The sequence below is a fragment of the Corynebacterium sp. Marseille-P4611 genome (assembly GCF_916618765.1).
GTDB classification, from domain to species: Bacteria; Actinomycetota; Actinomycetes; order Mycobacteriales; family Mycobacteriaceae; genus Corynebacterium; species Corynebacterium marquesiae.
Window position 1 is genome coordinate 1,137,639 of sequence record NZ_CAKAKD010000001.1, and the last position, 57,177, is coordinate 1,194,815.

Below are 57,177 nucleotides of genomic sequence, written 5' to 3' on the forward strand. Positions count from 1 at the left end.
GCCCGAATACGACGGCGTATCCGGAGCGAAACTGCTGCGCGAATGCCGGGAATTGCTCGAATCCGAAGGGTTCATCATCGGCAATGCCGCCGCGCAGCTTATCGGCCAAACCCCCAAAATGGGCCCGCGCCGCGCAGAGGCCGAGGCTGTGTTGGGCGAAATCCTCGGTGCCCCCGTGTCCGTCTCTGCCACGACGACGGACCACCTAGGTTTCACCGGCCGTAAGGAAGGGCGTGCGGCGGTTGCCACGGCCGTCGTCTGGCGCGCTTAGCCTCAGCTGAAGTAAGGTCGTGGCAGGAGGATGGCATGACTTTGAAAATGCGTGTTACTGATACGCGGTCTTTGCGGAGGCGGCGCGAGGAACTAATGCATGTTTTTTGTGATGCCGCCGGTGGTCCGTTGACCACTGAGGAACTTAGCGATCTAGCTGCCGCTGGTCGTCTTTCCCCAGAAGAGCGCGGCCTCTATGACGAACTGCGTCGCGTCGAACTGCTTCTTGATAGCTAGAGTGGGCAGCTTCCCATGATGAGTCAGGTTCAACGGGAAACTGAGAAATTCTTTGACCACGTCTACAAATTGCACCTGAACGTATTTCCCCTCAACGGTGAATCTGACATTGACGTTGAGTTGGATCTCAATGCTGATAACAACACCGGGATATTAGAGCTGCACGTCCCATTAGTCTATGGCGCTGGGGCTATGGAGCTTTCACGACCGGTGGAATTTAGCGACCTATTTGAATCTGTCGTCCGGTTTCACACCACACCGTCACGAAACGGACGGGATTTGAGTATCAAGTCCAGCAAATTCGAACTTCGTGTTGGCACCGCGCCTGGAGTGAGGTTTGAATACGAGCGCGACAATAAGGGTGCGCCTACAGCTCACATTCATCATTCTGGCGTCGCAGGGTTATTGAGCCCGGCACTGATGAAGAATTTCTTTGGTATGAAAAATTCCCGAAAGAAAGGTCGGATCGAAGACATCCATTTTCCTGTCGGGGGAAGCCGGTTTAGAGTTTCGGTAGAGGAATATTTTTCATTCCTTTTTAAAGAGTGCGGATTTCATGCTCGTCCTAGTTGGGAGGGAGCGCTACACGCAAGCCGTCAGGAGTGGCTGGAGACACAGCTTGCTGCCGCAGTTGCTGATAACCCCTACGTGGCGGCCGCGACTCTGCGAAGCCTAGGTTTTGTGGTTGCTGATCCCAGCTAGGGCTAGTCAGCAACTCCAGTGCACGCGTCAATTAGACTGGGTGGCGTGAGTACTTTGCGCATTTATGACACAGCCACCCGCAGCCAACGCGATTTCGAGCCGATTCGCCCCGGCTACGCCTCCATCTATCTGTGCGGCGCCACCCCGCAGGCCCAGCCGCACATCGGGCACCTGCGCTCCGGCGTCGCCTTCGACATCCTGCGCCGCTGGCTGCTCGCCCAAGGCTATGACGTAGCCCTGGTGCGCAACGTCACTGATATCGATGACAAGATCCTCACCAAGGCGGCCGAGAATAATCGACCCTGGTGGGAGTGGGTATCCACCTATGAGCGCGAGTTCACTAAGGCCTATAACACCCTGGGCGTCATCCCGCCTTCGGTTGAGCCGCGTGCGACCGGCTTTGTCACCCAGATGGTCGACTATATGCAGCGGCTTATCGACGCCGGCTTTGCCTACCCCGCCGACGGCTCCGTCTACTTCGATGTCGCCGCCTGGACCAAGGCCGAAGGATCTGATTACGGTTCACTGTCCGGCAACAAGGTAGAGGAAATGGAGCAGGGCGAAGGCGAGGATTCCGCCAAACGCGGCGCACAGGACTTTGCCCTGTGGAAGGCCGCGAAGCCGGGCGAGCCCAGCTGGCCTACCCCGTGGGGCGACGGCCGCCCTGGCTGGCACCTAGAGTGCTCGGCCATGTCCACCTATTACTTGGGCTCTAATTTCGATATCCACTGCGGCGGCCTAGACCTGCAGTTCCCGCACCACGAGAACGAAATCGCGCAGTCGCATGCGGCCGGCGATAAGTTCGCCAACTACTGGATGCACAACCACTGGGTGACGATGTCGGGCGAGAAGATGTCGAAGTCGTTGGGCAACGTGCTCTCGATTCCGAATATGTTGGAGCTGGTGCGCCCGGTGGAGCTGCGCTACTACCTGGGCTCGGCACACTACCGCTCCGTGCTGGAGTATTCCGAGGCCGCGCTGACCGAGGCCGCCGCTGGCTACCGCCGCATCGAGGACTTCCTCGCCCACTTCGATGACCTAGAGCTGGGCGAGTGGACGCAGGGCTTTGCAGACGCGATGAATGATGACATCGGTGTGCCCAAGGCTTTGGCGGAAATCCACACCACCGTCCGAGCCGGTAATAAGGCGCTCGCGGCCGGCGATGAGGCCGAGGCGCGCACGCTGGCTGGCCAGGTCCGCGCGATGGCGCACGTACTTGGTTTTGACCCGCTGGAGTGGGAAGATGGAGCGCAAGCTAGCGGGGCGGATGCCGCGCTGGATGCGCTGGTACAAGCTGAGCTGGAGCGGCGCACCCAGGCGCGCGCGGACAAGGACTTCGCTACTGCCGACGCCGTCCGAGACCGCCTCGCGGCCGCCGGCATCACCATCACCGATACCCCAGACGGCCCGACCTGGTCGCTGGCGCAGCGTTAAGCACTCCGAAAGGACATAAATTATGGCACGTACCCACGGCCGCGGTGGCGCAGGAATCCGCAAGACCAATAAGAAGGGCGCAACCAAGGGCTCCGGCGGCCAGCGCCGCAAGGGCTTGGCCGGTAAGGGCCCGACGCCCAAGGCAGAGGACCGCATCTACCACGCCAAGCACAAGGCCAAGTTGGAACGCGAGCGCCGCAATTCCGGCCGCCACCAGAAGGAGACCGCCGAGATGGTCGTGGGCCGCAACCCGGTCATCGAGTGTTTGCACGCAAAGGTGCCGGCTACCACGCTCTACATCGTGGCCGGTACCCGCAACGACAAGCGGCTGTCCGAGGCCGTGGCCATGTGCAATACCCGCAATATCCCCATCATCGAGGTGCAGCGCCACGAGATGGACCGCATGACCGGAAACGGCATGCACCAAGGCATCGGGTTGCAGATTCCGCCGTATAAGTACGCCGACGTCGATGAGCTCATCGCCCGTGCGGCCGAGAACGCGCGCCCAGGCATGTTCGTCATCTTGGATAACATCACCGACCCGCGCAACCTCGGCGCGGTCATCCGCTCCGTGGCGGCTTTCGGTGGCGATGGCGTCATCATTCCTGAGCGCCGCTCCGCCTCCGTAACCGCCGTGGCGTGGCGTACCTCGGCCGGTACAGCGGCGCGCCTGCCGGTTGCCCGCGCGACGAATATCACCCGCACCGTGCAGCAATTCCAAAAGAGTGGCTACCAGGTCGTCGGACTGGATGCCGGCGGCGAGCACACGCTGGATACTTATAACGGCGCGACGGATCCCGTGGTGATCGTCATCGGCTCCGAAGGCAAGGGCATCTCCCGCCTCGTGCGCGAGAATTGTGACGTCATCATGTCCATCCCGATGACGGACTGGGTCGAGTCCCTTAATGCTTCCGTCGCGGCCGGCTCCGTGCTCTCCGAATTCGCACGCCAACGCCGCGCGGCCCAGTAATCTCTAGCCGTTTTCCGCCCAGGGCGGCAGCCACTTAATGGTTCCATTCACCCTGGCCAGGCGGCCGCGTAACGGCGGGGCGTTGGGGTCATCGTCGTTGACGCCGTTGTGATACGGGCAGGCGATGGTGAGATTTTCAGGGTTCGTTTCGCCGCCGTGGCGCCACGCGGTGAGGTGGTGGACCTGGCACTCATCGGCGGGGTAGTTGCACTGCGGCCACGGGCAGGTGGGGTTTTCTGCGACGGCCATCGTGCGCTGCTTCGGCGAGGCGAGCCGCTCGCTGCGGTACAGGTTTACCGGGCCCTTCACGGGGTGGATCAAGGTGACGTAGCCGTGCGCGGTAAATGCGCGGCGCACCAAGTCCGCGCCGGTCATTCGGGCACCATTGGTGAGCTGCAGGGTGATGTCATCGCCCGCGGTGTCGACGACACGGTCGAGTTCGTCTAGACGCAGCACCACATTGGTGGTCACGACCGCCGGGGAAGTTGCGGCGGTGCCTTGGAAAATCTTGCGCACCGAATCGAGCGGGGCGTCCTTATCAAGCGCGGCGTGCATATCCGCGATGTCCGCAGACTTGCCGGTAATTGTCATGGTCCAGGGGCCATCGGCGCGGCGGTAGAGTTTGACACCGGGCTTGCGCTGCGGCGGGCCTTTAATCTCGCGCACGCGTGTGCGCCCCTGCTTATCGACGTCCGATGCATCCCCCTTCATCCCACATAGCTCCCGCCGCAGCGCCCAGGCCTGGCGCTTATTTTTCAGCTTGGAGGCGTGGCGCTCGATGGCTAGCAACGCGGTGAGGCTGTGCCCGTTGGCGCGGGCCGCTGCGATGGATTCGCGTTGGAGCCGGCTAAAGGCAGTGGGGCCGAAGTAGGTATCGGCGAGGGTAAGGAGGCGGGCGGCGGTGGTGTCGGGGCAGCCGGCGTCGATAAGCGCGCGCTTAGTAAGGCCGTGGCAGTCGGCGATAATGTCCATGCCGGCGGCCAGGCCTGTCAAGAATTTCTGTAGCGCGTTCACGGCTCCACACGTTAAGTGCGGGTGCAAGCCGGCGCGCGGTGCGCTGGGTGCGGGTGTGGATAACTAGGCCTGGGCGTCATCGAGGCCGAAGAACTCGCGGACCTTATCCACAGCGCGGAAGGAATCCGTATTTGGGCCTATGCGTGGGTCGGTTTTCATGCTAGAGGGAATCACGTGGCCCAGGCCCTCCATGGTCCACAGTTCGACGGGGAAATCGCCGTCGTATGCGGTGGCGGTGACATCCGCGGTGGGGTGGTAGTCGCGGGGTGGCTGGCAGGCATTGGCCAGTGCGAAGTGCTCGGCGGTGGCCGGCGCGGAAAGCACGCGGCCGCGGGTGCGCTCGGCGTCCACCCCGGCGACCCCGCCTTCGTATGGCGCGTACGGGTCGGCGGTGCCGTGGAAAAACAGCAGCGGCGTGGGCCGGCAGCCGGCCGGGCTGCTGGGCGCGTGGTTATCGCCTTCGCCTAGGGTGGAGGCGAAGATGCAAGCGCGGGTGAGGCTAAAGGGGGCGTCGAAAAGCAAGCGGAGCACCATCTGCCCGCCGTTGGAGTAGCCGCAGGCAAAGGTACGGACGGTGCCGAATTCGCGCCGCATCTCCGCGACGAGGAAGGCGGCGAAGGCAACGTCGTCCACGTTCTCCGCGCGGGCGGTGACGGGCAGGATGCTGCGGCAATCGTTGAAATGGCGGTCGACGCCGTCGGGGTAGACGAGGACGGTATTGGTGGCGTCGGCAAGCTTGTCGAAGGTGCCGTTAGTAAAGCGGCGCATCACGCTACCGGACTGCAGCGAGCCGTGGAAGAAGAGCAAGAGGTCCGGGCGCGGGCCGGGGTTATCCGGCGCGATGACGAGGAAACGGCGGGTGCGGCCATCCACATCCGCGGTGCGGCGGTGTACGTGCATAGCCGTCCAGTCTAGTCGGCGTGGTGCTCCTCGGCGGTGCTGTGGCAGTCGGCGTGGAAGCGCCTAGCGGCGACCTCGTCCCGCACTGCCCTTTTATTGCGCTGCCAGCCAATGAGGCGGCACACCAGGTAAATGACAAAAGAAATCGTGGTGACGAAAACCGAGACCGGCAGGCCGGGCGCGAGCGACAAGACAAAACCGCCGACGGCCGAGACCTCAGCAAAGATGGTGGCCCACATGACCGCGCGCAGGGGCGAGGAGGTAATCTGCACGGCCGCCGCACCCGGGGTAATGAGCAGCGCCATGACGAGCAGCGAGCCGACGATTTGTACCGACTGTGCGGCCGCCAAACCTACGAGTACGGCGAAGGTGACGGAAATGAAGCGGGTGGGTACGCCTGCGGCCTGGGCCATGACCGGGTCGGCCGAGGCGAAGAGCATGGGCCGCCATAGGATGGCGACGGCGGCGAGTATGACCACGGTGGTTGCGGCCAAGAGCCATACCGAGGCCGAAGACACACCGACGATCTGGCCGGTCAGCAACGTCATCGCGGTATTTGCATTGCCGGGGTAGAGGTGTAAAAACAGCACCGAGAGGCCGAGGCCAAAGCTCATGACCACGCCGATGGCGCTATCTTGTTGGCCCTTAAAGCCCAGCACGGCGAGGATGATGGCGGCGACGATGGCGCCGGCCACCGCGCCGAAGCCCAGGTTGAGGCCGAAGAGCAGCGCAGCCGAGGCACCCATGAGCGCAAGCTCGGAGGTGGCGTGGACGGAAAAGGACATCTGGCGCAGCACGATGAGCGAGGTCATCACGCCGGACAGGATGCCCAGCAGCGCGGAGGCGATGAGCGAGGACTGCACAAAGTCCACGCTGAGCAGGTACTGGGTGTCTTCTACAAAGCTAGACAACGATAAGCCTCCCATCGACGTTTAAGACGTTGACCTTGGAACCGTAGAGCTCGGAAAGGACATCGGAGCGCATGACCTCATCCACGGTGCCGAAGGTATGGCCGCCAGGGGCGAGGTAGAGCACCTTATCGGTCACACCGAGTACGGGGTTGATGCCATGGGTGACAAACATGATGGAAGTGCCACGCTCGCGGCGCAGCGCATCTAATTTATCCACGGTGTCTTGCTGGCGCGCCGGGTCGAGCGAGAGCAGCGGCTCATCGGCGAGAATGAGCTCCGGATCATTGGCCAGCGCTTGGGCCTGGCGGATGAGCTGCTGCTGGCCGCCGGATAGCTGTCCTACGCGGCGGTCGCGCAGGCCAGTGGCGCCCACCTCGGCGAGGAGCTCGTCGACGCGGCGGCGGGGCGGGCGGCGGCGTCGGAAAGCGCCGTGTGCCAGGGAGAGCGAGACTAAGTCGCGGGCGCGCAGAGGCAGGTCGGCCGGGAACATGCGCTGCTGTGGGATGAAGCCCACGCGGCAGCTAACGTCGACGCTGCCGCCCGTGAGCTTGCGGGTGCCCAAGATGGTGCCGAGCAGGGTGGATTTGCCCACGCCATTGGGGCCCAAAACGGCGATAAACTCGCCGCGGTCAACGGCGAGGTTAAGGCTGGACCACAGCGGGGCAACCGCTGCGTCATGAAACTGGATGAGCACTAGAGCTTCCCCAGGGAATCGGTGACCTCGTCATAGTAGGTCCAGAATTCTTTGCCATCCGGTGGGGTCTCGCCGATTTCGACGATAGAGACGTCCGCATCCTCCGCGGCGGACTTGATGCGGCCGGCGGTATCGGTTTCGGTCTGTGGGTTAAAGATAAGTAGGTCGACCTTGTCTTCCTTGATGGCCTTGGTGAAGGCGGCGAGGTCGGCCGCGGTGGGCTCGCCCTCAGAAATGGTGGCCTTGCGGTAGCCCTCTGGGGTGACATCCTTGCCGGAGGTGTACTTCATGATGTAGTCCGCAATCGGCTCGGTCTGCGCGTAGGAGAGGTCGCCCGGCAGTTCCTTGAGCTTGTCGCGCAGGCGGTCGACGTGGGAGTCCACGCGCTCGGTGCTGGCATTGGCATCGGTATTGAGTTCGTTGATCTGGTCAGCGATATTTCCTGCGACCTCGTCGAGCGCGGCCGGGTCGTACCAAATGTGCTCGTTGCCCTCGATGTTGGTGACCTTCTCCGGGTCCTTCTTGGCGGTGGCCTTGGCGGCGTCGATGGTCATGACATTGGGGTCATCGGCCAGCTTGCCGTGATCGGTAAGCGGCAGGGCGGAGATGATGTTGTCCTGGTCGGAGACGGCCTGGTAAATCCAGGAATCGTAGCCGCCACCGTTGACCACGAGCAGGTCCGCGTCCTCGGCCTTGGCGATATCGGCCGCGGAAGGCTCGAAGTGGTGCGGGTCGACGCCGTTGCCCTCGACGATGGGCTTGACCTCGATGTCCACGCCGGAGGCGGTATCGGCCACGGCTTGGGCGACGTCGGCCCAGATGGAGGTGGACGCGACGATGGAAATCTTCTTCTGGGCGCCCGGCTCGGCGGCCGAGTCCTCGGTGTCGGAGGAGCAGGCGGTGGCGGTCAGCAGGAGGCCACCGGCCGCGAGGAGGGCTGCGGATGCGCGAAGTGAGGTATGCATAGCTTCCAGTGTGCGTTTGATGGGAACCATTGTCAATTGAATATGTATTGAAAACACGGCCGCGGGGTATGCTTGCGGCCATGGTGAAACGCAGCCCCACCCGCAAGACGCTAGCCTCGCTGGCCGCCGAACTGGGTGTTTCGCGCACGACGGTATCCAATGCTTATAGTCGGCCGGACCAGCTTTCGGCCGCAACGCGCGAGCGCATCCTGGCGGCGGCGAAGGCGCGGGGGTATCCTGGGCCGGACCCTACGGCCCGCAGCCTGCGCACTCGCCGCGCGGGCTCGGTGGGCGTGCTGCTGACCGAGCACCTGTCCTATGCCTTCGAGGACATGGCCTCGGTGGATTTCCTGGCTGGCATGGCAGAAGCCTCGGCCGGCGCGCAGACTACGCTCACCCTCATCCCGGCCGGTCCTGAGGGCGAGGCGGAGGCGGCCAGCCTGGTGGGCTCGGCTGCGGTGGATGGCTTTGTGGTCTACTCCGTGGCGGCCGAGGATGCCTACCTCGAGGCGGCGCGCGGCCGCGGGCTGCCGGTGGTGGTCTGCGATCAGCCGACGGATTCGGGCCTGCCGTTCGTGGGCATCGATGATCGCGCGGCGATTGCCCCGGCCGCCCGCGCGCTGGTGGAGGCCGGCCACCGCAAGATTGGAGTGCTGGCGATTCGTCTCAAACGCGAGCGCCACGATGGCCCCATTTCGTGGGGTGAGCTGCAGGGCGCCGATATGCACGTGCAGCGCGCCCGGGTCATGGGTGCCATGGACGTCTTTGCGCAGGCGGGCATCGCGCCCGAGACCGTGCCCGTGGTTACTCAACACATCAACGATGCGCACACCACGCGGGCGGCCGCGCAGTTGCTTCTCGACGCCCACCCCGACCTCACCGCCGTCCTGTGCACCACCGACTCGATGGCGCTGGGCGTGATGACCTATGCGCGCGAGCGGGGCATCGACGTCCCCGGTGAGTTATCCGTTACCGGCTTCGACGGCATTGATGCGGCGCAGCGCCTTGGCTTGACGACGATCGTCCAACCCAATAAGGCCAAGGGCGCGGCCGCCGGCCACATGCTCGCTAAGCTCATCGCCGGCGCCGAGCGTTCGGACGCGAGCGAAACTGCGGTGCTACGGCGCGTGCTGCAGACCAGCTTCGCGGCCGGGCGGACGGTGGCGACGCCACGCTAGGAAGGCTGTACTCCACAGCGCTGTGCTAGGCTGCGCCGCCGGCGTCGGGGCGGCCGGCATGGGCCGCGCGGGCGGCGGCGAGTTCGGTGAGGAAGTGGGCGACGGCGTCGACGTCGGCAAGCTGCACTACGGCCGCGGTCTCGCCCTCGCCGACCTTGACGCCAACGTCTGGCGGCTGGTGCAGGGCGCGGAAACCGTCCTCATCGGTGACGTCATCGCCCAAGAAGACCACGGCGGTGGCTCCGGTGCGCTCGCGCAAGTTCTCAATCCACGTGCCCTTGGTGGCCTGGGTGGCGGAGAACTCCACCACGGACTTGCCGGCCGTGCGCGGGAAGCCGCCCGGATCGAGCGCGAGGCCGGCCTCATAAGCCTGGGCGGCAGCCTCTGGATCGGAATCCTCGAGCGCGCGCAGGTGCAACACGCGCTGGAAGGGCTTGACCTCGATATCCGCGCCGGGGAAGCGCTCCATGATCTCGCGAATCTCGGCTTCCTTGGTGGCGAGGTGCTCGCGCATCGCGGGGGTCAGATCTGTCTCCTCCCAGGAGGATTCGGCACCGTGGGAGCCGCCAAAGAGAACGGGCTCGCGCAGCGGGCACACGCGCTGGAGACCTTCGAGATGGCGGCCGGAGAGAACGGCCGCGGTGGTATTCGGCAGGTGGGCCAGTTTATCCAGGGCGCTCAGTGATTCCTGGTTCATTTCGACCTCATAGATAGCCGTGGCGAAGGGGGAGAGCGTGCCGTCGAAGTCCGAGACCACCGCGAGGTGCTCGGCGGCGGCAAGGGCCTTGATGGCAGTTGAAAGCGTCATGGCTTATAGCCTACGCAACTAACCGCCGAGGGAAACCAACTTGATAGACGGTGAGTCCACTTCATCGGTGACCAGTTCCAAGACCAGTTGGTTATTGGAATTGACGGTGTAGTGGAAATCGTGGTCCGCGGAAATCAGGTTGCGTAGCAGGTTATCGGCCCACACGGAGGCGCCGTGGCAATCTTCGGCGGTCTCGTCAAACTCCACCTCATCAAAGTGGAGGCGATTGCCCTCGCGGATGTTTTGGCGCTCATCATCGGCGGAATAGATCACCTTGCCCACCATTTGGGCACACCCGGTGGTGCCCACCATCGTGGATTCACCAAAACTCAACGTGGGTGCCTGCGGAATGGACTCCGGGATGGTGGAGGCGGCATCCGGGGTGGTGTTGATGGAGACTACCTGCCACTGTTTGTCCAGGATCTGCTCATCGCCAGGGGCTTTCGGTTCCTCGTCGCTGGAGCCACAGCCGGCCAGTAGTGCGGCGGCACAGGTTGCGGCAATGGGCGCTGCGGCCAAGCGGGGAAAGCGAGACATCATGCGCCCGCCCCCAGTTCTTCGGCTTGGCGCAGGCAGCCCAGGAAGGACTGGGACCATAGCTGCACGTCGTGCTCGGTGACTTGCCGGTGCATGGTGAGCATGCGCTGGGTCATGGTGGAGGGGGCGTCGTCAAGCGCCTTGAGCGCATTGAGCAAGGCGGCCTTGACGGACTCGATATCGAAGGGATTACACAGGTAGGCCTGGCTGAGCTCATCGGCCGCGCCGGCGAACTCGGAGAGCACCAGCGCGCCCGAGCCATCGTCGTGGCAGGCCACGTATTCCTTGGCCACCAGGTTCATACCGTCCTTGAAGGGGGTCACCAGCATGACATCGGCCATGCGGTAGTAGCAGCGCAGGAGACTCTTGGCCACGCCCCGGTGCTGGTAGTGCACCACCGGGTGGCCTACACGGGCAAAGCGCCCGTTGATGCGGCCAACGGCTTCTTCCACCTTGGAGCGGGTGGCCTTGTAATGGTCGAGGCGCTCGCGCGACGGCGTGGCTAGCTGCACCAGCGCTACCTCTTCCGGGTCGAGCACGCCGGTGTCAAGTAACTCCTCAAAGGCGGTCAGACGCTGCAGGATGCCTTTGGTGTAATCGAGGCGATCCACGCCCAAGATGATGCGCTTGGGTGAGCCCAGCTCTTCGCGCAGCTTGGCGACGTCCCCCTTCTCCTCCCCAGTGAACGCGGCAAAGTCCTTTGCGGCGATAGAAATAGGGAAGGCACCCACGCCGATGGTGCGCCCCTGCGGCAGGCAAATATGCGCGGTGACCTCGCGGGTGCTGGCCTCGCCTTCCACGTCGAGGCCCTGGCGGCGGGCAAGCTCCAAGAAGTTGCGGGCATTGGCCTCCAAGTGGAAGCCAATGAGATCCGCGCCAAGTAGCCCGCGCACGAGCTCCTCGCGCCAGGGCAGCTGGCGGAAGAGATCGGCAGAAGGGAAGGGGATGTGCAGGAAGAATCCGATGGTGAGATCCGGGCGCTTCTGGCGCAGGATGCCAGGCAAAAGCTGCAGCTGGTAGTCCTGTACCCACACGGTGGCGCCCTCGGCGGCGACTTCAGCTACTTCATCTGCAAAACGCAGGTTGACCTCGCGATAGGCGTGCCACCAATCGCGGTCATAGGTGGGGGTGACGATGAGATCGTGGTAGAGCGGCCACAGGGTGGCATTAGAAAAGCCCTCATAAAAGCCCTCGAAATCGGACTCGGTGAGCTTGACCGGGTGCAGCAGCACGCCGGCATCGGTGCGGAAGGGCTCTGGTGCGGCATCGGCTACACCGGGCCAGCCCACCCAGCAACCCTGGTGTGATTCGAGGACTGGAGACAATGCGGTGACCAGACCGCCCGGCGAGGGCGTCCAGGTATGGCTGCCATCAGGTCGGGTCTCCAGATCTACCGGCAGGCGGTTGGCCACCACCACGAAGTCATTGCCACGCTCACTCATGGTGCAAAAATAACTTAAGACTTCTTAGTGGACTTTTTCGTTGCCTTCTTGGAGGCCTTCTTCGTTGCCTTTTTGGTGGCCTTCTTTGTAGCCTTCTTGGTCGACTTCTTCGTCGATTTCTTGGTGGACTTCTTAGTCGACTTCTTCGTGGACTTTTTGCTGGATTTCTTGGTCGACTTCTTCGGAGCGGCATCGGCCTGCTCCGCCAGCACCTTCTTGTGCACCAGGCCCTTTGGCTCCACGCCCAGCATGGACATCAGGGTCACGCCGTCGAGGAAGTCCTGCGCATAGGTGGCCACGATGCGGCGGGCTGCGCGGGAGGTCTCCTCCTCAAGGGCGTGATTCTGGTCAGCCTGTGGGTGGGTGTCTTGGACCTTGGGTGGCACGACGTGTCCTCCTGAACGTTGTGGAAACTACTTAAGCGCTTGCAAGAAAAGCTATCAGAGCAAATATTGTACGCTACCGGCGGCGTTTAGGGCCGCTCGGGTCCGGATTCGGTGCCCGGCTGCTCCGGCTTCTGGGCACGAAACGTTTCGGTGCCCGGCACGGTATAGGTGGTCTTCTCGCGCTGCTGCGGCTGTGCCGGCCACTGGGAATCCTCCGGCCACAGGTCCGCGGCCGAGCGGGTATGCGGCGCATGGTTTTGGGCCTCGTGGCGCGGGTGCTGCTGCGGCGGCTTCGGCCCGAGCTTGGGTGGTAACTCCGGGCGATTGACGCGCGGGGCAAACGGGGACATCGGCACGCGCGGGATGCGCGGGGCCTTGCGGGCCAAGTGCGTGGCCTTATGGAAGGAGAAGCGGCCGATGCGCTTGAAGGTGGTGTACGGGCGGAAGTACTGCGGGCGGCGCAGGCGGCGAGCCACGCGCTCGCCCAGTACTACGCCGGCGGCCAGGGCGCCGGAGATGGCTAGCGCCATCGCCATATTGGTAAAGCCGGTAATCATCTGCTCATTGAGCGAGGCGTACATGCCGCGGTAGAGCATGAGGCCGGGCAGCATCGGCGTATAGCCCACGATCATGGTGATAAGCGGCGGAATTCCCCAGCGGCGCGACATCAAACCGCCGGCCAGGCCAACGACCACCGCGGAAAGACCAGAGGCAATCACTGGGCCGACGTCGAAGGGCACCACCACGAAGTAATAGAAAATCATGCCGGCCGCGGCCGTAAGGCCAGACATGGTGACCTCAATCCAGGCCGCGCCGCAGGCCAGTGCAAAGGCAGCAGAACCCGTGCCCCCAAGCAGCACTAGCAGTGGAATTTCGTGGTAGACCGGCGGGGCCAGCGTGGCTAGCGGCGGCAGGTTAAAGCCCAGGGAATCGGCCAGCTGGATGCCCACACCGACGCCGGCGATGATGGCGCCGGTAGATAGCAGCGCCTCAAAGAAGCGGGCGGAGGAGGTGACGGGGGCGCGCGTGATGCCGTCGACAAGCGATTGCACCAACGTCAGCCCCGCCACCAGCACGATGATGCCGGAGGCAATGATCTGCGCGGGCGAGAAATTAATGCCGAAAGAGGCCGCGGCATTGTACAAAATGGCGGCCGGGAAGACGGCGAAAAAGCCGCCGACCACATTCTGATAAAAGGGCGGCAGGCGGTAATTAGCCAACCAGGCGTTCAGGCCCATGATGAACGCGGAGACTACAAACGCCACCACGCCGACGAGCAGGTCGCCACCAAGCATCATGGAAATCAGGCCACCCATCGCGCCCCAGCCGAGCATGACCGTGGACGGCTTATAGGGCGCTGGCATGCGGTCGATCTCGTCGAGGCGCTGCTCCGCCATGGCCGGCGGCATCTGGCCGGAATGGATGGAGCGAATGAGCTTATCGACGGCCGCGAGCTTGGAAAAATCCACGCCAATGCTCGGCACCACGCGGAAGACGTGCAGGTTCTTGCGCTGCTCACCGGTGCCGATGGTGGTGTGGATGGTGATGGTATTCATCAAGATGTCCACGTGGCAGTAGTGCAAACCATACGACGACGCTGCCAGGTGCACCTGGGCGCGCGCATCCGAGTTGGCGGTGCCGGCTCCGATCAGGATTTCACCAATGCGAGCGGCGATCTCCATAACGCCGGTAACTTGAGCAGCGTCGGTCAGATCGACCGGGGCGAGTGGTGATGGCGGCGGTGCGGCTTTAGCCGCGTCGATGATGGCTACCTGGCCCGAGGAAGCGCGCAAGCGCTCCCGCATAGCGGACAAAAATGACACGGAAATAACCCTCAAAAAAGCGCTGGGAATGTGGGAAAGTTTCTGCCTGAACTTTAGTCCCTGCACCCTGTCAATGCATAGATGGGGGACCGCTTTCCCCTCGGCGCTGGTGCTCGGGTACTATGCAACGAGCGGGATTTCTCCCGCGGTGCTGGAGTGGCGCAATTGGTAGCGCAACGCACTTGTAATGCGTAGGTTGCGAGTTCAAGTCTCGTCTCCAGCTCAAAAGGAGGCTGGGCCCCGGTGTGGGCCTAGCCTTCGGTGGTTTTTGAGGGGGCGTCGATAAGCCGAAAAAGCCGGTCGACCATGCGCTGGCGATTGGCGGGGGAGAGCTTGCGCTGGTTGAGGTGATCGTGCACCCACAGGCCGGTACTCAGGAGCATGACCAGCAGATCATCCTCGTCCGTCTCGGCGGCGGAAGGATCGACCATCCAGCGTGCATCCACCTCGGCCCACTGGGCGGAAAAATCCGGATGGGTCTGGGAATGTACGCACATCAAAAGTTGGATGAGCGGGTCGTTCTTGCCCATCGACAATACGAGCGCTCGGGAGCGCTCGGCCCAGCTGAGCTCGCTTGCCGGGTGGCCGCCGGCCAGGCGCTCGAGTTCTGTTTCCCAGCGTGCGGCGCAAAACCGATGGCAGTCTACGAGCAAGTCGTGGCGGGTAGGGAAGTGATAAATGAGACCAGACTTGGACATGCCGGTCGCTTGCGCCAGGGAGTCGTAGGTAAGGCCAGAGACGTCCTCGGCGGCGATGATATCGAGCGCAGCTTCAAGGGCTGTGGTCTTTTTGTTGAGTCGCGGCATAGGGAACTCCTGATTTGGGGTTATCGCGGAAACACCAGGCGGTTATCGCGGCTAGGAGCAAGGCGAAGCAAGCTAGGCCGCCGATGGTGGAAAGATATCCGGCATTGTAGGCGCTAGCGGCGGCCGCGTGGGAAGCAGGGTGGTGCAGCGCGTCGGTACCCTGTTCCGCGAGGTGGGGCGACAATTCGCGGGCCATGAGCAGCGGCACAAGGGTGCCGGTTAGTGCAATGGAGATCAGGGTGCCGAACTCATAGGAGACCGCTTCTACACCCGAGGCCATGCCCGTGCGATGAAGGGGCGCGGCATTGATGATGGCGGTGGAGGACACGGACATGGCCAGGCCCGCGCCTAGGCCGGTGAGCACTAGGGCGGAGACGAGTAGGGGAAGCGTCTCACCCCGGCTCACCACCACCAGGGCCATGCCGGCGGCCATGAGCAAGAATCCGCCGCTAATGAGTGGGAGGAACCCCACGCGATGCAAGATGGCGCCACCCAGGATGGAGGTAGGGATGGCAGAGAGCGCCATGGCGGAGATGATGAGGCCGGCGTGGAGGGGTGAGAGGGTGTCGACAAGCTGCAGCTTTTGAGTACTCAGCAGTTCCAGGCCGGCGAGGCCGAACATGGCGCCGCCGGCAGTTAGGGCCCCGCCGCTAAAGATGCGGGAGCCAAAGATATCGAAGGTCAGCAGGGGATCTGACAAGCGAGCCTGGCGGCGGCCAAAGGCGAGCGCGCCGCAGATGAAGACGATGCCTGCGGCGGCGCTCACCGGCCAGTTGTGTGCCAGAGATTTAATGGACAGCACTAGGCTGGCGAGAGTGATAAGGGAGTACAGGGACGAAGGGAAGTCCCAGTGTTTTAGGGGGTTCGGAGCGTTTGGTGGGGCAAGGAACAAGGTCAGCACAATGGTCACGACCACAACCGGGACATTGAGCAAAAAGACCGAGCCCCACCAGAAATGCTCCAAAAAGAAGCCGCCCACGGTAGGGCCAGCCGCCGCGCCGATGACGGCGACAGAACCCCAGATGCCAATGGCCGTGTTGCGCTCCACCTCATCGGGAAAGGTCAGACGGATGAGCGCCAGGCTCGACGGCATCATGATGGAGGCACCGCAGCCTAAGAAGGCGCGGCCTAAAACCAGCGTCCAAGCGCTGGGGGAATAAGCGGCGAGCAGGGAAGCGCCGCCGAAGACGGCCAAGCCGATGAGGAACATCCGCCGGTGGCCGGTGCGATCGCCCAGTGTGCCGGCGCCAAGAAGGAGGCCGGAGAGCACCAACGCGTAGGCGTTGATAATCCAGAGCTGCTGGGTATCGGTCGTGTGCAATTGCTGTGACAGCTGCGGCAATGCGGTGTAGAGGATGGAATTATCCAGCCCAACCATGAGTAACCCCAGAGAGATGACGGCGCAGAAAGACCACCGCTGGGCGGCCGTGGAGGCCGCAGCGGTGTGGTCTTGTGCGCGGGGCGGGTGGATACTCATAGTGCAGTAAACAGTACCGAACGGTCGTTACAGTTTGCATCCGAAGATAGGTTAGTATTGCCTTCCTCACAGCTGGGCGCAGTGTGTGAGTGTATAGGAGATGAGTGGACTTTCCTGCGGTCTAAGTAGCACAGTGGTATTAACACCAATTAAGAGTTAAGGATGATTTTTAATGGCACGTAATTATGCAGAACAGCTAGTTGACACCCTGGAAAAGCAGGGTGTCGAGCGCATTTATGGCCTCGTCGGTGACTCCCTGAACCCGATCGTGGATGCCGTTCGTCGCTCCTCCATCGAGTGGATTCACGTCCGCAACGAGGAAGCAGCAGCCTTCGCTGCTGAGGCAGATTCCCTGACCACCGGCAAGCTGGCCGTATGTGCCGCATCCTGCGGCCCGGGCAATACCCACCTGATCCAGGGCCTGTACGATGCCCACCGCAACGGCGCCAAGGTGCTGGCACTGGCTTCCCACATCCCATCCCGCCAGATCGGCTCCAAGTTCTTCCAGGAGACCCACCCAGAGGCAATCTTCCAGGAGTGCTCTGGCTACTGCGAGATGGTCAACTCCGCTGAGCAGGGCGGCGTTGTCCTGCACCACGCCATCCAGTCCACCATGGCCGGCAATGGCGTTTCCGTCCTGGTTATCCCGGGTGACGTTTCCATGCAGGACGCTGAGGATGACTCCTTCGTCGAGTCCAAGATCTCTGCTGGCCGCCCAGTCGTCTTCCCGGATCCGGCCGAGGCCGCTGCCCTGACCCAGGCCATCAACGAGGCTAAGTCCGTCACCCTCTTCGTTGGCGTCGGCGTCAAGGACGCCCGCGAGCAGGTGCTCAAGCTGGCGGAGAAGATCAAGGCTCCCATCGGCCACGCCCTGGGTGGCAAGATGTACATCCAGTACGAGAACCCGTTTGACGTGGGCATGAACGGCTTGCTGGGCTACGGTGCGGCACACGAGGCCACCCACGAGGCTGACCTGCTTATCCTGCTGGGTACCGACTTCCCGTACAACGACTTCCTGCCGGATGCCAACGTGGCACAGGTGGACATCAATGGCGCCCATATCGGCCGCCGTACCAAGATTTCCTACCCGGTCACCGGTGACGTAGCCGCCACCATCGAGAACATCTTGCCGCACGTGGATGAGAAGAAGGATCGCTCCTTCCTAGACAAGATGCTCAAGAAGCATTACGACAAGCTGGAGAACGTCGTTGAGGCTTATACCTCCAATGTGGATAAGCACACCCCGATCCACCCGGAGTACATTGCGGATCTCATTGACAAGAACGCCGATGAGGATGCCATCTTCACCGTCGATACCGGCATGTGCAACGTGTGGGGCGCTCGCTACATCACCGCCAACGGCAAGCGCGAGCAGATCGGCTCCTTCCGCCACGGCACCATGGCCAACGCTCTGCCACAGGCACTGGGTGCACAGGCCGCTAACCCGGGCCGCCAGGTCATCACCTTCTCCGGTGACGGCGGACTGTCCATGCTGATGGGTGAGCTGCTCACCGTGAAGCTGCACAACCTGCCTATCAAGATGTTCGTGTTCAACAACTCTTCCCTGGGCATGGTCAAGCTGGAGATGCTGGTGCAGGGTCTGCCGGAGCACGAGACCGACCACGAGTCCGTCAACTTTGCCAAGATTGCAGAGGCTTCCGGCATTAAGCACTTCCGCATCGAGGAACCGAAGGACGCACCGGAGCAGATCAAGAAGGCGCTGGCTTATAACGGCCCGGCTCTTATCGACGTCGTTACTGACCCCAACGCCCTCTCCCTGCCACCGACGCTGACCATCGAGCAGCTCATGGGCTTCTCCAAGGCTGCCACCCGCACCGTTCTGGACGGTGGCGTTGGCCAGATGATCACCATGGCAAAGTCCAACCTGCGCAATATCCCGCGCCCGCAGGACTTCTAAATAGCGCGCTGCGCTAGCTGCCACGCCCTTCCTCACCTGGGGAGGGGCGTGGTTTTCTTTTGCCTCGACCAGGGCGCTAATCCACGTTCACAGGATTCAGGCAGAAACTCTTCAGTAGGCTGGGAAGCAAGCGTGCCATGATGACGTGTTAGAAAATCGCAACCTTTAAGGGAGTCTGAGGAGAACATGGAAGACACTAAACTCGCCAAGGTGCTTGTCGTCGATGACGAACCCAATATTGTGGAGCTGCTTACCGTATCGCTGAAGTTCCAGAACTTCGAGGTGTACAGCGCCAATTCCGGTAACGAGGCGCTGCGCATTGCCCGCGAAGTAAACCCAGATGCCTACATCCTGGACGTCATGATGCCGGGTATGGATGGCTTCGAGCTGCTGGGCAAGCTGCGTCAAGAAGGCCTGGACGGCCCGGTGCTCTACCTCACCGCTAAGGACGGTGTGGACCAGCGCATCCACGGACTGACCATCGGCGCGGATGATTACGTGACCAAGCCATTTAGCCTGGAAGAAGTTATCACCCGTCTGCGCGTCATCATGCGCCGCGGTGGAGCGGCGGAAGAATCCACCAACGATGCCACCATGAGCTACGCGGATCTAACGCTCAATGATGACACCCATGAGGTCACCAAGGCCGGTGAGCTCATCGAGCTTTCTCCCACCGAGTTCAACCTCCTGCGCTACCTGATGCAAAACAAGGAAGTGGTGCTGTCTAAGTCCAAGATTTTGGACAACGTGTGGCACTACGATTTCGGCGGCGATGGCAACGTGGTCGAGTCCTATATCTCTTACCTGCGCCGCAAAATCGATACCGGCGAGACGCAGCTGATCCACACCGTGCGCGGCGTGGGTTATGTACTGCGCACCCCGCGCTCCTAAAGTGCTTAAGTAATGGAAGATTCACAGGAGACCCAGGGCCAGGCACCTGCGACGGCGACGGCGCGCCCGCAGTCCATGTGGCATGAAGGCCTGGGCCAAGGCGAAGGGGAGAAAAAGTCCTCCAAGCGGCGGATGTTTTCCCAGATTCCGCAGGCAATGCCGCTGCGTACGTGGTTGGTCATCCTCCTCGTTGTGGTCTCCGGGCTCGGCATTACAGGCTCGTCCTTTGCGGTGAATTCCATCATGCGCAACGTGCTCTTCAATAACGTCGATGATGAGCTGCGATCCGCGTCGACCACATGGGCGCGCGATATCAGCAATGACTTTTTCATCGGCGATCACACCAAGCGCCCGCCCACCGAATACGTGGTGCTGAACTACCTGCCCAATGGCACCATCCGCTACTCGGGCCCCTCGTCGACTACCCCGAATGCGGAGAATATCCCGCTCGGCGGCTATCCCACCACCGTGGGTTCCATCGAGAACAACACCAAGTGGCGCGCGCTCGCCTTCGCGGATTCCAATGGCGTCATCACGGTCATTGCCAAGGATATGACCCACGAGAAGGAAATCCTGCACGGCCTAGCCATGGTCCAAGTGACCATTGCCGCCATCGCCTTGGCCGCCATTGCGGCCGTGGGTTTCTGGTTTATCCGCAGGGCGTTGCGGCCGCTGCGGGTGGTGGAAAAGACGGCGTCGGAAATCGCGGCAGGTGACCTAGACAAGCGAGTCCCCAAGTGGCCGTTGCACACCGAAGTGGGCCAGTTGGCCGCCGCACTCAATATCATGCTGGGGCAGCTGCAGCGCTCCGTTGTGCGTGCGCAGGAGAAAGAGGAACAGATGCGTCGCTTCGTCGGCGATGCCTCGCATGAGCTGCGCACGCCGCTGACCAGCCTGCGCGGCTATACCGAGCTCTATCGCTCGGGCGCCACCAAGGACGTGGATCTGGTCTTTTCTAAGATCGATGATGAGTCCAAGCGCATGTCCCTGCTGGTGGAGGACCTGTTGGCCCTTACCCGCGCCGAGGGTACGCGCTTAGACATGCACCCCGTAGACCTGCTGGAGCTGGCCTTGTCCGTGGGCTCTTCCGCGCGTGCGGCCTTCCCCGGCCGTGAGATTAAGGTGGCCAATGATGCCAAGTCCATCCCGGTGGTCAATGGCGATGCCAGCCGCCTGCATCAGGTGCTGCTCAACCTGGTGACCAACGGTATCCGCCACGGCGGAGAGGATGCCACGGTGACGCTGCGCCTGCGCCGCGAGGCCAATGATGTGCTGGTCGATGTTATTGACGATGGCAAGGGCATGTCCCAAGACGACGCGGCGCATATCTTCGAGCGCTTTTACCGCGCCGATACCTCGCGCACCCGCGATACCGGCGGCTCCGGCCTGGGCTTGGCCATCGTCCACTCCCTAGTGGAGCAGCACGATGGCAGCATTAGCGTCGACTCCGAGCTCGGCCGCGGCACTACCTTTACGGTGCGCCTGCCCGCGCTTGCCGACGCCCCCTCTGAGCCCTAGCCCTCCCGAACGCCGTCCTCGTTGCAGCCGAGGTGCTGGCGGATGCGGGCGGCCGCCTCATCCATCGCGGCATCGTCTGTGTTATCGGCGTCGAAGGCCTTGGCAAAGTCATACTCTTCCATCTTCTCGGTGGGGAAGAGGTGAATATGGGTATGCGGGACATCGAATCCAGCGATGATGTAGCCGGTGCGCGGGGTATCAAACGCGGTCTTGATAGCGCCGCCGATTTCCAGGGCGACCTCGTTGAGGTGGGCCCAGGTCTGGGGATCCAGGTCGGTCCACTTATCTACTTCCTCGATGGGCACGACCAAGGTGTGGCCGTAGCGCAGCGGCTCGATGGAGAGGAAAGCCACGCAGGTCTCATCGCGGTAGACAAAGCGAGCGGGTAGTTCACCATTAATGATCTTTGTAAATACAGAAGCCATGTGTGCCAGGCTACCCGCTGGTTATGATGGTGGGCATGCGCATTCTCGTAATTGGTTCGGGCGGCCGTGAACACGCCCTTGTCAAGGGCCTGTCCGCCGACCCCAAGAGCACCGAAATCCACGCCGCGCCGGGCAGCGCGGCCATGTCCGCCCTCGCTACCGTCCACCCGGATTACTCCCAGGTAGATGACGCTGATCGCATGGTGGAGCTCGCCCAGAGCATCGCCGCGGACCTCGTTGTCATCGGCCCTGAGGTTCCCCTCGTCGCCGGCGTGGCCGATGCCCTGCGCGCGGCCGGCATCGCTGTCTTCGGCCCCAGCAAAGACGCAGCCCAGATCGAGGGATCCAAGGCCTTTGCCAAGGACGTCATGGAGTCCGCCGGCGTCAAGACCGCCCGCGCGGAGCAGCTGCGCCCTGGTGCAGGCGAGGACGACATTGAGGCCGCGCTCGACCGCTTCGGCCCGCAGTTCGTGGTCAAAGACGACGGCCTGGCCGGCGGCAAGGGCGTGGTGGTCACCCCGGACCGCGCCGCCGCCCGCGCCCACGTCGAAGCCGTCCTCGCGGCCGGCAACCCGGTGCTGCTGGAATCCTTCCTCGACGGCCCCGAAGTCTCGCTCTTTTGCTTAGTCGATGGTGAGACCGTCGTCCCGCTGCTGCCGGCCCAGGATCACAAGCGCGCCTATGACAACGACGAGGGCCCCAATACCGGCGGCATGGGCGCCTACACCCCGCTGCCGTGGCTGCCGGAGGACGGCGTACAGCGCATCGTGGACGAGGTCTGCGCCCCTGTGGCCAAGGAGATGGCGCGCCGCGGCACCCCTTATTCCGGTCTGCTTTACGCCGGCCTGGCCTGGGGCGAAGAAGGCCCGGCCGTAGTCGAGTTCAACTGCCGTTTCGGCGATCCGGAGACCCAGGCCGTGCTCTCCCTGCTCAAGTCCCCGCTGGCTGAGGTCCTCCACGCCACGGCCACCGGCACCCTCTCCGAGCTCCCGCCGCTGGAGTGGGAGGATGGCTTCGCCGTCATCATCGTCATGGCGGCCGAGGGCTACCCGGCTTCCCCGCGCAAGGGCGATGCCATCTCTGGCGCTGCCTTGGACGATCCGCAGCGTGTCCTCCATGCCGGCACCGTGCATACCGATGGCGCCTACCGCACCGCGGGCGGCCGCGTGCTCAGCGTGCTGGGTAAGGGTGCCACGCTTGCCGACGCCCGCGCAAACGCCTACGCCACCGTCGACGGCATCGAGTTTGCGGGTGGCTTTGTGCGCCGGGACATCGGCAAGCGAGCAGAAGACGGTGAGATTTCTCTCTAACCTTTCACCCCGCGGCGGGGCAGGCATGGAATAATAGCCACGTGGCTGAAAAGAAGAAGATTTCCAACGTCCTGTCCTCCCGCTATGCCTCCGCGGAATTGTCCAATATCTGGAGCCCGGAGCATAAAATCATCTTGGAGCGCAAGCTCTGGATCGCGGTCATGCGCGCTCAGAAGGATCTGGGCGTAGACATCCCCGCCAAGGCCATCGAAGCCTACGAGGCCGTGGTAGAGGACGTGAACCTCGAGTCCATCGCGAAGCGCGAGCGCGTCACCCGCCACGATGTGAAGGCCCGCATTGAAGAATTCAATGCGCTGGCCGGCTACGAGCACATTCACAAGGGCATGACCAGCCGCGATCTCACCGAGAACGTGGAGCAGCTGCAGATCCACACCTCGCTGGAGATCATCCGCGATAAGGCCATCGCCGTGGTCTCCCGCATCGGACGGCACGCCGCCGAGTACCAGTCCTTGGTCATGGCGGGCCGCTCCCACAACGTGGCCGCGCAGGCCACCACGCTGGGCAAGCGCTTCGCTACGGCCGGCGATGAGATGCTACTGGCCATCGAGCGCGTTGAAGAACTCTTGGCACGCTACCCACTGCGCGGCATCAAGGGCCCGATGGGCACCTCCCAAGACATGCTCGATCTCATGGGCGGCTCCGAGGACAAGCTCGCCTCCCTAGAGACCGCGATCGCGGATTACCTGGGCTTCCACCGCATCTTCAATTCCGTGGGTCAGGTCTATCCGCGCTCCCTCGACTTCGACGCCATCTCCGCCCTAGTGGAGCTCGGCGCCGCCCCGTCTTCGCTGGCCACCACCATCCGCTTGATGGCCGGCAACGAGACCGTCACCGAGGGCTTCAAGGAGGGCCAGGTCGGCTCCTCTGCCATGCCGCATAAGATGAACGCCCGCTCCTGCGAGCGCGTCGGCGGCCTGCAGGTCATCCTCCGCGGCTACCTCACCATGGCTGCGGACCTCGCTGGACAGCAGTGGAACGAGGGCGATGTCTTCTGCTCCGTCGTCCGCCGCGTCGCGCTTCCCGACGCCTTCTTTGCCCTCGACGGCCAATTCGAAACCTTCCTTACCGTCCTCGACGAGTTCGGCGCCTTCCCCGCCATGATCGACCGCGAACTGGAGCGCTACCTGCCCTTCCTGGCCACCACCCGCATCCTCATGGCGGCCGTGCGCGCCGGCGTGGGCCGCGAGACCGCCCACGAGGTCATCAAGGAAAACGCCGTGGCCGTCGCGCTCAATATGCGCGAAAACGGCGGCGAGCAGGACCTAGTACAACGCCTCGCCGCCGATGATCGCCTGCCCATGGACGAGTCCGACCTCGAGGCCGCCCTGGCCGATAAGCACGCCTTCATCGGCGCCGCCGAGTCCCAGGTCAGCCAGGTGCTCAACCGCATCAACGCCCTGGTAGGTGAGCACCCCAAGGCCGCGGCCTATACCCCGGGCGAGATCCTCTAAAGCGAGCCTCGCTGGGCGCGCTTTCCTTTCGCAGTGCGTCTTCCTTTTTCGCATTTCGATCAAATAAGCCCCGAATCCCACTGAACTGGCCCCCGAAAGTTGGACTGGTTTAATTCTAGGTGGTTAGGGCTTCAAGGGTCTGATTTCGATATTGCATCGGGGTCAGGCCCTTGAGTCGTTGTTGGATGCGTTCGGTGTTGTACCACTGGATGTACTCGTCGATGGCCTGGTTGAACTCTGCGACGGTGTCGAAGACTTCTCCGTGGTACATCTCGGTTTTTAAGTGCCCGAAGAAATTCTCCATGACCGCGTTGTCGTAACAGTTGGCTTTACGCGACATTGACTGAACACCACCGTTGTCATGAATCAGGTTGCGCCAGGACGAATGCTGGTACTGGAAACCTTGATCGGTATGCATCATCCACCCAGGCTCAGGCGCACACGTTTTAATCGTCTTAGTTAAAGAATCGGCGGTAAACGCTGTCGACGGCGATGTAGCCACGGTGTGGGCAACGATTGAACGGTCGAACAGATCCATCACCGGTGACAGGTAGACCTTGCGGCCTGCGACCCTGAACTCGGTGACGTCGCTAACAAAGACGGTATTTGGCTTATCTGGAGTGAACTTGCGGTCAAGTGTGTTGTCGGCAATGTGGCTGATCGTCCCGTTATAAGAAACATATGGCCTGCGCTGGCGGACCTTGGCTCGAAGCCCCATCTCGCGCATGAGTTTGTAGACGAGCTTGTGATTGACCACCCACCCCTGGTTGCGCAGGTCAAGTAGCACTCGTCGGTAGCCGTAGCGATACTTGTTGCGCTCGAAGCTTCCCCGGATCGCGTCTTTGAGCGCAGCGTGCTTATCCGGATCGCTGAGTCGTTTCTGGTGATAGAAGAATGTCGACCGTGCCATGCCGGCCGCATCCAAAAGGTATTGCAGACGATGCCGTGACTTGAGGATGACAATCGCCTGGACCTTCAGGCGTGTCCCTGATTCCTCAAGTCCCGCAATTTTTTTAGATATGCGTTTTCCGCTTCCAACCGCGCGATCTGGCGACGCAGCTTCGCTTCCTCCGAAAGCGGCTTCGGCGTGCCCGAACCCTTGGGCCTGCCCTTCGGCTTCGGTTTTAGTGCCTCATCGCCACCTTTACGCCATTTCCTCGACCATCCGCCGACCAAGTGCTCTGATGACAGGCCAAACTCGCGCGCAAGATCCATCGCTGTCTCACCAGAAAGGTGGCGTTGGACAACTTCCTTCTTGATTTCGAACGAATACTGCTGCTTAGTCGGTTTTTCCACAAGACATAGTCTGCCATGCAGCTTAAACCGACGACAGAGCATACGGGCGGCGTATGTGGAGACACCAAGATGAAGTGCCCCGAGTTTTGTTCCTAGGCATTTGCCTTGATTTTCATTATTACTTGCGGCGGGTTCTGCTTCCAAAAATCGGATTCCACTTCGACTGGGGTTCGGTATCCCAAGCTTTGGTGAAGCCTCGTTTCGTTCCACCATGACACCCATTCGAACGTCGCGATTTCTACCTCGACAACGTCATTCCACCTGCGAGTATGGATCAGCTCGTTCTTGTATGAGCCGTTAACGTTTTCAGCCAGAGCATTGTCATAGGAGTCGCCAACTGTTCCAGTGGAAGCGGCAATCCCGTGCTGGGCAAGACGCTCGTTGTAGACAACGCTGACGTACTGCGAGCCGTGATCCGAATGGTGAATGAGACTTGTTGTTTCCTCAGCACACGCGATCGCCTGGTTGAGAGCTTGCAGCGGCAATGCCTCGGTGCGCATAGAGTCTGATAACGCCCACCCAACGATCCGTCGGGAGTAAACGTCGGTGACAAACGCGGCGTACACAAAGCCTTTCTTCGTGCGCACATACGTAATGTCAGCCACCCACAGTTTGTTCGGGCCGGGGGCTTTGAATTCACGCTCGACCAAGTCTGGGCGCAGATCAGGCACGTTAGGCTTACGGGTTGTGAGAGGTGATCTGCCTTTGCCTTTGCCAGAAACACCGGCCAAGCGCATTAAACGGGCAGTTTGTTCACGACCGATATCAATTCCGTCACGGCGGAGAGCATGCCACATTTTCCGTACACCGTAGACACCGTAATTATCCCAATGAACAGTTCTAATGCGTTCGACCAGCACAGCATCACGAAGGCGACGAGCACTTAACCCACGGGCCTTGGACTGGCGATAGCCACGCGAGGTGATGAACCCACCAGACCGGTTATTCTTCAACGTCTTACAGATGAACTCGACAGAGAAACGATTCCGGTATTCATCGATGAACCGGATCATTTCCGACGTTTTGGGTCGAGTTCCGACGCGAAAAAAGCTGAAGCGGCCTTCAGCAGCTCGTTAGTGTCGCGTAGCTCTTGATTTTCACGGCGTAACCTCGCGTTTTCCGCGGCCAAGTCTTCAGGCACAGGTTCTGGGATGTTTCCCGCACGACGGGCCTGTTGAGTCCATTGACGAGCTGTGTGCCATGAAACCCCCAGCTTTGGAGCTACTGCCTGGCACGCGGCTTGCATCGACATATTTTCCGCCAAGATGCGGTCCTCTACAAGACGGACCACACGGTCCTTTGCATCCTGGTCAAATTTTCTTGGCATATTCCAGATTTTCCCATCTACTCAAACGGAACAAAACCTGGGACACTTCAAGAGCAGTAGCAGCGGCACGATAGCCCACGCCTTGCTCAAATAGTTCAACCAACTGCTCCCGCTGATGCTCACTCACCAAACTTCGAGCTCTCAATGAAAACTACTCCCCACTAATCGGAAACTGATTTCTCAGTCCAACTAATGGGGAGCAGTTCACACGCGGATTTCGGGGCTTATTTGATCGAAACGTGCTCGCTACCCCAGGGCGCTAGAATGAAGGTCATGCGACCTGAGCTTTCTTCTTATACCCATCTTGCCTCCGGCAAGGTCCGCGATATCTACGATGTAGACGAGAACACCCTTCTGATGGTGGTCTCGGACCGCATCTCGGCCTACGACCATGCCCTCGAACCGGCCATCCCGGACAAGGGCCGCGTGCTGACCGCAACCTCGAAGTTCTTCTTCGACTCCATCGATTTCCCCAACCACCTGGCCGGCCCGCTCGATGATGAGCGCATCCCCGCCGAGTGCCTTGGCCGCGCGATGGTGGTCAAGAAGCTGGATATGCTGCCCTTCGAGTGCGTGGCCCGCGGCTTCCTCACTGGTTCCGGCCTGAAGGAGTACAAGGCCAACGGCACCGTGTGCGGCATCGAGCTGCCGGAGGGCCTGGTTGAGGCTTCCCGCCTGCCCGAGCCCATCTTCACCCCGGCCACCAAGGCGGAACAGGGCGAGCACGATGAGAACGTCTCCTTTGACTACGTAGTGGACAAGCTGGGCGCCGAGCGCGCCGAGGAGCTGCGCGCGGCCACCCTCCGCATCTACTCCGAGGCCGCCGCGCTCGCGGAGGAGAAGGGCATTATCCTTGCCGATACCAAGTTCGAGTTCGGCCTCGACAAGGACGGCACCCTCGTGCTGGCCGATGAGGTCCTTACCCCAGATTCCTCCCGCTACTGGCCGGCCGATTCTTATGTGGAGGGCGAGGTCCAGCCGTCCTTCGACAAGCAATACGTGCGCAATTGGCTGACTTCTGACGCCTCCGGATGGGATCAAGCCGCCGACGGTACCCCGCCCCAGCTTCCCGACGACGTCGTTTCCGCCACCCGCCTGCGCTACATCGAGGCCTACGAGCGGCTTTCCGGCGAGCGCTTCGCGGACTTCCTCTCGCCCGAGGCCTAACTCCCCTTAGGCTTCCAGCCCTGGGGCGCCACGCGTACAGTGGGGCGGCATGAGCAACGAGAATCTTTCCGCCCCCGTGGCCGCCGTCCACCCCGTGACCCGTTCCTTCCACGGCCGCGAGTTCGTGGATAACTACGAGTGGCTGCGCGATAAGGAATCCCAGGAAACCCTGGATTACCTCAACGCAGAAAATGATTACACCAAGGCGAAGACCGCGCACTTGGATGAGATGACGGAGAATATCTTCCAGGAGATTAAGTCCCGCATCAAGCAAACCGATATGTCCGTGCCTTCTCGCCGCGGCGATTACTGGTACTACGGCCGTACCGAGGAGGGCAAGAGCTACGGCTACTCTTGCCGGCTCCCGGTAGAGGAGGGGGCTGACCCATGGACTGCCCCGGTTATCCCAGAGGAAGGCACCCCGGAAGGCGAGGAGATTATCCTCGACGCCAACGCGCTGGCGGAGGGCAAGGACTTCTTTGCCCTCGGCGCCGCCTCCATCTCTGATTCCGGCCGCTACCTGGCCTATTCCGTGGACTTCGCCGGCGACGAGCGCTTTGAGCTCTATATTAAGGACTTGGAAAGCGGAGCGCTTCTCGACGACCACCTCAAGGGCATCTTCTACGGCGCCACCTGGGCCGGCGACGGCTATATCTTTTACACGACCGTCGACGAGGCATGGCGCCCTGACGCCATCTGGCGCCACAAGGTAGGCACCGCGCAGTCCGAGGACGTGCAGGTGTTTAAGGGAGAAGATGAGCACTTCAACGTCGGCATCGGCAGCGCTCGCTCTGATAAATACCTCTTCCTTGGCGTGAGCTCCAAGGTGACTTCTGAGGTGTGGGTCCTCGAAGAAGACAACCCCGAGGGTGAATTCCGCCTGCTGTGGGAGCGCGAATCTGGCGTGGACTACGACGTCGATCACGCCGTCGTTAAGGGCGAGGACTACTGGATCGTCACCCACAACGCCACCGGCCCCAACTTCGAGGTGGGCTATACCAAGGCCGAAGGCGACCTGCCCGCTCTTCGGGATCTGCCCGCGCTCCTGCCTCATAAGGAAACCACCCGCATCGAGGGCGTGGATACCTACCGCGACCAAATCGTGGTGGGTTACCGTCGCGGTGGCATCGGCCGCGCCGCCATCATGCGCATTAGCGACGGCTTTGGCGAGTTCGAAGAGCTCAACTTCAATGAGGAGCTCTTCACCGTTTCCGTATCCGGTAACCCGGAGTGGGACGCGCCGGTGCTTCGCGTGAGCTACGTGTCTTTCACCCAGCCCTCCCAGCTCTTTGATTACCGCGTGGACACCGGCGAATTTACCCTGCTCAAGGAGCAGGAGGTTCCCGGCGGTTATAACCCGGATGACTACGTGGCCTACCGCCTGTGGACCACGGCTGCCGACGGCACCGATATCCCCGTATCCATTGTCCACCGCGCCGACCTCGACCGCACTCAGCCGAATCCGACCCTGCTCTATGGTTACGGTTCCTATGAGGTCAGCGTGGATCCGGCATTCTCCGTTACCCGCCTGTCCCTCATGGACCGCGGCATGATCTTCGCCGTGGCCCATGTCCGTGGCGGCGGCGAGATGGGCCGCACCTGGTACGACGACGGCAAGATGCTCAAGAAGAAAAACACCTTCACTGACTTCATCGATGTCGCCGATGACCTCATTGCCCGCGGGGTGACCACCGCTGACCAGATGGTGGCCGAGGGCGGTTCGGCCGGGGGCATGCTCATGGGCGCGATTGCCAATATGGCCCCGGATCGCTTCACCGCCATCCAGGCCGTCGTGCCGTTCGTCGATCCGCTGACCTCCATTCTCATGCCGGAGCTTCCACTCACGGTCCCTGAATGGGAAGAGTGGGGCGACCCGTACCACGACCCAGAGGTTTATGACTACATGAAGTCCTACTCGCCGTACGAAAACATCGAGGCCAAGGACTACCCGGACATCCTGGCCATTACCTCGCTCAACGACACCCGCGTGCTCTATGTTGAGCCGGCCAAGTGGATGGCCCAGCTGCGAACGACGGCCACCGGCGGCGAGTTCTTGCTCAAAACCGAAATGGCCGCAGGCCATGGCGGCGTGTCCGGTCGCTATGAAAAGTGGCGCCAGAATGCCTTCGAGTACGCGTGGACCATCAACAAGGCCACCGGCTTGGAGAAGTAAAACCCGGATAGGGGGCCAACGCGCGAATCCTGAATTCCTGTGCGATAATTTTCCTTATGAATGGCCACCTTCTGGTATCTATCTCCAGCATCTTTGATGACACACGGAAGCAGGCTAGCCGGCTCCTCTCGATCCTTGATCGGGAGGAGATTCCTGTTTCCCTGCTGATTGCCCCGCATATCGACGGCAACTGGCACCTCGCCAAAGACAAAGACACCAAAAAGTGGCTCCAAGACCAAGCCGATGCCGGCCGCGTTCTTATCCTGAATGGTTTCGATCGCTCGGTGCAGGGCCGCCGCGCGGAATTCGCCAACCTCGATTCACACGAGGCGAAGCTGCGCCTCGCCGGAGCTACCCGCCAGATGGCCAAGATCGGCTTCGAGCCCACCATCTTTGCGCCCCCTCGCTGGCGCATGTCGCCCGGTACCTTGCAGGTCTTGCCGCAGTTCAAGTTTGAGGTAGCCGCCTCCACCCGCGGCATCCTCCAGATTAATTCCGGTAAGTTCCACCAGGCCCGCAATCTGTCCTTCGGTGAAGGCTTTGGTTCCGCCAAGTGGTGGCGCAAGAACATTATTCGCGCTGCTGAGCGCTCCGCCCAGCGCGGCAATACGGTCCGCCTTTCGGTTTCCGGACGCAACCTGGATGACCGCAAAGTAATCAATGACTTCGTCAAAGCCGCCGACCGGGCCATCAACGCCGGCGCGACCCCTGCCGATTACGGCGCTTATCTTCCAAAATAGACCGCGCATTCCCTCGCCAGAGGCTCCGCGGAGCAATAAGCACAGCTTCGCGATTTTCGTCCATATAAACGCCCATTTCCGTCGACGGTTGTGGTGGTTTATATGGACGAAACTCGTGAAATGACCAAAGGCCCCGCCGCTAGGGAGTTTTCCTCCGAAGCGTGCGGGGCTAGGGCTAATGGGGGATTAACGCTGCAGGCTAGTGATGAAGTTCTTCACTTCCTTTGGCAGCATGACCCAGATGGGGGCCGGGATGGCCTTGTGGAGGTTGCCGGTCACGGCGAGGAAACCAGGGATGGCGACAAGGCCGACGATGGCCGCGATGGCGGCGGCGATGCCTGCGCCGACGGAGCTGGTGCTGGAGCTAGAGCCGGAGGCAGGCTTATCCGGCTTTTCAGAAGGGTTCTCGGAGGGCTTGTCCTCCGGCTTGCCTGGCTCCTCGGAAGGCTTGTCCGCAGGATCATCCGGCTGGCCGGCGGAGTCGTCCGCGCTGAGGGTGAAGCCGACCTTGACCGGGTCGTGGTCGGAGGCACGGAATGGGGAGTCATCGTAGAAGTCCACGATGTTGTAGTTGCGGCGGGAGTATTCGAAGGCGACGGGTTCATCGGCGTTGATGTTCCACACTTGGGCGTCGTCAAGCGTGCCGGTGGCAACCTTATTGGCCAGCACGTGGTCGAGGGTGCCAAGCAGGCCGGAGAACTGGTAAGAGGGGTCGGCCTCGTACTTTTCGGCGGGGACGGTGAAGCCATCGTTGCGGAAGATATCGAGCGCGGTCTCGTGGGTGTAGGTATTGAAATCACCCAGGGCGAATAGCGGCTTGTCCTTCCAGTCTTCCTGCTTCTTCAGCGCATCGAGGACGGCCTGAGCCTGTGCGTTGCGGACGTTCGGGTTATTGCCCTGGCCGTCGCCGGAGTCGGCGTCGCCCTTGGCTACCGAGCCCTTGGACTTGAAGTGGTTGGCCACGGCAACGAAGGATTCCTCGCCCTCCTTCAGTGGTTGGAATTCTTGGGCGAGCGGTTCGCGGGCGGTGCCGGTGAAGCGATCATCCTGGAAGATGCGGGATTCGCCGACGGGCTTGACCACATCCTTGTGGTAGATGAACGCGGTACGGATGACATCCGGGGAGTCCGGTACGGCGTCCTGGGCAGGAGAGGGGACAAAGGCCCACTTCTCGGAACCGGCGGCCTCGTTGAGCTTTTCCGTCAGGTGCTTGAGCGCCTTATCGCGCTGGGCGAAGTCACCGGTAACGGCGTAGCCATCTTCGATTTCGGAAAGGCCGATGACGTCGGCATCGAGGCCGTTGATGGCGGCGACAATCTTGCGCTCCTGGTCTTCTAGTGCCGATTGGGTATAGGCGCCGCGGGTCTTACCGCGATTGACGGTGACCTTATTGCCCTCGCGGTCGGTGTAGGCGCTGCCGCCGAATTCCTCGCCCAGGGAGGTGAAGTAGTTCAGCACGTTGAAGGCGCCGATGGTGTACTCGCCCTTGACGTCATCGATGGCGTCGAGCTCGGCCGCGCGGGAATCCTCCCAAGAGATGGGCAGGTCTGCGCCCGCGGTGTTGCCGGTGACCGGGGTGGTGGGCTGGAAGCGCCACTGCTCATGAGAGAAGCCCACGATGACTGGGTGCTGGAAAGTCACGGTATCGGTGGTGCGCAGGGACTTGATGGTCTGGGCATCATCCTGGGCGATATAGGGCAGTGGAGTGTTCTGGTCGGTCTTGAGATAGTCGCGGGTGCGGCCATCGTCCAGGGTGACCAGCTTATCGGCGTTGTCCTTGGTTAGCTTCTGAATATCGGAGTTGGGATCCGTGGAGGGGGAGAAGATATCGGAAGGCTGGCGCAGGGCTTCCTTGCCGGGGGCGAGTCCGACCTCGCCGTACTGGTTGAGCGAGTAGTTATTGGTCACGGTGTGCTCGCCGGGCTGGATGAGCATGTGCTCGAAGGGTTCGCGGGCCTCGTTGCCATCGGGAAGCTGGTCCACCTTGAGTGGGGTGACCTTCTCCAGCGGGGTATCGAGCTGCGTGACTGCAGAGGCGGTGATTTGGGTGGAGCCATAGAACTCGGAGACCTTGCCGGTTACCTCGACGGAATCTTCCAGGGCTGGGTACTGGTCGGCCGGCTTATCGCCCATGTAGACAAAGATCGCCTGGGAAGCATCGGTGGCCTCGGTGCCAGTACCACCGGTCTGAATGGTGAAGCCATTGAGTCCACCTTCGGTCCACACGCCGGTGACGACGCCCTCGGTGGCGACGGTCTGGTCCTTGAGCGGGGATTCGGCGCCGGTGCCCTGGATATCCGCGATGGCGGTTATTCCCTCGGGAGCAGGTTGCTCGGGCTCGGCCGGATTCTCCGGCTGCGGGGCGGGGGCCTCGTTACCGGTGTTGGTTGGGGTGGGGTCGCCGATGGTGAAGTCGGCGGCGTTGTCATCGGTATCGGTGCCATCGGCGTCGCGGGAGGCGGACTTGGCATTGGACAGGCTCGCGGCGGCGGTGCCTTCCTTGAGGGAGGCGGCGCCGTAGCCGATGGCGTCGATGGGGGTACCGGTGGCGTCGGCAAGCTGCACGGAGCCCTTAGAACCGGACATGTTGAGGCTGCCCTCGGCATCTGGGGCAGGCAGGGCCCCGCCCGCGCCATTGCCGGCCGCGCCCTGCACCAGGAAGTAGCCGTGCGGGGCGATGGTGCCGGAAAGCTCCACCTTGCCGCCGGTATTGCCGGAGGCGGAGAAGTACTCCACGGTGTATCCGGTCAGGTCAATTGGAGCATCGGTGGGGTTATAGAGTTCGATGAAGTCATGGGTGAAGGCAGCGCCCTTATTGCCGCCTCCCCCGTAGACCTCGGAGATGACGGCAGCGGAGCCATCGGTTGCGGCCGTGGCAGTAGGAACGGCAAGGGCGGCAGAAGACAAGGCGGTGGCAAGTGCCAGCGCGCCGAGGCGGCGAGAAGACATAGATTCAACCTTAAAAGAGAGCGACAGTGTGCGTCGTCTATTAGTAGAGTGCCGCGCCGGGCCAGGCTGGAGGGCACGCCGAAGTTTGCCAGAGCGTCGTTTGGGGTTCACGTAGAGTTTGCTCAACCGGGGTGAAACCCACACTGCGGGGGTGAGTCTAGGTAAAAGGCGGGGGTGCCAACTAAACTAAGCCGCGCAGACCAAAGCCCCATACAGTAAGGCAAATATTTCATGGCTCGTGTAGTTGTCAATGTCATGCCCAAGGCGGAGATTCTGGATCCGCAGGGCCAAGCCGTCGTCCGCGCGCTGGGTCGCATCGGGGTATCCGGTGTCAGCGATGTGCGCCAGGGAAAGCGCTTCGAGCTCGAGGTCGATGACTCCGTCACCGCAGAGGACCTAGATAAGGTGGCCGCCACGCTGCTGGCCAATACCGTCATCGAGGACTACGAGGTTGTTGGGCTGGAGGTCAAGTAAGTGACCGCCACAATCGGAGTAATCACTTTCCCTGGAACCCTGGATGATGTGGATGCCGCTCGCGCTGCCCGCACCGCCGGCGCAGAGGTGAAAAGCCTCTGGCACGCAGATACCGATCTGCACGGCGTGGATGCGGTAGTAGTGCCGGGCGGTTTTTCTTATGGTGACTACCTGCGCTCGGGCGCGATTTCCGCGCTCGCGCCGGTGATGCAGTCCGTCATTGATCGTGCGAAGCAGGGCATGCCGGTGCTCGGCATCTGCAATGGCTTCCAGATCCTTACCGAGGCGGGCCTGCTGCCAGGCGCGCTGACCCGCAATAAGCGACTGCACTTCCACTGCACCGATACCTACCTCGAGGTGGCCAATTCCTCCACCGCATGGACCAGCGAGTTTGAGCAGGGCCAGAAGATCCTGGTGCCGGCCAAGCACGGCGAGGGCCGCTTCCAGGCCGGCGATGATGATATCGCCCGCATCGAGGGTGAGGGCCGCGTGGTCTTCCGCTATACCGATAATTACAACGGTTCCGTCAACGGCATTGCCGGTGTGAGCGATGAGTCCGGCCGCATCGTCGGCCTTATGCCGCACCCCGAGCACGCCATTGACACGCTAACCGGCCCATCCACCGACGGACTGGGACTTTTCGTATCCGCCATCAAGGCCGTCGCCCAGGCGCCGGCGGTTTAAGGAGGCCACTTTTATGACCGTTCATAATGACACCGTAGAAAAGGCGCAGTCCACCCCGGACGAGCAGCAGCCCTACGCGGAGCTTGGCCTGAAGGACGACGAGTACCAGCGCATCCACGATATCCTGGGCCGTCGCCCCACCGATGCGGAGCTGACCATGTACTCCGTCATGTGGTCCGAGCACTGCTCCTATAAGTCTTCCAAGACGCACCTGCGTTACTTTGGTGAGACCATGACTGAGGAGATGGGGGAGAAGATCCTCGCCGGCATTGGTGAGAACGCCGGCGTGGTGGATATCGGAGACGGCAACGCGGTGACCTTCCGCGTGGAGTCCCACAACCACCCCTCCTACGTGGAGCCTTACCAAGGTGCGGCCACCGGCGTGGGCGGCATCGTCCGCGACATTATGGCCATGGGTGCTCGCCCGATTGCCGTGATGGACCAGCTGCGCTTTGGGCCTGCCGACGCCCCCGATACCAAGCGCGTCCTTCCCGGCGTGGTCTCCGGCGTGGGTGGCTACGGCAACTCCCTGGGCCTGCCCAATATTGGCGGCGAGACCGTCTTTGATGAGACCTATGCCGGTAACCCGCTGGTCAATGCCCTGTGCGTGGGTACCCTCAAGGTCGATGACCTGAAGTTGGCCTTTGCATCTGGCAAGGGCAACAAGGTCATGCTCTTTGGCTCCCGCACCGGCTTGGATGGCATCGGCGGCGTGTCCGTGCTGGCCTCCGATACCTTCGAGGACGGCGCCGAGCGCAAGCTGCCGGCCGTGCAGGTGGGCGACCCCTTCGCGGAGAAGGTGCTTATCGAGTGCTGCCTGGACCTCTACCACGCCGGTGTGGTCGTAGGAATCCAGGACTTGGGTGGCGCGGGTCTGGCCTGCGCCACCTCGGAGCTGGCGGCCTCCGGAGATGGCGGCATGGAGGTCAACCTCGATAATGTGCCGCTGCGCGCGCAGAATATGACCGCGGCCGAGATCCTCGCCTCCGAGTCCCAGGAGCGCATGTGCGCCGTTGTGGCTCCGGAGAACGTGGCGAAGTTCCGCGAAATCTGCGAGCACTGGGACGTCACCTGTGCCGAGATCGGCGAGGTCACCGAGGGTAACCACCTGGTCATCCGCCACCAGGGCGAGGTCGTCGTGGATGCCCCGGCCGGCACCATTGCGGATGAGGCTCCGGAGTATGACCGCCCTTATGCCCGCCCGGAGTGGCAGGATGAGCTGCAGAAGTACCAGGGCACCGACAAGCGCGGCCTGGTTGAGGCCTTGCAGAAGCTCGTGTCCTCCCCGGCGCTGTGCTCGCGCGATTTCATCATGAACCAGTATGACCGCTACGTGCGCGGCAATACCGTCCAGTCCCACCATGCGGATGCCGGCGTGCTGCGCATCGATGAGGAGACTGGCCGCGGCGTGGCCGTGTCTGCCGATGCGTCCGGCCGCTACACCAAGCTGGATCCGAACATGGGCGCCCGCCTCGCGCTGGCTGAGGCCTACCGCAACGTCGCCGTCACCGGCGCCAAGCCCGTCGCGATTACCAACTGCCTGAACTACGGCTCCCCGGAAAACCCCGACGTTATGTGGCAGTTCCGCGAGTCGGTGCATGGGCTTGCCGACGCCGCGGTGGAGCTTTCCATCCCCGTTTCCGGCGGCAACGTCTCCTTCTACAACCAGACCGGCGAGGAGCCGATCCTGCCTACCCCGGTGGTGGGTGTGCTGGGCGTTATTGATGACGTACACAAGGCCATCGGCAACGAGCTGGGCACCGTAGACGAAAAGGAAGTTCTCATCGCCCTGGGTGAGACCAAGGACGAGTTCGGCGGCTCCATCTGGCAACAGGTAAGCGCCGATACCTCCGATGCTTCCTCCCTCAATGGTCTGCCTCCACAGGTAGACATGGCCAACGAGAAGCGCCTGGCCGAGTTCTTCCACGGCAATGAGCTGCTCACCGCGGCACACGATATCTCCGAGGGTGGCCTTGCCGTCACCGCCTTTGAAATGGCTAAGCGCGCCGGTGCGACTGCCGACGGCGCCGGCCTCGGCCTCAACCTGGACCTCACCGCGGTCCACGAGGACGAATTCGTCGCCGCCTTCTCCGAGTCCGCTTCCCGCGTGCTCGTGGCCACCACCGCCGACCGCGCTGATCAGGTCCTCGCCCGCGCCGGCGAGCTGGGCATCCCAGCCGCCGTCGTTGGCGAGACCACCGAAACCGGCGCCCTCACCCTCGGCGGCGAGTCCGTCGCCATCTCCCAGCTGGTCGCCGCCTGGTCCGCCACCCTGCCGGACCTCTTCGACCATGCTGTGGGCGCTAACTCCGTAGTGGAGTAAGCCGCCCGCACCCCCGTCGCACAACGACGCGGACACAAGTTAAGCCCAGCTTCGGCTGGGCTTTTCTTGTTTTGTTCCTTTAAGCCGCCGCTGCAACCGCAGCATGCGTCGAGCGTTTCGAAATGAGGTCCTTGAAGGCTTCTGCCTGTGCCCGTACACTTACGGTATCGTAAGTTATCCGTTTCAGGTCAGTGGAAGGGAAGTACCGCCGTGGCACAGATCCATGCGAATGGCGCACCGGGGCCGGGCCTTGTCCAGCGCACTTATTGGATGGCCGACCGCGGGCCCAGGCCGCTAAGCCGTGGCTGGGGGCATGCAATTGCGGCGCTGTTGTCGGTAATTGCCTCTACTGTGCTCATTACCTATGCGTGGATGACACTGCAGTGGTGGCAGGGGCTAGGTGTGACCGTGTACGGAGTGGGGCTGGTGGGTCTCTTTGGTGTTTCGGCGCTCTACCACCGCTACCCATGGGCGAGCGCGCGTGCGGTGCAGTGGTGGCGGCGGGCGGATCACGCGACCATTTCGGTATTTATCGCCGCGACCTACACGCCGCTGTGCCTCATCGTGCTATCGCCGGTGCAGGCGGCATGGATGCTAGGCGTTGCCTGGGCGGGGGCGAGTCTCGGCGCGATTTTGAACCTGGTGTGGATTAGTCATCCGCGCTGGTTAGACGTGGTGGTCTACCTAGCGCTGGGCTGGCTGGTGCTGCCGCTCTTGCCCACGCTGTGGACGCAGGCAGGGGCCGCCGTGGTCTGGCTGCTCTTCGCCGGCGGCGTGGTTTATTCGCTCGGCGCGCTGGTCTATGGCTTTAAGTGGCCGGGGCGCAATGCGCGTTACTACGGCTATCACGAGCACTTCCACACCGCGACCATCGCAGCGGCGGTGGTGCACCTCGTGGCGGTGTGGGGGGTCGTGGTTCAGGGGGCTGCTTAGTCGGTAGCGGGGAAGAGCTCCGCGGGATCGGTATCGGTGGTGATCGCGGCGGCTAGCAGCATGCGGGCTTGGGGAGCGCGCAAGGTGCCGGAGGAGATGACGCCGGCGTCGGCCAGCGTGGCCCCGCCCCCGGCCCCGCCGTAGATGCCTTCCACCGGGCCGTGATCCACGCGGGTGGTGAGCACAACCGGAACCTTCTTGGCCGCGGCCTTAGCGGCTTGGGCTAGCTCGTCGCCGATATTGCCGGCGCCCATTCCCTCAATCACGATGCCTTCGGCGCCGCTGTCCAAGGAGCGCTGGATAAGGTCAGCCGGCGCGCCGGGGTAGGCGGCGATGATATCGACGCGGGTATTTCCCAGCGGCTGATGTTTCAGAGCCTTTGGGCGCTTAGGCTGCTTCTTGCCATTGTTATTGGCAAAGCCATCGGCCTTGGTCGTATCGGACTTAAAAGCGCCGCGGGCGGGGATGACGTGGTCCGCAAAGGCAATGAAGGTACCGCGGCCCTTGTTGGAAGGGTCGGTTACGGTCTTGACCGCGAGCGCCAAGTTGTCCGGACCATCCGGATCCGGGTCATCAAAGGGGCGCATCGCTCCGGTAAGGGCTACCGGCTTATCGCTGTCTTGGAAGGTATCGACGGCGATGGCGGTCTCTTCCATGGAATCGGTGCCGTGGGTGACCACTACGCCATCGACATCATCGCGCTGTAGCTCCTTATTTACGGCCTCGATGATGGTATCGGTATCGTCCAAGGTCATCGCGGAAGAATCCAACTTGGCAATGTCTTTGACCTCTAGCGTGAGCTTGTCCTTGTCAAAGGTGCCGGAGAGGGGCTCCACCAGCTTGGAGCCGGTAACGGTGGGAACCACCGCACCAGTTTTATCGTGCGTGCTGGCAATGGTGCCGCCGGTGGAAAGGACCACCACGTGGCCCTCGGCAGTGGCGTGTGGGCCCTCGTTTTCCGCTGCGGAGGCCTCGGTGGTCTCTGCGGGTGCGGCGCTGGTCGCGCTGTGTGGCGCGGAGGACTCGGGTGCCGCGGCCGAGGTTTGCTCCTCGGGGTGGCTATCCGGATTCTGGCAGGAAGCCAAAAGGCAAGCGGAAGCGACTAGAGCAAGGCCGGCACGGGCCGAGCGGCGCATTGTTGAGGTGTGCATAGTCCCTCGTTTCTGTGTGGGAGGCGAAAGCGGGCGGCGGGAATCGTCGGCCGCATATACGTCCATCTAACGCAGAAAGGCGGGGAGCCCGCTGCCACTATGGACTTGCTAACACCGAAACGAGGGGAGAGCGGCTAGTCGATGTGTTGGTTCGATGGCGCCACCACTAGCGGTTTTGGCGAGTACTTGGCGCGCAGCTCGCGCAGCACGGTGGCATGTTCGGCCAAGCGCTTATCTTCCTCGGTATGTGGATGGAAGGGGCGGGCCACCTGTGGCTGACCATCGTGGTCTAGGGCGATATAGGCCACGGTGGCATGAATGGCGGTCTGCAGGTTATCGCGGCCGCCGCGAGGGTTGCCGGAGCGGACGTGGATGGACATCTGCATGGAGCGGGTATCGGTGCGCATCATGCGAGCGTCGACCTCGATGAGATCACCGATGGAAATAGGCCTGTAGAAGCGGATGCCGCCTGCGTACACCGCAACGGTGCGCTCCGCGGACCACTCCATGGTGCAAGCTGCGCCGGCCTCATCGATCCACTGCATGGCCGTGCCGCCGTGGACCTTGCCGCCCCAGTTGACGTCAGTGGGCTTGGCCAGGAAGCGATTGACCATGCGCGGGGCATCGGAAGACCCGTCATAGGTTTGTTTTTCCATCTCTTCCTCGATGGCCTTGCGCAGCTCGATGCGGGACTTGGCGGCCTCTTCCACGCGGCACTGCTCATCGGTCTCCGGGACGAAGGGCGGCACCGGGGTGGACTTGCCGGTGGCCGGGTCCTTGGCTACGAAGATGACCAGGCAATCGCAGGCGCGGGTAAAAATACCTTCGCGCGGGTCGGCAGAGAGCACCTCGTTGACGATGTGCATGGAGGAACGCCCGGTCATAGCGATGCGCGAGCGGACCTCCACGATGTGCCCGGAAGGGATCGGCCGGGTGAAGTGGATATGGCCCACGTATGCGGTCACGCAGTACTGGCCGGACCACTGCACAGCGCAGGCATAGGCGGCTTTGTCAATCCATTCCAAGACGCGGCCACCGCTGACGCCGGTGGCGCCGGCCATGGTGACGTCGGTTGGCGATGCCATAAAGCGCAGCGTCAGCGCCGGCGATTTCTGGTTTTCCGCAACGGAAGGCGTAGGTGACATAAACAACAAGATAACAGTAGCTATGATGTAGCTATGAAAAAGCCCGTCGATCCCGCAGCCACCCGCGCGGCCGTCATGGCCATCAAAGACTGGATTGCCGCCCCGGCGGAGCACGATAAGCCTGGTAGGGCCCTGCTTGCCGACGCCGTCCGTCGCACCGCCCGCACCCTCGAGGCCGACGCGCCGGGCCATTCCGTGGAGCTGCGCGTACCCCCATTTGTTGCGGTGCAATGCATTGAAGGGCCCCGCCATACTCGCGGCACCCCACCCAATGTGGTGGAGACCGACCCGGAAACCTGGCTGCGCCTCGCCACCGGATTGGCGGACTGGGAAGAGACCGTAAGCACTGGTCGCGTCGATGCTTCCGGCTCCCGTGCGGGCGAAATCGCGCAGTGGTTGCCGCTTATTCCGTTAGTTTCCGGCGGCGCGACAGGCTAATATAAACGCCGTGGTAGAAGTACATACTCCTAGTATCACCAATCTTGACGATCATAATGAGCAGGAGCCCCGCGAAGAGTGCGGCGTCTATGGCGTGTGGGCTCCCGGGGAGGAAGTCTCCAAGCTGACCTACTTTGGTCTCTTCGCCCTGCAGCACCGTGGTCAGGAGGCTGCCGGCATTGCGGTGGGCGATGATGACCGCATCGTCGTCTTCAAGGACATGGGCCTCGTGGCCAATATCTTTGATGAGTCCACCCTGTCTGCCCTCCAAGGAAACGTAGCGGTGGGCCACACGCGCTATTCCACCGCCGGCGGGAAGGAATGGTCCAATGTCCAGCCGATGTTTTCTACCTCCTCCACCGGGGTAGACATCGCCCTTGGGCACAACGGCAACCTGGTCAACTACTTGGAGCTGCGCGAGGAGGCCGTGCAGCGCGGCTTGATTAAGCCCCATGAGGAGTCTGTTTCTGACTCCATGTGTTTGTCTATGCTGCTTGCCGATGGCGTAGATGAAGAAACTTCCGTCTTCGACTCCGCCCGCGACCTGCTCCCGCGCGTGAAGGGCGCATTCTGTCTGACCTTTACCGATGGTCACACCATGTATGCCGCGCGCGACCCGCACGGCGTGCGCCCGCTGGTCCTCGGCCGCTTGGCCAAGGGCTGGGTGGTGGCCTCCGAGACCTGTGCGCTCGATATCTGCGGCGCTCAGTTCATCCGCGAGATTGAACCTGGCGAGCTCGTCGCCATCGATGAGGCTGGCATCCGTTCCGTGAACTTCGCGCCGGCCAAGCGCCACGGCTGTGTCTTCGAATACGTTTACTTGGCCCGCCCGGATAGCGATATCAAGGGCCGCTCCGTCAATGCCTCCCGTGTGGACATTGGCCGCCGCTTGGCCCGCGAATACCCGGCCGAGGGCGCGGACCTGGTCATCCCGGTTCCCGAATCCGGCAACCCGGCCGCCGTGGGCTATGCCCGCGAATCCGGCATCACCTTCGCCCACGGCTTGGTCAAAAACGCTTATGTGGGACGCACCTTCATCCAGCCCACCCAGACCCTGCGTCAGCTCGGCATCCGCTTGAAGCTCAACCCGCTGCGCGAGGTCATCAACGGCAAGAAGCTCGTCGTGGTGGATGATTCCATCGTCCGCGGCAATACCCAGCGCGCACTCATCCGCATGCTGCGCGAGGCCGGCGCCGCCGAGGTGCACGTGCGCATCGCCTCCCCGCCAGTGAAGTGGCCATGTTTCTACGGCATCGACTTCGCCTCCCCGGGGGAGCTGATCGCCAACGCCAGCCCCTCCGATGATCCGGAAACCGTCTGCGCCACTATCTGTGACACCATCGGCGCCGATTCCTTGGGCTTTGTCTCCATTGAGGAGATGGTGGCCGCCACCGAACAGCCGCGTTCCGAGCTGTGTACCGCCTGCTTCTCGGGTGAGTACCCACTTGGCCTGCCCGCCGGAAACTCCAATGCAGAAGCCGTGCGCACCCTGCTCGGCACCGAATAACAAAGGACACCTGAAACCATGAGTGACAATACTTACGCAGCAGCCGGCGTCAGCATCGAAGAAGGCGACCGCGCCGTAGAACTTTTCGCCCCGCACGCTAAGCGCGCCACCCGCCCCGAGGTTCTGGGCGGTCTTGGCGGCTTTGCTGGCCTATTCAAGCTCGGCGATTACAAGGAGCCCATCCTCGCCGCCGGTTCCGACGGCGTCGGCACCAAGCTGGCCGTGGCCCAGGCCATGGACAAGCACGACACCATCGGTATCGACCTCGTTGCGATGTGTGTGGACGATCTCGTTGTCTGCGGCGCGGAGCCACTCTTTTTGCAGGACTACATCGCCGTAGGCAAGGTCGTGCCGGAAAAGGTGGCCGAGGTAGTCAAGGGCATCGCCGAGGGCTGTGTGCAGGCCGGCGCCGCGCTGCTGGGTGGTGAGACCGCCGAGCACCCCGGCATGATGGCAGAAAACGAATACGATGTCTCCGCCACTGCGGTGGGCGTCGTTGAGGCCGATGGCGTACTTGGCCCAGACAAGGTCCGTGAGGGTGACGTGCTCATCGCTATGGGCTCTTCCGGCCTACACTCCAATGGTTACTCCCTGGCCCGCCACGTCCTGCTGGAGCAGGCTGGCATGCCTCTCGACGGCCACGTGGAAGAGCTCGGTCGTCCCCTTGGCGAGGAGCTGCTGGAGCCCACCCGCATTTACGCCAAGGACTGCCTGGCTTTGGCCAGCGAATGCTCCGTATCCACCTTCTGCCACGTCACCGGTGGTGGACTGGCAGGTAACCTCGAGCGCGTCATTCCAGAGGGGCTCGCAGCCGATATCAACCGCGCCACCTGGACCCCAGGCCAGGTCTTCAAGCTCATCTCCTCGGTGGGCAAGGTGGATCTGGCGGAAATGGAGAAGACCTTTAACATGGGCGTCGGCATGATTGCCGTAGTCAATCCTGAAGACCGCGACCGTGCCCTGGCAATGCTAACCGCACGTCACATCGATGCGTGGGAGCTGGGCACCGTCCGCTCCGCTTCCGGCGAGGAACCGCGCGTGGTCATGCACGGCGAGCACCCGAACTTCTAGCAGGGCCCTGCCCCTGCCAGGGCGAGGGTATGAGGAAGGGCCCTAGGAGATTTCCTAGGGCCCTTGAGCTATCCGGCGGCGAGCGGAAGATTAGCGTTCGTCGCGGTCGGCATCATCCCATTCGTCGACGTAGTCGGCGTATGGGTCATCCTCTTCATAATCGCGGGAGTCACCCTCTTGCTGTGCGGCGAGTTCCCGTTGTAGGGACTCGATATCCATCTCGGGTGAGTTGTACTTGAGCTGGCGTGCAACTTTGGTCTGCTTTGCCTTTGCGCGTCCGCGTCCCATGTGCATGACCCCCTTGGGTTAGTAGGGCGCGCCAGGGATTCTTGGGCGCCCCATCGACTTGTCTATTGAGTATCTTCCTGTAAGACACAATAGCCTGTGTGACGAAAAAATTCCGCACCGCCCCCCCAGCTAGTGGGAGATCTAACGCCCGCGCAGCCGGTTTACTGCCTCACGCCCAGCCTTGGGGCCCTCATCCTCGGGGATGGAGGAAGGATCGATAGACGCCGCGGTATCGCCCACTTCTAGGGTGCCGGCGTCCAGCGCAGAGCGCTTCACTAGGCCTAGAGCGATGGGGCCGAAATCGCAGTCATCCACAATCGTGCCGATGCGGCCTACCTTACGTCCATTGAAAGTAATGTTATCGCCCACATTTGGCCGTTGTGGCGCGGAGCCGTCGAGGTGCAGCTGCACCAATAGGCGAGGGGAGCGGCCCAGATTTTCTACGCGCGCCACCGTTTCCTGGCCGCGGTAGCAGCCTTTATTGAGGTGGACGTGGGCCGGATTAGCGGCGCTGCGGCTGATCCACTGCGGCACCTCGTGGGGGATGGACTTATTATCCAGATCCGCTGCCAGCTCCGGCTCGCGGGCACGCACGCGCTCGGCGGTAAACGCCATGAGCCCCGCTAGCCGAGCACCGGATTCCTCTAGGTATTTCGTTGCCTCGACCAAGGATTCGCGGGGAATGCCAAGGTCAACGCGCTTAATTCCTGGCCACTGGACCTGGCGGGAAAACTCCACCATGGGCGGAAGCGAAACATCGGCCTCACCCAGGAGGGTAAGGATGGCGATATCGGCTTCCTCTACGGTGACCTCGGACCAAAAGACCATCATGGTGAGGAACTTAAAGAGGGAGTCGAATTGCGCCCCGGGGACGTCAATAAGAAAGGCATCTTCGGTCCGCACGATATCCATGTGGTGGAGGATGTGGCCTTGGATGTCCAGGTCGAGGGCGCCGGCGGTGAAACCCACGGGGGCGTCGTCAAGCTTCTGTGAAAGCAGATTATTCAGAAACTCGGCGGCGTCTTTGCCGCTCACGCGAATGACGCGGCGTTGGGAGCGGTCAATGACGATGGGGCCGCCATCGGCGGCCCGTTGCTCGCCCAGCGGATTGCCATAGTGCCAGGCCACGCCCTGGGCATCGAGTACGGTCGCGTCCTGGTGCTCCGCGGCACCGGCGCGCTGCAGAAGAGGCGAAGAATAACTCACAACTACCGATGGTAGGGCATAATCAAAAGTATGAAGTTTTCGCCGCGAAAAGAGCCGGTCATCTACGTTGTGGAGCCCTTTGGAGGGTCGGTACGCAGGCACATGCCCGCGCTGCCTCTCGTCTACGCGGACGATGCCGCGGTCACCCGCGGCGATGGCATCTTTGAATCCCTGCTCGTGCGTGGAGGCAAAGCCGCTAACCTGCAGCGTCACGCGCAGCGCTTCTGCGATTCCGCCCGCACGATGAACCTGCCGGAGCCGCCCATGGACAAGTGGGAGGAATCCACCCGGCTCGCCATCGCGGACTTCTGCGGGGACGAGCAAGGCGATGCTAAATGCACGTGGACCTATACCCGCGGGCGCGCCTCCACGGGGCGGCCGAGCGCGTGGGTTGTTGTGCAGCCGATTGAGGACAAGGTGCTAGAGCAGCGCGCCCACGGCGTCGCCGTCATGACAAGCCCCCGCCTGTGGCACGTGGCGGAGGAATTGCCCGCCAAGACGCTCAATTACGCGGCCACCATGGCGATGCTGCGCATGGCGCGGGAGAAGGGCTTTGAGGATCTCATCCTCACCGACCCGGACACCGGAGAGATTCTCGAGGGGGCGACCTCAACCGTGGTGGCCGTCAAGGGCGAGAAACTGCGCACTGCGGCCGGCCGCGGCATCCTGCCCGGCACCACGCAAGCGGCGCTCTTCGCGCACGCGAAAGAGAAAGGCTATCGCTGCAAGGCCAAGCCGCTGACCGTGGAGTACTTAGAAAAGGCGGATTCGGTGTGGCTAGTGTCCTCCGTGCGCGTTGCGGCGCGTGTCACCCGGTTGAATGACAAAAAATTAAAGGCCCCGGATAACGTGGACGTCATCCGAGACCTTATTGATGCTGCGCTAGGGTCTTAGCCAGCGATGCGGGTGAGCTCCGCAGACATGTAGGGGCGCATTTCGCCATCAACCATGCGCTCGTCTACCCAGCCCAGGTTGTTATTGGGCATCAGGCCGTACATGCGCTTGCCTGGGCCTAGGTTCTTCGGGCCGGTCTCCGTGACCATGGTGGAGGCGGATTCCAGCTGCCATGCGCGGTCATTGAAGGGCTCGCCGTAGAAGATCTCCACGATGCCGGTAGAAGAGGTGTAGGTGACCTCGATTTCATCCTTTTCCGAGATACGCCAGAAGCCGGTCTCGCGCACAGACGGGCCTTCCGGCTTGCCTTCGGTATCGATCTTCCAGGTGCGGGAGCTAAACGTCAGGTAGTTTTCGCCATCGTGGGCGATGACTAGTTGCTGGCCAAAGGTGTACTCCTGGCCCTTCGTATCGTGGGCCTGGCCCTCGCCCTGCCAGACGCCAACAAGGGGGAGTAGCCCCAGCAGGCCGTCGTGCAGCGACGGGCCCTGGCGCAGGTTCGCGGTATCGTCCGGTACCGGGGTATCGCCCAGCTCGAGAGCGGGGATATTGCGGCTAGCGGCGTCCTTCCACTGCTCGGCAGCCTGGTTCACGGCATCGTTGCCATTGAGCTTTCCAGGATCGTTTTCCGGGTGAGAAGCCGCGGTAGTTTCGATGGTTTCAGGGGTGGTTTCATTATTATTTTCGCTCATGGCCGTCCAGCCTAGTCGTGCACCCGCCTATTTAACTACTAGACTTGGACCTCGTGCATGCATTGATGATCTCGAATCCAAACTCGACCTCACAAACCAACGCCCTCTTCCGCCAAATCGTTCCCGCCCTCCAAGCGGTAGAGGGGCTACACCTCAAGGTGCAATTTACGCATTACCCTGGCCACGCCGAAGAGATGGTCAAAGGAATGACCAGGGATGACTATGACGTCATCATTGCTGTGGGCGGAGACGGAACCGTCAACGAGGTGGTCAACGGGCTACTCGGCCCGGCCGATGGGCAGTGCCCCGATCCTCAGTCCATCCCGGCGCTGGCTGTCATTCCGACCGGCTCCGCGAATGTCTTTGTGCGTGCCCTAGGCTTTCCCAGCACTCCGGTGGAGGCCACTCATGTGTTGGCTCGCATGCTCGACCGGGATCTGCGCCGCACCATCTACCTAGGAACGTGGAACGAGCGGTGGTTTGCCGTCAACGCTGGCTTCGGTTTGGACGCGGATGTCTTGGCGCGCGTGGATCGCGCTCGCGAGCAGGGATTTTCGGCCACTCCGCTGCGTTACCTCAACGTCGCCATTCGGGCCTGGAGCCGGGCGCGGAAGAACCCACCGCATATTGCGGTGACGGCCGAGTCCAGCAGGGGCGAGCAGCTACGCAAGGACGATGTGCCACTGTTGTTTACCTCGAATACCAACCCGTGGACATTCCTGGGCCCGCTGCCGGTAGTGACTAACCCGCGCAATTCCTTTGATGAGGGCCTTGCTCTCTTTGGGCTGGAGGAGTTTAGCGGGCTCGGCGGCGTCGTTGGCCTGCTGCACCTCTTCGGTGCCGATAAGCGCGGATGGCTCAATAGGCTCACCGAAGAAAAGACGGTGGCCTTCGACGACGCCATGCGGGTTGAGCTAGTCTGCCGCGAACCGCAGCGCTTCCAAGCCGATGGAGAATCGGAGGGGCGCTTTGACGCTGTTACCTTGGCCTCCGTGAAGGATGCCATCGAGGTATTCGCCCCGCAGGATAGGCGGGAGGCCCATCAGCGCACGATGAAGGAAGTTCTCCGGGACTTTATTCGCCTGCGCTAGTCTGCGGCGCGGGGCCGACCCGGTGCTTGGTATCGGCGGCCTTCTTTTCCGCCTCTTCCACGGCCTTTTGCTCCGAGCCTTCAATCTCTAGCGGGGAGAGCTGGGCCAGCTGCACCTTAATATTGCGGCGCTGTACCTCGAAGGAAACGGTGCCGCCCTGCATCTTTACCGCGGTCGCTTGGGCCGGAAGCGGTAGCTGCCGGGTATCGAAGTTGAGGGAAAAGGCCTTTTGCAGGCGCTCATCGTCCGTGTCATAGACCTGCATGCGAAACTCCGGACCAACCAGGCGGAGGGTGACCTTGGCGGTGGACTTGTGGGCGTCGCCAGGCAGGGTGCCCGTTAGCTCTGCTTCAGCAGACGTGCCACCGGAGGGGGAAATATCGTCTGGGTTAGCAATCGAGAGATCGGTAATCCCCAACAGGCGGCCCAGCGCCACACCATCCAAAGAAATGCCGCGCGAGTAGGTGGAAACGGGCGCGCCCTCAATATCTCCATTCATTACCTGTTCTGGGGTGACGGTGATATCGCGCAGCACGGTGGAAGCATTGACCATGCCCAGCTTGGGCACCTCCACGTCCAGCGCCTTGACCTCGAGATAAGGGATTTCCTTCGAGGCCGCCGCCCACACGTAGGGGGTACCGCCGATGAAAACATCCGGCGTATTATCCAGCCGCGAATTGGCTTTCACGGCTTGTGCCACCTTGTGTTCCGTGTGCATTGCCACGCAGGCGTCCGCCACCCAGGCCGCAAGGAGCACGCACACCACGAGGAGGACGTGCACGATGCGCCGGTCAATCTTTAGAACACTCACCCTTTCATTCTTACCCTACGTATTCTGGGCCCTATGACTAGCAATGCCTTTAAGATTACGGAAGAAAACCTGCCGGACGACCCGGAGCTGGCTCGCCGCGTAGAAGCACTGGCTGAGCAGGCTGAACGCCAGGATGGGATGGCGCCGCTGTCGGAGCAATTCCTCAACGGTCTTAGCGATTCCCGCCTGGAGCACCGCCACCTGGTGGCCTGGGTAGGGGAGGAACCGTGCGGCGTAGCCGGTCTGGAGGGCTCTACCGCCGAGCTATTCATTGTCCCCGATTACCGCGGGCAGGGCTATGGTGCCGCGCTTTACGACGCCGCCGCTAAGACCCCCAACCTTCACGCCTGGGCCCATGGGAACCTGCCGGCGGCACAGGCGCTGGCGCACTCCCGTGACCTGCAGGTCACCCGCAAGCTGGTGGTCATGGGGATCGGGGGAGAAGAGCTCGCAGCGGCCGCCCACCCCGAAGGTTTGCCACTGACCGCCTTGAATTACACCGAGGCGGTGGATAAGTGGGGCAAGGACTTTGTGGAAGAGCAGTGGCTCAAGGTCAATAACGAGGCCTTTTCCTGGCATCCCGAGCAAGGTGGCTGGGATCTCGTTCGCCTGCATCGCGGCATGGAGGCGGACTGGTTCGACCCCGCAGACCTGCTTTTCCTGTGGGATACGGCAGATGAGCCGGCACTGGCCGGCTTCCACTGGACCAAGTGGCATGCGGAGGAAACTCCGGCCTTCGGTGAGGTCTACGTGGTGGGCTTGGCGGAAGGTTACCGCGGCAAGAAGTTGGGCGGTCCGCTGCTGCAGGTTGGCCTGCGCCGCATGGTGGAAAAGGGAGCTAAGCGGGTAATTCTTTATGTAGAAGCGGATAATGATCCGGCGCTAAAGGCGTACGAGCGCCTAGGCTTTGAGGTTGATGAAGAGCACGTCGTATGGGGCGTGTGTGACTAACGTCATGGGGCGCAGGACGTTTGTTCACCCAGTGTTTACCTCTTGGCACCCTTTTGGTCAGATCCTGCGGATAGCTTTACACCCTGTGAGTTAACCGCACCTGTGCGCCTGCATCTCGCCCCAGAAGGCGGAGCGGGATGCAGGAAATATCTCTCCAGGAGATGCGGTTTCCTCGGACAATCAATCTCTGATCTGCACCGGAAAGGGTTTTCCCGTGATTCGCAACTTCAAGCGCACTGCCGCAATCTTCGGCATCGTAGCCGCAACCTCCACCGCTCTCGTAGCTTGCTCTGAGGAGTCTGGCTCCTCCTCCGACTCCGCTGGCGGCGAGGACGTCTCCGGCGAGCTCGTCGGCGACGGCGCATCCTCCCAGCAGAACGCAATGTCCTACTTCCAGACTGCGTTCTCCGAGGATTACCCAGACGCTTCCCTCTCCTACAACGCTTCCGGTTCCGGCGCCGGCGTTGAGGCCTTCACCAACGGCCAGGCTGACTTCGCTGGTTCTGACTCCGCTCTGAAGGAAGACGAGGGCGAGGTTGAGGCTGCCGCTGAGCGTTGCGATGGCAACGAGGCATGGCACCTGCCAACCACCATTGGTCCGGTTGCCATCGCCTACAACCTGGGTGACACCGAGATCAACCTCTCCACCGAAACCCTGGGCAAGATCTTCAAGGGCGAAATCAAGAAGTGGAACGACAAGGCCATCGCTGCTGACAACGAGGGCACCGACCTGCCGGACAAGGACATCACCGTCATCTTCCGTTCTGACGAGTCCGGTACCTCCGCAAACTTCCAGAAGTTCCTCAAGGCCGCTACCGGTGACTGGGACTCGGAGGGCAAGCAGTTCCCAGACGCTGTTGGTGAGGGTGCTAACGGCTCCTCCGGCGTTGCTGACCAGGTTGCAAGCATCGATGGTGCTATCACTTACGTCGAGGCTGGCTTCGCAGACCAGAAGGAAGGCGAGGGCGTCAAGAAGGCCAAGATCGACTTCGGCCACGGCCCGGTTGAGCTGTCCACCGAGTCCGTCAACAAGGCTCTGGAGAACCTGGAGTTCAAGAAGACCGACTCCGAGCACAACATGGTTGTTGACTCCGAGGCACTGTTCTCCTCCGACAACGAGGGTGCATACCCGCTCATCCTGACCACCTACAACATCGTTTGCTCCAAGGGCTACGATGAGGAGACCTCCAAGCTGGTCAAGTCCTTCTTCACCACCGTCCTGGATCATCAGGATGACCAGCTGGCTGAGCAGGGCTTCATCCCGGTTGAGGGTGCACACCTGGACAAGCTGAAGGCTGCTGTTGACGCTCTGCAGTAAGCGCTAAAGCTGCAAAAGCTTAATACCTCCCCGCCCCCACTGCCGCACACAATTCGCGCTTTGGGGGCGCAGGTATGTAACGATATTTTCCATTTTTAACGCTGAAAAGGATTAACAGTCTCATGGCAGACAATAATCTCACCACGGCTCCAGAGCAGGTGGACGCGAACGTCACCTCTGCCGAGCGAGTCTCCAACAGCGGACACGGCGAGGTAGTTGCCACCAGCTCCAATAGCGGCGTTAAGCGCCCGGGTGACCGTATCTTCGAGTTCCTGTCCACTGCTTCGGCAACCCTTATCACCGTCATGATTGCCGCCATTGCCGCCTTCCTGCTCTGGCGTGCGGTTCCCGCACTGGGCGTCAACGACGGCGGCATCATGGGCTTCTTCACCTATGGCGGACGATGGGAGACCACCGATACCTCTGCGATGAAGTTCGGTATCCCGACCATGTTCGGTACCACCGTTCTCATCTCCGTTTTCGCCCTCCTGCTGGCTATGCCGGTGGCCCTAGCCATCGCCATCTTCCTGTCCAACTACGCGCCTGCCCGCTTGGTTAAGCCGCTCGGCTTCCTCGTGGACATGCTCGCTGCAGTTCCGTCCATCGTTTACGGCCTGTGGGGCTGGCAGGTTCTTGGCCCGGCACTGTCCGGCTTCTACTCCTGGATGGAATCCTGGGCGGGTGGCTTCTTCCTATTCCACGTCTTCGATAACTCGCCGTCGTTTGCAACCGGCCGCAACCTGTTTACTGGTGGCATCGTGCTTGCCGTGATGATTCTGCCGATCATCGCCGCTACCGCCCGCGAGGTCTTCGTACAGACCCCTCCGGGCCAGGTGGAATCCGCCCTGGCTCTGGGCGCTACCCGCTGGGAAGTTATCCGCATGACCGTTCTTCCATTCGGCATGTCCGGCTACATCGCCGGCTCCATGCTCGGCCTGGGCCGTGCACTGGGTGAGACCATGGCGCTGTACATGGTTGTATCCCCGCTGATTGACTTCCGCTTCTCGCTTTTCGACGGCGGCACGACCTTCGCCACGGCCATCGCCCTGGCATCTGCCGAGTTCGGTAACGAGATGCGCGCTGGTGCCTACATCGCCGCCGGCCTCATGCTGTTCTTGCTGACCTTCGTGGTCAACGCAATTGCCCGCGCCATCGTGAAGAGTAAGTAAGGAGGGGAGGATCAATGACTACGACTACTAATGCCAAGCCTGCCTCCCAAGGCGGCGCGACCTTCCTGGACATCTCCGGCTCCCGCAAGATGACCAATAACACCGCCACCGCGGTGGTCTGGGGCGCAATGATTCTGGCCATGGTTCCGCTGGTATGGGTTCTGTGGGAACTCATTGCCCGCGGCAGTGGCGTCATCCTCAACCCTGAGTGGTGGACCGCTTCCCAGCGCGGCATCATGAATAGCTCTTCTGGTGGCGGTGCCGCTCACGCCATCGTGGGTACCTTTGTCCAGACCATTCTGGCCTCCATTATCTCTATTCCGATCGGCATCTTTACCGCCATCTACTTGGTGGAGTACTCCAAGGGCGGCTGGCTCGGCCGCATCACCACCTTCATGGTGGACATCCTGTCCGGTGTGCCTTCCATCGTTGCGGCCCTGTTCATCTTTGCCATGTGGATCACTCTGTTCGGCTTTGGCCGCTCCGGCTTCGCCGTGGCGTTGTCCCTGGTGCTGCTGATGATTCCAATTGTGGTGCGCAATACCGAAGAGATGCTACGCGTGGTCCCCATGGATCTGCGTGAGGCGTCCTACGCACTCGGCGTTCCGAAGTGGAAGACCATCGCCCGCATCGTTCTGCCTACCGCACTGTCCGGCATCGTCACCGGCATCATGCTGGCGATTGCTCGCGTGATGGGTGAGTCCTCGCCGGTGCTGGTCTTGGTTGGTTCCTCCTCCGTCATCAACTGGGATGCCTTCAAGGGCTCTCAGTCCTCGCTCCCGCTGATGATGCTGGATATGTATAAGGCCGGCGCACAGCCCGCCGTACTGGACAAGCTCTGGGGAGCAGCGTTGACGCTGGTTATCCTCATCGCCGTCCTCAACATTGCGGCCCGCATCGTTTCCGCGAAGTTCTCGGTTAAGAAGTAAACGCCGTACCACTCGATTCCGCCATACACTTGCTAGAGGAGAAACTCCCAAATGTCTAAGCTCGCGCTCAATGACGTGAACATTTTTTACGGCGACTTCCACGCCGTGCAGAACGTGAATATGCAGATTCCGGCTCAGGCCGTGACCGCATTCATCGGCCCTTCCGGCTGTGGTAAGTCCACCGTGCTGCGCACCATCAACCGCATGCACGAGGTCATCCCCGGCGCCTCCGTGAAGGGCGAAATCCTGCTCGATGGCACCAATATTTACGGACCGAAGGTCGACCCGGTATCCGTACGCAACACCATCGGCATGGTCTTCCAGAAGGCTAACCCGTTCCCCACGATGTCCATCGAGGACAACGTCGTGGCAGGCCTGAAGCTGTCCGGTGAAAAGAACAAGAAGAAGCTCAAGGAAGTCGCGGAGAAGTCCCTGCGCGGCGCCAACTTGTGGGACGAGGTTAAGGATCGCTTGGACAAGCCAGGCGGCGGCCTCTCCGGTGGTCAGCAGCAGCGTCTGTGCATCGCCCGCGCTATCGCCGTGGAGCCAGAGGTGCTACTCATGGACGAGCCTTGCTCCGCGCTGGACCCGATTTCCACCCTTGCCGTGGAGGACCTCATCCACGAGCTGAAGGAAAACTTCACCATCGTTATTGTGACCCACAACATGCAGCAGGCAGCCCGCGTGTCCGATAAGACCGGCTTCTTCTCCCTAGAAGCAACCGGTAAGCCAGGCCACCTGGTGGAGTTCGATGACACCACCAAGATCTTCGAGAATCCTTCTCAGAAGGAGACCGAGGATTACATTTCTGGCCGCTTTGGCTAAAGAGTAGAGAGATTGTCCGAGAGGAAGGGGGCCGGTTCGAAAGAACCGGCCCCCTTCTCTGGTGCTTAGATTCGTCTAACGGCGAAACTGACGCTCGAGATCTGCCATCCGTGCTTCAAATTCGGCGTCCTTTTTGTCCTCCTCTAACTTCTTGGCATAGTCATTGGGCAAAAGACCCGTAGTCAGATAGATGATGTGGCCGGCCACGGAGACGCAGTGGTCCGCATAGCGCTCGTAGTAACGCGTAATCTGTGAGGTCTCAACGGCTTCGCGCACGCTGCCTTCCCATTCGCGCTGAGTCAGGATACGCAGAATATGGGAGTTGATATCATCCACTGCATCATCGTCGGCACGGAGGTTGACGGACAAATCCGCATCAGGGGTGACGAGGATATCGTGCAGGACCGACCCCATTTCTTCAGTGAGACGGTACATCTCCTCGAAGTAGCCGATGTAATTCGCTGGTACCACGGCGACAGGGTGGCGGCGGCGCGCGGAGGCCGCGATGTGCTGGGAAAGCCGGCCCATCCGGTAGAGATCCTCCACGATATAAATCGAGGAGACCACCTGACGGAGGTCCTGTGCCATGGGGTTTTCCAGGGCCAAGAGTTTTACGGCACGCTCAGAGCACCTAGCGCGGATCTCATCTAGCTCCTCAGTCATGGTGAGGGCATCTTCCGCGGAGTCCAAGGCGCCTTGCAGCAGCGCCAAGGAGGCCTTATCCATGATGTCGCGTACGGTATCGCACATCACGATGAGGTCGTGGGAGAAATTGTCTAGGTGTTCCCTGTAAGCGGCACGCATGCCAAAGATAATAGCGAAAAATTTCGGCCCTTGCGCAACTTAAATACAGCATGAATGCAAGTTTCCTGTGGGTCCCTAGCTGCTCTTATACCTTTGTTAGGTTATCCGCCGGAGTTCATAATGTCAGCGGCAACCGGAACGCAGTCGTCTTCTGGATCGTCGAGCCAGCCATCCGGCAAAGCCACCTTGGATGGCGAGCCCTGGCGGCCGCGGGCTCCGTCGGCGTCGGCAGCCAGGGCGTCGGAATCCGCCCAAGGTGCAAGGAGCTCACGCAAGGCATCGAGGGAATTGACCTTGGCTAAGCCCGCGCGGACCTGGCCACCAACCGGGAAACCACGCAGGTACCAACCGATGTGCTTGCGGATATCGCGGGAAGCATTGTCCTCGCCATCGTGCTCCGCCAGTAGCTCTGCGTGGCGAAGGATTACCTGGGTTACCTCGCCCAGGGTGGGCTCTGCCGCAATTGACTCGCCGCGCAGTGCGGCGCCGAGCTCGGCAAAAAGCCATGGGCGTCCGAGGCAGCCGCGGCCTACCTGCACGCCGTCGCAGCCGGTTTGTTCCATCATGCGGCGGGCATCATCGGCACGGAAGATATCGCCATTGCCCAGCACTGGCACGCCAGTATCTGCCAGATGTTCTTTGAGGCGCGCGATTTCGTCCCATCGTGCTTCGCCGGAATAGCGCTGAGCGGCGGTGCGGCCGTGCAGGGTAACGGCGGCGGCACCGGACTCGACGGCGATGCGCCCGGCGTCGAGATGCGTATGGTGCTCGTCGTCAATGCCCACGCGCATCTTCACCGTGACCGGGATATTGGTTCCCTCGGTGGCCTTGACCGCGGCGGAGACGATATTGCCAAAGAGACGTCGCTTATAAGGCAGCGCGGAACCGCCGCCGCGGCGGGTCACCTTGGGAACCGGACAACCAAAGTTCATATCGATGTGGTCCGCCAGGTTTTCGTCGACGATCATCTTCGCGGCTTTATAGGTATATTCCGGATCCACCGTATAGATCTGCAGGGAACGGGGATCCTCCTGCGGTGCAAAGGTGGTCATATGCAGCGTCTTTTCATTGCGCTCCACCAAGGCGCGGGCGGTGACCATCTCACAGACGTAGAGGCCTGACACCGTGCCGGTGCGCTCCATCTCCTGCTCGCGGCACAACGTGCGGAAGGCAACGTTGGTTACCCCCGCCATCGGGGCGAGGATGACGGGGGAGGAGAGATCGTAGTGTCCAATGCGCAAATTCACGCCCCAATTGTGCTAGTTAACGGGGGAAAATAGCAACCGGGCCCACAGTGGCGCCGTACCCTACTTTTGCTTTGTGGGGTAGAGGTCACACAAAAGCGGTGGAAATCTTGCAAAGATTCGCTAATGTGGGCTGTGTAACTATTTAGGACGGCCGTTATTTTGGCTGGTCCCTTAATGAAGGAGGATTACCCTTGTCCGAAAGAATCGCGTATGCCCCATTCGAGAAGCTCGTAGTTTCCGCAGAAGAGGCTGCTCAGCACGTCAACCACGGTGATCGCGTGGGAATTTCCGGCTTCACCGGTGCTGGCTACCCCAAGGGTCTGCCCACCGCCATTGCAGAGAAGGCCAAGGCTCTACATGAAAAGGGCGAGGAATTTAAGATCGACGTCTTCTCCGGCGCTTCCACCGCCCCGGACTGCGATGGCGTTCTGGCGGAAGCTGAGGCGATTCGCTTCCGTTCTCCTTATAACTCGGATCCCACTCTGCGTAAGCAGTTCAATGATGGCACCGCGCTTTACCAGGATATCCACCTGTCTCACTCGGGCCAGCAGGTAGAAGAGGGCTTCTACGGTGACTTCCAGGTAGCCATTATAGAGGCCGTGCGCATTACCGAAGAAGGCCACGTGGTGCCGTCCTCCGCAGTGGGCAATAACCTCGAGTTCATCGAGGCTGCCGATAAGATCATCATCGAGATCAATGAGTGGCAGTCCATCAACCTCGAGGGCATGCACGATATCTACCGCATTGAAAAGCTGCCTAACCGCCAGCCAATCCCTATCACCAAGCCGGGGAACCGCATCGGTACCACCTACATGGAAGTGCCGGAGGACAAGGTTGTTGCAGTGGTTAAGACCGATGCCCCAGACCGCAACGCGCCGTTCAAGGAACCGGACGAGATTTCCGAGAAGATCGCCGCCAACTTCATCGAGTTCCTCGAGGGGGAGGTCGCCGCTGGTCGCCTTGAGTATGACAAATTCATCATGCAATCCGGCGTGGGCAACGTCCCCAACGCCGTGATGGCCGGCCTGCTGGATTCCAAGTTTGAGAATATTCAGGCCTATACCGAGGTCATTCAGGACGGCATGCTCGATCTCATCGATGCGGGCAAGATGACTATGGCTTCCGCCACCTCTTTCGCGTTGTCCCCAGACTACGCAAAGAAGATGAATGCGGAGGCAGAGCGTTACCGCAAGCACATCATCCTCCGTCCGCAGCAGGTTTCCAACCACCCGGAGGTCATCCGCCGCGTCGGCTTGATTTCCTCCAATGGCATGATTGAGGCCGATATCTACGGCAACATCAACTCCACCAACGTGTCCGGCTCCCGCATTATGAACGGCACCGGCGGCTCGGGTGACTTCACCCGCAACGCTTATATCTCCACCTTCGTTTCCCCGTCTGTGGCTAAGGATGGCGCAATTTCCGCGCTGGTTCCGTTCGTGTCTCACACGGACCACACCGAGCACGACACCATGGTCATCATTAC

At 61.7% G+C, this 57,177-nt stretch carries 53 protein-coding genes, 1 tRNA gene and 1 pseudogene (2 of these 55 running past the window's edge); 30 read left to right on the plus strand and 25 right to left on the minus strand.

What is annotated here, in order from left to right; translation table 11 throughout:
• The 5 genes from ispF to rlmB form a co-directional block, all read left to right on the plus strand.
• Positions 1–271, plus strand: the 3' portion of a protein-coding gene (gene ispF / locus LG376_RS05500; protein WP_225746425.1) for a 2-C-methyl-D-erythritol 2,4-cyclodiphosphate synthase. 212 nt of this gene lie to the left of the window's left edge; only the last 271 of its 483 coding nucleotides appear in the window; the start codon falls outside the window, past its left edge; the stop codon is at positions 269–271.
• A gap of 95 nt (positions 272–366) precedes the next feature.
• Positions 367–507 (plus strand): hypothetical protein, encoded by a 141-nt coding sequence (locus LG376_RS05505; RefSeq protein WP_161798931.1) that lies wholly within the window; start codon positions 367–369, stop codon positions 505–507.
• 15 nt (positions 508–522) lie between these two features.
• Positions 523–1,209 (plus strand): hypothetical protein, encoded by a 687-nt coding sequence (locus LG376_RS05510; protein WP_225746426.1) that lies wholly within the window; start codon positions 523–525, stop codon positions 1,207–1,209.
• Between the two features lie 45 nt (positions 1,210–1,254).
• On the plus strand, positions 1,255–2,643 hold the full coding sequence (gene cysS / locus LG376_RS05515) for a cysteine--tRNA ligase (protein ID WP_225746427.1): 1,389 nt from the start codon (positions 1,255–1,257) through the stop codon (positions 2,641–2,643).
• Positions 2,644–2,665: 22 nt separating this feature from the next.
• Entirely contained in the window at positions 2,666–3,613 is a 948-nt protein-coding gene (gene rlmB / locus LG376_RS05520) for a 23S rRNA (guanosine(2251)-2'-O)-methyltransferase RlmB (RefSeq protein ID WP_049377351.1), read from the plus strand.
• Positions 3,614–3,616: 3 nt separating this feature from the next.
• Here rlmB and LG376_RS05525 read toward each other — a convergent pair whose 3' ends face one another.
• The 5 genes from LG376_RS05525 to LG376_RS05545 all read right to left on the minus strand — a co-directional run bounded on the left by LG376_RS05525 (position 3,617) and on the right by LG376_RS05545 (position 8,097).
• Positions 3,617–4,627: an HNH endonuclease signature motif containing protein gene (locus LG376_RS05525; RefSeq protein ID WP_225746428.1), complete on the minus strand. Its 1,011-nt coding sequence runs from the start codon at positions 4,625–4,627 to the stop codon at positions 3,617–3,619.
• Between the two features lie 63 nt (positions 4,628–4,690).
• The gene (locus LG376_RS05530) at positions 4,691–5,527 is read right to left on the minus strand and encodes a PHB depolymerase family esterase (RefSeq protein ID WP_225746429.1); all 837 of its coding nucleotides are present in this window, start codon (positions 5,525–5,527) and stop codon (positions 4,691–4,693) included.
• An 11-nt stretch (positions 5,528–5,538) separates the two neighbouring features.
• Positions 5,539–6,453: a metal ABC transporter permease gene (locus tag LG376_RS05535; protein ID WP_225746430.1), complete on the minus strand. Its 915-nt coding sequence runs from the start codon at positions 6,451–6,453 to the stop codon at positions 5,539–5,541.
• Positions 6,431–7,132, minus strand: coding sequence for a metal ABC transporter ATP-binding protein (locus tag LG376_RS05540; RefSeq protein ID WP_225746431.1), 702 nt, complete (start codon positions 7,130–7,132; stop codon positions 6,431–6,433). The genes LG376_RS05535 and LG376_RS05540 overlap by 23 nt, the downstream gene beginning before the upstream one ends.
• Positions 7,132–8,097 carry a metal ABC transporter solute-binding protein, Zn/Mn family gene (locus LG376_RS05545; protein WP_225746432.1) on the minus strand — a complete coding sequence of 322 codons (966 nt, stop codon included), beginning with the start codon at positions 8,095–8,097 and terminating at the stop codon, positions 7,132–7,134. Before LG376_RS05545 ends, LG376_RS05540 begins: the two co-directional genes overlap by 1 nt.
• Positions 8,098–8,177: 80 nt before the next feature.
• Between LG376_RS05545 and LG376_RS05550 the strand changes: the two genes are divergently transcribed.
• Complete coding sequence (locus LG376_RS05550) at positions 8,178–9,275, plus strand: LacI family DNA-binding transcriptional regulator (protein WP_225746433.1); 1,098 nt, start codon at positions 8,178–8,180, stop codon at positions 9,273–9,275.
• 25 nt (positions 9,276–9,300) lie between these two features.
• On the opposite strand, the gene otsB is transcribed toward LG376_RS05550, so the two are convergent.
• The 5 genes from otsB to LG376_RS05575 form a co-directional block, all read right to left on the minus strand.
• Positions 9,301–10,083, minus strand: coding sequence for a trehalose-phosphatase (gene otsB / locus LG376_RS05555; protein WP_225746434.1), 783 nt, complete (start codon positions 10,081–10,083; stop codon positions 9,301–9,303).
• A gap of 18 nt (positions 10,084–10,101) precedes the next feature.
• Positions 10,102–10,623, minus strand: a complete 522-nt coding sequence (locus LG376_RS05560; RefSeq protein ID WP_198492049.1) for a hypothetical protein — start codon at positions 10,621–10,623, stop codon at positions 10,102–10,104.
• The gene (locus LG376_RS05565) at positions 10,620–12,062 is read right to left on the minus strand and encodes a trehalose-6-phosphate synthase (protein ID WP_225746435.1); all 1,443 of its coding nucleotides are present in this window, start codon (positions 12,060–12,062) and stop codon (positions 10,620–10,622) included. Before LG376_RS05565 ends, LG376_RS05560 begins: the two co-directional genes overlap by 4 nt.
• Positions 12,063–12,076: 14 nt before the next feature.
• Positions 12,077–12,448: a hypothetical protein gene (locus tag LG376_RS05570; protein ID WP_005325749.1), complete on the minus strand. Its 372-nt coding sequence runs from the start codon at positions 12,446–12,448 to the stop codon at positions 12,077–12,079.
• A gap of 86 nt (positions 12,449–12,534) precedes the next feature.
• Positions 12,535–14,271: a threonine/serine exporter ThrE family protein gene (locus tag LG376_RS05575; RefSeq protein ID WP_225746436.1), complete on the minus strand. Its 1,737-nt coding sequence runs from the start codon at positions 14,269–14,271 to the stop codon at positions 12,535–12,537.
• 150 nt (positions 14,272–14,421) lie between these two features.
• On the opposite strand from LG376_RS05575, the gene LG376_RS05580 reads away from it, so the two are divergent.
• Positions 14,422–14,494: transfer RNA gene (locus LG376_RS05580), tRNA-Thr, on the plus strand.
• A 28-nt stretch (positions 14,495–14,522) separates the two neighbouring features.
• On the opposite strand, the gene LG376_RS05585 is transcribed toward LG376_RS05580, so the two are convergent.
• Together LG376_RS05585 and LG376_RS05590 are read right to left on the minus strand one after the other, a co-directional pair.
• Positions 14,523–15,077: a TetR/AcrR family transcriptional regulator gene (locus tag LG376_RS05585; RefSeq protein WP_225746437.1), complete on the minus strand. Its 555-nt coding sequence runs from the start codon at positions 15,075–15,077 to the stop codon at positions 14,523–14,525.
• Complete coding sequence (locus tag LG376_RS05590) at positions 15,043–16,554, minus strand: MFS transporter (RefSeq protein ID WP_225746438.1); 1,512 nt, start codon at positions 16,552–16,554, stop codon at positions 15,043–15,045. The genes LG376_RS05585 and LG376_RS05590 overlap by 35 nt, the downstream gene beginning before the upstream one ends.
• A gap of 172 nt (positions 16,555–16,726) precedes the next feature.
• On the opposite strand from LG376_RS05590, the gene LG376_RS05595 reads away from it, so the two are divergent.
• The 3 genes from LG376_RS05595 (at position 16,727) to LG376_RS05605 (ending at position 20,881) form a co-directional block, all read left to right on the plus strand.
• On the plus strand, positions 16,727–18,472 hold the full coding sequence (locus tag LG376_RS05595) for a pyruvate dehydrogenase (RefSeq protein WP_225746439.1): 1,746 nt from the start codon (positions 16,727–16,729) through the stop codon (positions 18,470–18,472).
• A gap of 186 nt (positions 18,473–18,658) precedes the next feature.
• Positions 18,659–19,363 carry a response regulator transcription factor gene (locus LG376_RS05600; RefSeq protein WP_005325775.1) on the plus strand — a complete coding sequence of 235 codons (705 nt, stop codon included), beginning with the start codon at positions 18,659–18,661 and terminating at the stop codon, positions 19,361–19,363.
• A 12-nt stretch (positions 19,364–19,375) separates the two neighbouring features.
• Positions 19,376–20,881 (plus strand): cell wall metabolism sensor histidine kinase WalK, encoded by a 1,506-nt coding sequence (locus tag LG376_RS05605; protein WP_225746440.1) that lies wholly within the window; start codon positions 19,376–19,378, stop codon positions 20,879–20,881.
• Here the strand turns inward: LG376_RS05605 and LG376_RS05610 are convergent.
• A complete protein-coding gene (locus LG376_RS05610) occupies positions 20,878–21,306 on the minus strand; it encodes an HIT family protein (RefSeq protein ID WP_225746441.1) in 429 nt (142 codons plus the stop codon). The genes LG376_RS05605 and LG376_RS05610 overlap by 4 nt on opposite strands.
• Positions 21,307–21,341: 35 nt before the next feature.
• Here LG376_RS05610 and purD point away from each other — a divergent pair, with 35 nt between their 5' ends.
• Together purD and purB are read left to right on the plus strand one after the other, a co-directional pair.
• The gene (gene purD, locus LG376_RS05615; protein WP_225746442.1) at positions 21,342–22,616 is read left to right on the plus strand and encodes a phosphoribosylamine--glycine ligase; all 1,275 of its coding nucleotides are present in this window, start codon (positions 21,342–21,344) and stop codon (positions 22,614–22,616) included.
• A 41-nt stretch (positions 22,617–22,657) separates the two neighbouring features.
• Positions 22,658–24,088 carry an adenylosuccinate lyase gene (gene purB, locus LG376_RS05620; RefSeq protein ID WP_198492039.1) on the plus strand — a complete coding sequence of 477 codons (1,431 nt, stop codon included), beginning with the start codon at positions 22,658–22,660 and terminating at the stop codon, positions 24,086–24,088.
• A gap of 115 nt (positions 24,089–24,203) precedes the next feature.
• On the opposite strand, the pseudogene LG376_RS05625 reads toward purB, so the two are convergent.
• The 3 genes and pseudogenes from LG376_RS05625 to LG376_RS05635 form a co-directional block, all read right to left on the minus strand.
• Positions 24,204–25,393 (minus strand): annotated as a pseudogene (locus tag LG376_RS05625) (IS3 family transposase); the annotation flags it as partial.
• Between the two features lie 83 nt (positions 25,394–25,476).
• A protein-coding gene (locus LG376_RS05630) for an IS3 family transposase (RefSeq protein ID WP_225746443.1) occupies positions 25,477–26,711 on the minus strand; the annotation gives its coding sequence in 2 pieces (ribosomal slippage) (positions 25,477–26,423 and positions 26,423–26,711; 1,236 coding nt in all).
• Complete coding sequence (locus LG376_RS05635; RefSeq protein WP_225746444.1) at positions 26,695–26,838, minus strand: hypothetical protein; 144 nt, start codon at positions 26,836–26,838, stop codon at positions 26,695–26,697. Before LG376_RS05635 ends, LG376_RS05630 begins: the two co-directional genes overlap by 17 nt.
• 146 nt (positions 26,839–26,984) lie before the next feature.
• On the opposite strand from LG376_RS05635, the gene LG376_RS05640 reads away from it, so the two are divergent.
• From LG376_RS05640 to LG376_RS05650, 3 genes are read left to right on the plus strand one after another with little or no spacing between them, the layout of a single operon-like run.
• Positions 26,985–27,878, plus strand: a complete 894-nt coding sequence (locus tag LG376_RS05640) for a phosphoribosylaminoimidazolesuccinocarboxamide synthase (RefSeq protein ID WP_225746445.1) — start codon at positions 26,985–26,987, stop codon at positions 27,876–27,878.
• Positions 27,879–27,927: 49 nt separating this feature from the next.
• On the plus strand, positions 27,928–30,051 hold the full coding sequence (locus LG376_RS05645; protein ID WP_225746446.1) for a S9 family peptidase: 2,124 nt from the start codon (positions 27,928–27,930) through the stop codon (positions 30,049–30,051).
• Between the two features lie 56 nt (positions 30,052–30,107).
• Positions 30,108–30,791 (plus strand): DUF2334 domain-containing protein, encoded by a 684-nt coding sequence (locus tag LG376_RS05650; protein WP_005325788.1) that lies wholly within the window; start codon positions 30,108–30,110, stop codon positions 30,789–30,791.
• Between the two features lie 186 nt (positions 30,792–30,977).
• On the opposite strand, the gene LG376_RS05655 is transcribed toward LG376_RS05650, so the two are convergent.
• A complete protein-coding gene (locus tag LG376_RS05655; protein ID WP_225746447.1) occupies positions 30,978–33,740 on the minus strand; it encodes an ExeM/NucH family extracellular endonuclease in 2,763 nt (920 codons plus the stop codon).
• A 231-nt stretch (positions 33,741–33,971) separates the two neighbouring features.
• Between LG376_RS05655 and purS the strand changes: the two genes are divergently transcribed.
• The 4 genes from purS to LG376_RS05675 all read left to right on the plus strand — a co-directional run bounded on the left by purS (position 33,972) and on the right by LG376_RS05675 (position 38,154).
• Entirely contained in the window at positions 33,972–34,214 is a 243-nt protein-coding gene (gene purS / locus LG376_RS05660; RefSeq protein WP_023019878.1) for a phosphoribosylformylglycinamidine synthase subunit PurS, read from the plus strand.
• Entirely contained in the window at positions 34,215–34,898 is a 684-nt protein-coding gene (gene purQ / locus LG376_RS05665; RefSeq protein ID WP_225746448.1) for a phosphoribosylformylglycinamidine synthase subunit PurQ, read from the plus strand.
• Between the two features lie 13 nt (positions 34,899–34,911).
• Positions 34,912–37,221 carry a phosphoribosylformylglycinamidine synthase subunit PurL gene (gene purL / locus LG376_RS05670; RefSeq protein WP_225746449.1) on the plus strand — a complete coding sequence of 770 codons (2,310 nt, stop codon included), beginning with the start codon at positions 34,912–34,914 and terminating at the stop codon, positions 37,219–37,221.
• A gap of 210 nt (positions 37,222–37,431) precedes the next feature.
• Entirely contained in the window at positions 37,432–38,154 is a 723-nt protein-coding gene (locus LG376_RS05675; RefSeq protein ID WP_370633345.1) for a hemolysin III family protein, read from the plus strand.
• Here the strand turns inward: LG376_RS05675 and LG376_RS05680 are convergent.
• Together LG376_RS05680 and LG376_RS05685 are read right to left on the minus strand one after the other, a co-directional pair.
• Positions 38,151–39,305: an asparaginase gene (locus LG376_RS05680; RefSeq protein WP_225746450.1), complete on the minus strand. Its 1,155-nt coding sequence runs from the start codon at positions 39,303–39,305 to the stop codon at positions 38,151–38,153. The two genes, LG376_RS05675 and LG376_RS05680, sit on opposite strands and share 4 nt — an antisense overlap.
• A 134-nt stretch (positions 39,306–39,439) precedes the next feature.
• The gene (locus LG376_RS05685; protein ID WP_225746451.1) at positions 39,440–40,450 is read right to left on the minus strand and encodes an acyl-CoA thioesterase; all 1,011 of its coding nucleotides are present in this window, start codon (positions 40,448–40,450) and stop codon (positions 39,440–39,442) included.
• Positions 40,451–40,483: 33 nt separating this feature from the next.
• Between LG376_RS05685 and LG376_RS05690 the strand changes: the two genes are divergently transcribed.
• The 3 genes from LG376_RS05690 to purM are packed head-to-tail and all read left to right on the plus strand — an operon-like array spanning position 40,484 to position 43,466.
• The gene (locus tag LG376_RS05690) at positions 40,484–40,888 is read left to right on the plus strand and encodes a sterol carrier family protein (protein WP_225746452.1); all 405 of its coding nucleotides are present in this window, start codon (positions 40,484–40,486) and stop codon (positions 40,886–40,888) included.
• Between the two features lie 10 nt (positions 40,889–40,898).
• The gene (purF, locus tag LG376_RS05695) at positions 40,899–42,395 is read left to right on the plus strand and encodes an amidophosphoribosyltransferase (protein WP_225746453.1); all 1,497 of its coding nucleotides are present in this window, start codon (positions 40,899–40,901) and stop codon (positions 42,393–42,395) included.
• An 18-nt stretch (positions 42,396–42,413) separates the two neighbouring features.
• Entirely contained in the window at positions 42,414–43,466 is a 1,053-nt protein-coding gene (gene purM / locus LG376_RS05700; RefSeq protein WP_225746454.1) for a phosphoribosylformylglycinamidine cyclo-ligase, read from the plus strand.
• 90 nt (positions 43,467–43,556) lie between these two features.
• On the opposite strand, the gene LG376_RS05705 is transcribed toward purM, so the two are convergent.
• A complete protein-coding gene (locus LG376_RS05705) occupies positions 43,557–43,754 on the minus strand; it encodes a DUF3073 domain-containing protein (protein WP_193387586.1) in 198 nt (65 codons plus the stop codon).
• A gap of 141 nt (positions 43,755–43,895) precedes the next feature.
• On the minus strand, positions 43,896–44,960 hold the full coding sequence (locus tag LG376_RS05710) for a folate-binding protein YgfZ (protein ID WP_225746455.1): 1,065 nt from the start codon (positions 44,958–44,960) through the stop codon (positions 43,896–43,898).
• 30 nt (positions 44,961–44,990) lie between these two features.
• Between LG376_RS05710 and LG376_RS05715 the strand changes: the two genes are divergently transcribed.
• Positions 44,991–45,854, plus strand: coding sequence for an aminodeoxychorismate lyase (locus LG376_RS05715; RefSeq protein ID WP_225746456.1), 864 nt, complete (start codon positions 44,991–44,993; stop codon positions 45,852–45,854).
• On the opposite strand, the gene LG376_RS05720 is transcribed toward LG376_RS05715, so the two are convergent.
• Positions 45,851–46,546 carry an FABP family protein gene (locus tag LG376_RS05720; RefSeq protein ID WP_049378490.1) on the minus strand — a complete coding sequence of 232 codons (696 nt, stop codon included), beginning with the start codon at positions 46,544–46,546 and terminating at the stop codon, positions 45,851–45,853. The genes LG376_RS05715 and LG376_RS05720 overlap by 4 nt on opposite strands.
• A gap of 65 nt (positions 46,547–46,611) precedes the next feature.
• On the opposite strand from LG376_RS05720, the gene LG376_RS05725 reads away from it, so the two are divergent.
• A complete protein-coding gene (locus tag LG376_RS05725; RefSeq protein ID WP_049378491.1) occupies positions 46,612–47,637 on the plus strand; it encodes a diacylglycerol kinase family protein in 1,026 nt (341 codons plus the stop codon).
• Here the strand turns inward: LG376_RS05725 and LG376_RS05730 are convergent.
• Positions 47,621–48,448 carry a DUF2993 domain-containing protein gene (locus tag LG376_RS05730; protein WP_225746457.1) on the minus strand — a complete coding sequence of 276 codons (828 nt, stop codon included), beginning with the start codon at positions 48,446–48,448 and terminating at the stop codon, positions 47,621–47,623. The genes LG376_RS05725 and LG376_RS05730 overlap by 17 nt on opposite strands.
• Before the next feature lie 33 nt (positions 48,449–48,481).
• Between LG376_RS05730 and mshD the strand changes: the two genes are divergently transcribed.
• The 5 genes from mshD (at position 48,482) to pstB (ending at position 53,640) form a co-directional block, all read left to right on the plus strand.
• Positions 48,482–49,399 carry a mycothiol synthase gene (mshD, locus tag LG376_RS05735; protein WP_225746458.1) on the plus strand — a complete coding sequence of 306 codons (918 nt, stop codon included), beginning with the start codon at positions 48,482–48,484 and terminating at the stop codon, positions 49,397–49,399.
• Between the two features lie 214 nt (positions 49,400–49,613).
• Positions 49,614–50,717: a phosphate ABC transporter substrate-binding protein PstS gene (gene pstS / locus LG376_RS05740; protein WP_225746459.1), complete on the plus strand. Its 1,104-nt coding sequence runs from the start codon at positions 49,614–49,616 to the stop codon at positions 50,715–50,717.
• Between the two features lie 122 nt (positions 50,718–50,839).
• A complete protein-coding gene (gene pstC, locus LG376_RS05745; protein WP_225746460.1) occupies positions 50,840–51,886 on the plus strand; it encodes a phosphate ABC transporter permease subunit PstC in 1,047 nt (348 codons plus the stop codon).
• Between the two features lie 14 nt (positions 51,887–51,900).
• Positions 51,901–52,815 carry a phosphate ABC transporter permease PstA gene (gene pstA / locus LG376_RS05750; RefSeq protein ID WP_225746461.1) on the plus strand — a complete coding sequence of 305 codons (915 nt, stop codon included), beginning with the start codon at positions 51,901–51,903 and terminating at the stop codon, positions 52,813–52,815.
• A gap of 51 nt (positions 52,816–52,866) precedes the next feature.
• Complete coding sequence (gene pstB, locus LG376_RS05755; protein WP_023019857.1) at positions 52,867–53,640, plus strand: phosphate ABC transporter ATP-binding protein PstB; 774 nt, start codon at positions 52,867–52,869, stop codon at positions 53,638–53,640.
• A 75-nt stretch (positions 53,641–53,715) separates the two neighbouring features.
• Here pstB and phoU read toward each other — a convergent pair whose 3' ends face one another.
• Positions 53,716–54,444, minus strand: a complete 729-nt coding sequence (gene phoU, locus LG376_RS05760) for a phosphate signaling complex protein PhoU (RefSeq protein ID WP_225746462.1) — start codon at positions 54,442–54,444, stop codon at positions 53,716–53,718.
• A 101-nt stretch (positions 54,445–54,545) separates the two neighbouring features.
• Complete coding sequence (dusB, locus tag LG376_RS05765) at positions 54,546–55,691, minus strand: tRNA dihydrouridine synthase DusB (protein WP_225746463.1); 1,146 nt, start codon at positions 55,689–55,691, stop codon at positions 54,546–54,548.
• Between the two features lie 191 nt (positions 55,692–55,882).
• Between dusB and LG376_RS05770 the strand changes: the two genes are divergently transcribed.
• Positions 55,883–57,177 carry the 5' portion of an acetyl-CoA hydrolase/transferase family protein gene (locus LG376_RS05770; RefSeq protein ID WP_225746464.1) on the plus strand. It continues 208 nt past the right edge of the window, so only the first 1,295 of its 1,503 coding nucleotides appear in the window; the start codon lies at positions 55,883–55,885; its stop codon lies beyond the right edge, outside the window.

Bases quoted from the DNA above. Each gene is read 5' to 3' on its own strand.
- LG376_RS05505 (WP_161798931.1), top strand. From the start codon at position 367: ATGCATGTTTTTTGTGATGCCGCCGGTGGTCCGTTGACCACTGAGGAA.
- LG376_RS05510 (WP_225746426.1), top strand. From the start codon at position 523: ATGATGAGTCAGGTTCAACGGGAAACTGAGAAATTCTTTGACCACGTC.
- rlmB (WP_049377351.1), top strand. From the start codon at position 2,666: ATGGCACGTACCCACGGCCGCGGTGGCGCAGGAATCCGCAAGACCAAT.
- LG376_RS05530 (WP_225746429.1), bottom strand. From the start codon at position 5,527: ATGCACGTACACCGCCGCACCGCGGATGTGGATGGCCGCACCCGCCGT.
- LG376_RS05535 (WP_225746430.1), bottom strand. From the start codon at position 6,453: ATGGGAGGCTTATCGTTGTCTAGCTTTGTAGAAGACACCCAGTACCTG.
- LG376_RS05545 (WP_225746432.1), bottom strand. From the start codon at position 8,097: ATGCATACCTCACTTCGCGCATCCGCAGCCCTCCTCGCGGCCGGTGGC.
- LG376_RS05550 (WP_225746433.1), top strand. From the start codon at position 8,178: ATGGTGAAACGCAGCCCCACCCGCAAGACGCTAGCCTCGCTGGCCGCC.
- otsB (WP_225746434.1), bottom strand. From the start codon at position 10,083: ATGACGCTTTCAACTGCCATCAAGGCCCTTGCCGCCGCCGAGCACCTC.
- LG376_RS05560 (WP_198492049.1), bottom strand. From the start codon at position 10,623: ATGATGTCTCGCTTTCCCCGCTTGGCCGCAGCGCCCATTGCCGCAACC.
- LG376_RS05565 (WP_225746435.1), bottom strand. From the start codon at position 12,062: ATGAGTGAGCGTGGCAATGACTTCGTGGTGGTGGCCAACCGCCTGCCG.
- LG376_RS05585 (WP_225746437.1), bottom strand. From the start codon at position 15,077: ATGCCGCGACTCAACAAAAAGACCACAGCCCTTGAAGCTGCGCTCGAT.
- LG376_RS05590 (WP_225746438.1), bottom strand. From the start codon at position 16,554: ATGAGTATCCACCCGCCCCGCGCACAAGACCACACCGCTGCGGCCTCC.
- LG376_RS05595 (WP_225746439.1), top strand. From the start codon at position 16,727: ATGGCACGTAATTATGCAGAACAGCTAGTTGACACCCTGGAAAAGCAG.
- LG376_RS05600 (WP_005325775.1), top strand. From the start codon at position 18,659: ATGGAAGACACTAAACTCGCCAAGGTGCTTGTCGTCGATGACGAACCC.
- LG376_RS05605 (WP_225746440.1), top strand. From the start codon at position 19,376: ATGGAAGATTCACAGGAGACCCAGGGCCAGGCACCTGCGACGGCGACG.
- LG376_RS05610 (WP_225746441.1), bottom strand. From the start codon at position 21,306: ATGGCTTCTGTATTTACAAAGATCATTAATGGTGAACTACCCGCTCGC.
- purD (WP_225746442.1), top strand. From the start codon at position 21,342: ATGCGCATTCTCGTAATTGGTTCGGGCGGCCGTGAACACGCCCTTGTC.
- LG376_RS05640 (WP_225746445.1), top strand. From the start codon at position 26,985: ATGCGACCTGAGCTTTCTTCTTATACCCATCTTGCCTCCGGCAAGGTC.
- LG376_RS05645 (WP_225746446.1), top strand. From the start codon at position 27,928: ATGAGCAACGAGAATCTTTCCGCCCCCGTGGCCGCCGTCCACCCCGTG.
- LG376_RS05650 (WP_005325788.1), top strand. From the start codon at position 30,108: ATGAATGGCCACCTTCTGGTATCTATCTCCAGCATCTTTGATGACACA.
- LG376_RS05655 (WP_225746447.1), bottom strand. From the start codon at position 33,740: ATGTCTTCTCGCCGCCTCGGCGCGCTGGCACTTGCCACCGCCTTGTCT.
- purS (WP_023019878.1), top strand. From the start codon at position 33,972: ATGGCTCGTGTAGTTGTCAATGTCATGCCCAAGGCGGAGATTCTGGAT.
- purL (WP_225746449.1), top strand. From the start codon at position 34,912: ATGACCGTTCATAATGACACCGTAGAAAAGGCGCAGTCCACCCCGGAC.
- LG376_RS05680 (WP_225746450.1), bottom strand. From the start codon at position 39,305: ATGCACACCTCAACAATGCGCCGCTCGGCCCGTGCCGGCCTTGCTCTA.
- LG376_RS05685 (WP_225746451.1), bottom strand. From the start codon at position 40,450: ATGTCACCTACGCCTTCCGTTGCGGAAAACCAGAAATCGCCGGCGCTG.
- LG376_RS05690 (WP_225746452.1), top strand. From the start codon at position 40,484: ATGAAAAAGCCCGTCGATCCCGCAGCCACCCGCGCGGCCGTCATGGCC.
- purM (WP_225746454.1), top strand. From the start codon at position 42,414: ATGAGTGACAATACTTACGCAGCAGCCGGCGTCAGCATCGAAGAAGGC.
- LG376_RS05705 (WP_193387586.1), bottom strand. From the start codon at position 43,754: ATGGGACGCGGACGCGCAAAGGCAAAGCAGACCAAAGTTGCACGCCAG.
- LG376_RS05715 (WP_225746456.1), top strand. From the start codon at position 44,991: ATGAAGTTTTCGCCGCGAAAAGAGCCGGTCATCTACGTTGTGGAGCCC.
- LG376_RS05720 (WP_049378490.1), bottom strand. From the start codon at position 46,546: ATGAGCGAAAATAATAATGAAACCACCCCTGAAACCATCGAAACTACC.
- LG376_RS05725 (WP_049378491.1), top strand. From the start codon at position 46,612: ATGATCTCGAATCCAAACTCGACCTCACAAACCAACGCCCTCTTCCGC.
- mshD (WP_225746458.1), top strand. From the start codon at position 48,482: ATGACTAGCAATGCCTTTAAGATTACGGAAGAAAACCTGCCGGACGAC.
- pstC (WP_225746460.1), top strand. From the start codon at position 50,840: ATGGCAGACAATAATCTCACCACGGCTCCAGAGCAGGTGGACGCGAAC.
- pstA (WP_225746461.1), top strand. From the start codon at position 51,901: ATGACTACGACTACTAATGCCAAGCCTGCCTCCCAAGGCGGCGCGACC.
- pstB (WP_023019857.1), top strand. From the start codon at position 52,867: ATGTCTAAGCTCGCGCTCAATGACGTGAACATTTTTTACGGCGACTTC.
- phoU (WP_225746462.1), bottom strand. From the start codon at position 54,444: ATGCGTGCCGCTTACAGGGAACACCTAGACAATTTCTCCCACGACCTC.